Here is a 56,015-nt window from a genome sequence, read left to right as displayed (position 1 = left end):
TGGTCTGGCCCGCGAGCTAAAGCCGCATCAGCAGGAAATACTCTTATCTTTTGCACGCCTAGCATCAATTGATGCCATTTCAACCTTTTGTGGAGCAATTGATGGCACAACACAGGTTGGGGGGCAGTTTGTTGCATTCTCGCTCACTGATGAGTCAGGCACAGAACATGCTGGTTCAATGCAAGATAGGGCGGTTGCAGGAGCTGAGTGCAACACGGTCATTGAATTGAAGCTGGAGCATCATGCCGCATAGTCATGGCCTTCTGCATCACCTCACCCATAACTTCGATGGGGCACTTGAAGTCGAAGCGCTTACGCGGTCGCATGTTCAGTTGCAGTGCAATAGCGTCGAGTTCTTCTTGGCTGTGTACCGACAAGTCCGTGCCCTTGGGCAGATACTGGCGGATCAGGCCATTTATGTTTTCGTTGCTGCCGCGTTGCCAAGGGCTATGCGGGTCGCAGAAGTAAATTGCCACCCCGGTCTGCTGGGTGATTTCAGCATGCCGCGCCATTTCTCGGCCCTGGTCGTAGGTCATGCTCTTGCGCATCGCCAGCGGCATGCCATTGAGCGCTGCACTGAAGCCTTCCATCGCCGAGGTCGCCGTCGCGTCGTTCATCTTTACCAGCATCAGGTAGCCACTGGTACGTTCCACCAGCGTGCCTACAGACGAGGCGTTGGCCTTGCCCTTGATCAGATCGCCTTCCCAATGCCCTGGCATCAGCCGGTCTTCGATCTCCGGTGGGCGCACATGGATGCTGACCATCTCGGGGATCTGGCCGCGTCGATCCACGCCGCCAGAGCGCGGCCGTCGCGTCGTCTTACTTTGGCGCAGGCAGATGATCAGCTCTTTACGCAGCTCGCCGACCGGCAAGGCGTAGATGGCGTTATAGATCGTCTCGCGACAGACGTAGGCTTCTCTGAGGCTGGGAATGTTCATGCTGCGCAGCTTGCCGGCAATCTGCTCGGGAGACAAACGCTCGCGCAGCATATGGGCCACCAACTGGAAGCGCTCACTACTCGGCAAGAGCTTTCGTTTCGGTCGACAGCGTTGGCGGCGGGCCTGCATCTGCTGCTGGGCCATGCGGGCCGAGTAGCCGCCACAGACATCTCGATTGCGGCGCAGCTCCCGGCTGATGGTCGAAGGGGATCGGGTGATCAAGCAAGCAATCTTGCGCAGGCTGAACCCTTGGGCACGGCCGATTTGAATGGTGGCGCGTTCTTCAACGCTGAGTTCGGAATAAGACATAGGGGCAGCACCGTACCGGAAAGGTCAGGTGTTGCACTCAGTTTTTGCCGCCGCCCTCTTTTTTAAGAGGAGCTACAGCTGTGTCGGCTGGGACAATAATTTTGCAAGTTCTTCTAGGGAATAAGCCATATTTTTGCTACAGTGAACCAAATTAAGATCATCTATTTACTAGGCCTCGCATTTGCGGGGTTTTTAATACTGAATAAAAGGAAAGCTTGATGGAATTGCCCAATATTATTCAACAATTTATTGGAAACAGCGTTTTAGAGCCAAATAAAATTGGTCAGTCGCCATCGGATGTTTATTCTTTTAATCGAAATAATGAAACTTTTTTTCTTAAGCGATCTAGCACTTTATATACAGCGACCACATACAGTGTTTCTCGTGAAGCGAAAATGTTGAGTTGGCTCTCTGAGAAGTTAAAGGTGCCTGAACTCATCATGACTTTTCAGGATGAGCAGTTTGAATTCATGATCACTAAAGCGATCAATGCAAAACCAATTTCAGCGCTTTTTTTAACAGACCAAGAATTGCTTGCTATCTATAAGGAGGTACTCAATCTGTTAAATTCAATTGCTATTATTGATTGTCCATTTATTTCAAACATTGATCATCGGTTAAAAGAGTCAAAATTTTTTATTGATAACCAACTCCTTGATGATATAGATCAAGATGATTTTGACGCTGAATTATGGGGAGACCATAAAACTTACCTAAGTCTATGGAATGAGTTAAATGAGACTCGTGTTGAAGAAAGATTGGTTTTTTCTCATGGCGATATCACGGATAGTAATATTTTTATAGATAAATTCAATGAAATTTATTTTTTAGATCTTGGCCGTGCTGGGTTAGCAGATGAGTTTGTAGATATATCCTTTGTTGAACGTTGCCTAAGAGAGGATGCATCGGAGGAAACTGCTAAAATATTTTTAAAGCATTTAAAAAATGATAGACCTGACAAAAGGAATTATTTTTTAAAACTTGATGAATTGAATTGATTCCAAGCATTTTCTAAAAATACTTAATTGTCATTTTACGTCGATTCTTTGGACCGTAGATGCAGAACAAGATCGTGAAAGAATTTATGATTATCTTGATGAAAGAAATCCAATTGCTGCAATTGAATTCAAACATCGACCCACGGCGTAACGCGCTTGCTGCTTGGATGCCCGAGGCATAGACTGTACAAAAAAACAGTCATAACAAGCCATGAAAACCGCCACTGCGCCGTTACCACCGCTGCGTTCGGTCAAGGTTCTGGACCAGTTGCGTGAGCGCATACGCTACTTGCATTACAGTTTACGAACCGAACAGGCTTATGTCCACTGGGTTCGTGCCTTCATCCGTTTCCACGGTGTGCGTCACCCGGCAACCTTGGGCAGCAGCGAAGTCGAGGCATTTCTGTCCTGGCTGGCGAACGAGCGCAAGGTTTCGGTCTCCACGCATCGTCAGGCATTGGCGGCCTTGCTGTTCTTCTACGGCAAGGTGCTGTGCACGGATCTGCCCTGGCAGGGCATCAACGAAGACCAGAACCTGGGCATCGCCATCACCCGCCGTGCGCTGGAAGCCCCGCTGCGCGCCATCGTGGCCAACGCCGGTGAAGAACCGAGCGTGATCGTGGCCAACGTCAAGGCCGGCGAAGGCAGCTACGGCTACAACGCCGCCACCGGCGAGTTCGGCGACATGATCGCCATGGGCATCCTGGACCCGACCAAGGTGACCCGCTCGGCCCTGCAGCACGCCGCTTCCGTCGCCGGCCTTGCGATCACGACCGAAGTGGTCGTGGCCGAAGTGCCGAAGAAGGAAGAGCCGGCCATGCCGGGTGCTGGCGGTATGGGCGGCATGGGCGGCATGGATTTCTGATCCGGTTGGCCCGGTCGTCAGGGAACCGGACCGCGCCAGCGCGGTCCGATCCCGGCAACGACCCGACATCAAGGCCCCAAGGACGGGGCCGGAGCCCGGCAGCGATGCCGGGCTTTTTGTTGTGCCCGCGCCGCGGCAATGTCTGACGCGAAGATCAGAACGCACCGATACGAACGTGCGAACACAGGCGCAACACTGAGCAGCCGTCCCCGCACCGGAGCGCTGCGTGCCGCGCCTCGCCACATCCCGGCGGCAAGCCGCGGGATGCGCGCCACTGCCGTCCGCCCACACCGGTTCGCGGTACGCGCGCCACGCGCCCGAGCGCACGCTGCTGTACGCGTTGGTAGAGGCGCACTACCCGGACTTCATTGCACGGATCGAAGCGGAGGGCCGCTCGCTGCCCGGGTATGTCCGCGAGGCGTTCGATGCCTACCTGCGTTGCGGCGTACTCGAGCACGGCTTCCTGCGGGTGGTGTGCGAGCACTGCCGTGCAGAGAGGCTGGTGGCCTTCTCCTGCAAGAAGCGCGGGTTCTGCCCGAGTTGCGGCGCGCGACGCATGGCCGAGAGTGCGCGGCACCTGGTCGAGGAGGTGTTCGGCCCGCGGCCTGTGCGGCAATGGGTGCTGAGCTTTCCGTACCCCTTGCGTTTCCTGTTCGCCAGCAAGCCAGAAGCCATTGGCCCGGTGCTGGGCATCGTGCAGCGCGTGATCGCCGGCTGGTTGGCCGATCAAGCCGGCATCGACCGCGCCAGCGCCCAGTGCGGCGCGGTGACGCTGATCCAGCGTTTCGGCAGCGCGCTGAACCTGAACATCCACTTCCACATGCTGTGGCTCGACGGCGTGTACGTGGAAGCCACCGAGCTGCCGCGGCGCGAACTGCGCCTGCACCGCGCCCGTGCGCCCACCACCGCGCAGTTGACCCAGCTGGCAGCTACCATCGCGCACCGGGTGTGTCGGCACCTGACGCGCAAAGGCTGGCTCGAAGGGGAGGGCGAATCGGCCTTCCTGGCAGACAGCGCTGCAGGCGACGACAGCATGGATGGGCTGCGGATGAGTTCGATCACCTACCGCATCGCCACCGGCCGCGACGCTGGCTGCAAGGTCGTCACGCTGCAAACGCTGCCCGGTGACGCCGGTTCGCTGGAGGGCGAAGCCGGCAAGGTCGGCGGCTTCTCACTGCATGCCGGCGTGGCGGCCGAAGCACACGAAAGCCACAAGCTGGAAAAGCTGTGCCGCTACATCACGCGCCCGGCGATCAGCGAGAAGCGGCTGTCGATAGCGCTCCAGGGCAGGGTGCGTTACCAGCTCAAGACCCCGTGGCGCAATGGCACCACGCATGTGGAATGGGATCCGGTGGATTTCATCGCCAAGCTGGCGGCGCTGGTCCCGCCACCTCGCGCGCATCTCACCCGCTTCCACGGCGTATTCGCCCCGAATGCAAACCTGCGTGCGCAGCTGACGCCCTCGGGGCGCGGCAAGCGGCCTGCGGGCGATGCGGCGCCAGTGGACGTCAGCGCCCACGACGCGCCGCGCAGCCCCGAGGAGAAGCGCCGTGCGATGAGCTGGGCGCAACGGCTCAAGCGGGTCTTTTCCATCGACGTCACCGCCTGCGTCCACTGCGGTGGCACCGTGCGGATCGTCGCCAGCATCGAGGAACCCACCGCCATCCGCGCCATCCTCGCCCACTTCGAGAAGCACGGCGCGCGGGAAGAAGCGCACTACAGGCCCGCAGCGCGCGCGCCGCCAGTGCAAGCCGCGTGACGATCTGCCGGCTGCACAGCCGACGGCGAAACCGGAATCCGAGCCGATGCGGCCACGATCCGCAGGGCGGCGCTCGGCCCGCTGTCGGGAATCAGCGAAGCATGGCTGCTGACAACGCCGCTGCGTGGCCCCGCGATGCCGAAATCCCACTCACAGACGTCCGATCCGTGCCCAAAACGGGGCTTGCGCGACCGCCGCCTACCCAGCAGACTGCCCGAAAAGGGCGTTTGAACTTCCTATACGCAAGGAACGTCTCGCCTGCCAAATCGGGCCATGTGACGGCTGACCGCTTGGCGAGCGGATGCCGTTCCGGTAGCACCGCCAAGAGCGGTTCGGTCCATGTGCGACGGGAATGGCAGTCGGGTGGTTGGGGCGTGCCCGCGACGAACGCCACGTCCAACCTGCCGGCGCGAAGCTGCACCACCGCTTCACGGGCCGGGCCTTCGGCGATCTCGACTTCAACATCGGGGTAATCCTTGCGGTATTGGCCGATCAGCTTTGCGAGGAAGCTATGCGGAATCAGGGCATGGATACCGATACGAAGCCGGCCGCTTTCTCCGGCTGCCGCCATGCCGGCGGTTTTCACCGCATGGTCGAGTTGGTCAATACCTACGGCTATCCGCTCGACGAAATGGCGTCCGGCCTCGGTCAGCCGAACGCCGCGCGCATGACGCTCGAACAAGAGGATGCCGAGGTCTTCTTCCAGTGCCTTCACGCGGGCGCTGACGCTGGACTGTGCAACGCCGAGCGCGTTGGCGGCGTGACGGAAGTTGAGATATTCGGCGACAGCGAGAGTGTGAACTAAGGTCATCATTGGCACTCGCCCCGAAAGGAGATGATTGCTCAACAGATTTAATCCGTCATTTCTCCTAAGTCTACGCATGCCAAATCGCCATGACTAAATCACAATGAAGTTGCGAATGGTCTGCGTAGTATTGGCAGACATATTAAATAGAGGATCGCGCCGACAATCCAAACCCAACCGTTCCATGCCCCGGCGGTGGCAGAATAGAGTGCTGTGAAGCCAAGCGGTCCTGCGATAGAGCTTAGATTGGTGAGGCTCGTTAGCGTTCCTTGCAAAGCCCCTTGCTTGTTACTGCTGACATTGTTTGAGAGCATTGCCTGCAAGGCCGGCATGCCAACACCCCCGGCGGCAAGCAGCAACAGAATCGGGAACACCATCCATCCCTGCGTGGCAAAAGCCAGAAGAACGAAGCCAGTCGCATCCGCAGCCATGCCAAACAGCAGCGTGCGCCGCTCTCCAAGCCGGCTTGAAAGCGGGCCGGTAACAAACGCTTGGAAGATCGCATGTGTTGCCCCAAACGCCGCGAGCGACAAACCAACGGTCGCGGTGTTCCACTGAAAACGGTCCTCGCCATATATGACCCATAGGGCTGCAGGCACTTGGCCGATCAGTTGAATAATGAAGAAAACTGCGAAAAGCGCACCTAGCCCGCGCAATGCATCATCCAGCCGTAACAGAACGAATGGTTTGATGCGAACCGGCTTTCCGGTCCCGCCATGGCTGTGATGAGTCTCCTTGAGGAAAATGCAGGCAAGCAGGAACGCGAACCCGTTGAGAAGGGCGGCGGCGATAAACGGGGCATGAGCAGAGATACCACCGAGCATGCCACCAAGTGCTGGCCCGGCAATCATGCCCGCCCCATAACAGGCCCCCATGTAGCCGAACCAGCGTGCGCGAGAACCTTCCCCCGTCGAATCGGCAATGGTTGAGGCTGCTACAGCTCCGGTTGCGCCCGTGACGCCGGACACGAGTCGGCCGATATAGAGCACCCATAAGACCGGCGCTGATGCCATAATCGTGTAATCGACTGCGGCTCCTGCAAGAGAAGCCAGAAGTACCGGACGCCGACCGTAAGAATCCGAAAGCTGTCCAAGCATGGGCGCGAAGACGACCTGCATCAATGCATAGAGCGACAGCAAGGCACCATAGTGTCCAGCGACCTGCTCTGCTGGCACAAGCTCACGCAGAAGCGTCGGAAGGACGGGCATGATGAGGCCGAGACCCATGGCGTCAAGACCCACGATCAGCAGGGCAATGATGGCAGAGCTGCGCACCTGAAACTCCAGCGCCGCTCAATGGAGCGACTTTATCAACGATAAGGAGATGGAAATATAACTTATCGGTGATAAATTGTCAAGCACTGGCGAAGGAACGTGAATGACCAAACTGGACAAGGGCACCGTGATCGCGGCGGCGCTAGAGCTGTTGAACGAGGTTGGCATGGACAGCCTGACGACGCGGAAGCTCGCTGAACGCCTCAAGGTTCAGCAGCCTGCGCTTTACTGGCATTTCCAGAACAAGCGAGCGCTGCTTGATGCGCTCGCCGAGGCGATGCTGGCGGAACGCCATACCCGCTCGCTACCCGAAGAGAATGAGGACTGGCGGGTGTTCCTGAAAGAGAATGCCCTGAGCTTCAGAACGGCGTTGCTCTCTTATCGGGACGGCGCGCGTATCCATGCCGGCACTCGACCGACAGAACCGAATTTTGGCACCGCCGAGACGCAAATACGCTTTCTCTGCGCGGAGGGCTTTTGTCCGAAGCGCGCCGTTTGGGCGCTCCGGGCGGTCAGTCACTATGTGGTCGGTTCCGTTCTCGAGCAGCAGGCATCTGATGCCGATGAGAGAGTTCCGGACAGGCCAGATGTGTCCGAGCAAGCACCGTCGTCCTTCCTGCACGATCTGTTTCACGAGTTGGAAACAGACGGCATGGATGCTGCGTTCAACTTCGGACTCGACAGCCTCATCGCTGGTTTCGAGCGGCTGCGTTCATCTACAACAGATTAGAGGCTTATGCCCCTTTGCCGCCCCAACTGCCACGACACCGATCCGCTTTGCACGATGCCCATGACCTCACGGCCGAGCTGGCGGTCGATGACCGGCCGCCACGGGACAAGGGAAATGAGCGGTATCTTGCCAGACAGGATACCGCCATTCACGAGGTTTCGAAGATTATTGCGCCGCATCGGAGCGGGCTTGCTTCCAGTCGTCGGCTAGACGACTGGCGACTTCTCGGTGGCAGCATCACGGGATCGAAGGAGCGCCAGCCCCAACGACACCAGCACTGCCATTGCCGTGGCGTAACAAATCACGGGCCACGCTGTATCGCCGTTTAACAGCGTCACCGCCAATGTCCCGACGATACTGACTATCAGGCTTTGGATGCAGAAGTAGAACGCAACCGCTGATCCAGCGATGTCGTCGAACTGCGCAAGTGCGCCGTTGGCGGTAACGGACACCGTGAAGACAATGCCGACCGCGACAACCCACATCGGCAGGATGAAGCTGAAAAATGACGGCGATCCGAAAAGTTGGCCGATCCCCAACAGGATCGCGCCGGAAACGAGCAACGCCATCCCGCGCGCTACGCATCCCGCGATACCCCATTTGGCAACGAAGGACTTTGCGAAGCGGGTTGTCGTGACCATGACCAGCGCGACAGTCGCGAAGGCCAAGCTAAATCCGATCTCGGAATAGCCGGCTTGGCCTATGAGAACACGGGGGGCTGTCGAGAAGAAAACGAAGAATGTGCCCATGCCGGCACTAAATCCGACCGTGTAAACCCAAAAGGCCGGACTCGCGAAGATCGGCAAAACAGATCGTTGCGTTCTGGCCTGATCCAACGGTCGGGTTTCATGCCACCTGAAACTGGCGTTTAAGAGTGCGAGCGAAGCCAGTGCAGCCAGTGTGATGAAGATCGCCTGCCATCCCCAAAACTCGCCGATCAGCGCACCGGCTATAGGGCCGAGCGCAGGCACGAACGCCAGCATCGAACTGAAAAGGCCGTAGATGACGGCACCTTCGGGACGATTGGCATATACGTCGCGCACGGTCGCGAAGGTGGCCACCAGCATGGCCGATGCTCCAACAGCCTGAACCAGACGAAACGCAACAAAGGCTAATGCAGTTGAAGAACAAGCCGCTCCCAGAGACGCAGCAACGAAAGCCGTTGCGCCTACAAGCAGGATCGGCCGTCGCCCGACGCGATCGGAGAGTGGCCCAAAGATCACTTGGCCCACACCGAGCATCACCATGTAGAGGCTCAACGTGAGTTGGATTATGGATGGAGTCGTGTTCAGGACGCCCGGCATCGCCGGAACGACTGGAAGATAAATATCCATCGCCAGCGAGGCGAGGATGTCGAAGGGAGCCATAAGCAGCAAGGCTGCCGGCAGCGTATAGGCCCACGCGGGGCGTGTGGTGGTCATGACGAATCAACCTCTCGATTAAGGATACCGGGCAGCGTCTGCTCGTCAGCAATCAGATGGGATTGGTCTTACAGAGCGCCGCAACAACAATTCTGATGTTGCGGCTTACTTGTCTGCTGACTTGGAATTTCCCATGCTGATGGCTCCACGATTACGAAATTGAATAGCAGCTCTTATCGAATTAGTTGTTGCGTTGCAATGCGGTATCGTTGGCTCCTATAGCCCCAACCCCCGCTGCCGCCCTAACTGCCACGACACCGAACCGCCCTGCATGATACCCGCGACCTCGCGGCCGAGCTGGCGGTCGATGATCGGCCGCCACGGGACAAGGGTGAACTCGTGGCTCTTTTCCACGATGGCGAACTTGCCGCTCGTTAGCTGGACAGTCCCGGTGAACTTGCCGCTGACACTCTCACCATCCTTGGCGGCGCGGAACGGCAGCGCCTTGCCCTCGGCCATCTCCGCACCGGCGCGCGCAACTTCCCGCTCGCGCAGGGTGGCGAGAAGATTGCGCCGGTAGAAGATTCGGCCGTCCCTGTTGCGCGTGGCGTCGCGCTGTTCGATATGATGCTCGCGGCGCTGGTCCATGGCTTCGCGGACCTGTTGCCCGAAGCCGGTCGGCGCAAGGTCGGCCGTTTCGCCATGGACCAATCGCCGGTCCATCCCCGGATCGAGGATGAGCCGGTCGGCAGCGACCCCGCTCCGTCGCAAGGCGGAAACCCGCGCCTCGAAGAACCGCACAATCTCGTCGAGCGCGTCTTCGGGTCGAAGGTGACCGGTGCGGGTGGCGATGCCATCCCGCTGCGCTGAGTGCATAACCACCAGCCTGCAGTCCGCCTCAGCAATATCGGGATAGAGCGCAGGGTCAGGAAATCCTTGGATATCGTTCAGGTAGCCCACGCCGCGCTTGAGCGCATAGCGCTGGGTTTCCGGTTGGAAGCTGTCGATTGAAACACGGTGCATCTGATCGGACAGGGCGTCTAAGAGCGGCGCAATACGTCTGATCTCATCGGCCGGCGATACAGGCCTCGCGTCCGGATGGCTGGCGGCCGGTCCGACATCCACGACGTCTGATCCGACTCGCAGCATTTCGATCGCCGCGGTGACAGCGCCGGCGGGGTCTAGCCGCCGGCTCTCATCGAAGAAGGAGTCCTCGGTGAGATTCAGAATGCCGAACACCGTCACCCTGCTGCGTAACATCGTTGCTGCTCCATAACATCAAACATCGACCCACGGCGTAACGCGCTTGCTGCTTGGATGCCCGAGGCATAGACTGTACAAAAAAACAGTCATAACAAGCCATGAAAACCGCCACTGCGCCGTTACCACCGCTGCGTTCGGTCAAGGTTCTGGACCAGTTGCGTGAGCGCATACGCTACTTGCATTACAGTTTACGAACCGAACAGGCTTATGTCCACTGGGTTCGTGCCTTCATCCGTTTCCACGGTGTGCGTCACCCGGCAACCTTGGGCAGCAGCGAAGTCGAGGCATTTCTGTCCTGGCTGGCGAACGAGCGCAAGGTTTCGGTCTCCACGCATCGTCAGGCATTGGCGGCCTTGCTGTTCTTCTACGGCAAGGTGCTGTGCACGGATCTGCCCTGGCTTCAGGAGATCGGAAGACCTCGGCCGTCGCGGCGCTTGCCGGTGGTGCTGACCCCGGATGAAGTGGTTCGCATCCTCGGTTTTCTGGAAGGCGAGCATCGTTTGTTCGCCCAGCTTCTGTATGGAACGGGCATGCGGATCAGTGAGGGTTTGCAACTGCGGGTCAAGGATCTGGATTTCGATCACGGCACGATCATCGTGCGGGAGGGCAAGGGCTCCAAGGATCGGGCCTTGATGTTACCCGAGAGCTTGGCACCCAGCCTGCGCGAGCAGCTGTCGCGTGCACGGGCATGGTGGCTGAAGGACCAGGCCGAGGGCCGCAGCGGCGTTGCGCTTCCCGACGCCCTTGAGCGGAAGTATCCGCGCGCCGGGCATTCCTGGCCGTGGTTCTGGGTTTTTGCGCAGCACACGCATTCGACCGATCCACGGAGCGGTGTCGTGCGTCGCCATCACATGTATGACCAGACCTTTCAGCGCGCCTTCAAACGTGCCGTAGAACAAGCAGGCATCACGAAGCCCGCCACACCGCACACCCTCCGCCACTCGTTCGCGACGGCCTTGCTCCGCAGCGGTTACGACATTCGAACCGTGCAGGATCTGCTCGGCCATTCCGACGTCTCTACGACGATGATTTACACGCATGTGCTGAAAGTTGGCGGTGCCGGAGTGCGCTCACCGCTTGATGCGCTGCCGCCCCTCACTAGTGAGAGGTAGGGCAGCGCAAGTCAATCCTGGCGGATTCACTACCCCTGCGCGAAGGCCATCGGTGCCGCATCGAACGGCCGGTTGCGGAAAGTCCTCCCTGCGTCCGTTGATGGCCGGCAGCAGCCCGTCGTTGCCTGATGGATCCAACCCCTCCGCTGCTATAGTGCAGTCGGCTTCTGACGTTCAGTGCAGCCGTCTTCTGAAAACGACATTTGAACCGGGAACCTTCCCTTTTTGGCTAGGCGTGAAACAATGGTCATTTTCCCTATACCCAAAATGACCAGGAGGCCCGCATGAAAGTCGCACGCATCTACCTGCGCGTGATGTCATTTTCAGAAGACGACTGCACGGAATATCAGGAGTCGGCTGCACTGGTGGATTGCAGCGCGGTGTACAGGGCCGTCTTGCTCACCTTGAGCCGTGTAGCGGCCTCTCGGACATTAAGCCCGTTGGCGATGTGCTCCCGCGCTCGCTGCAACTTGTCGGCGGTGACAACCGGCTTTCGCCCGCCCTTCCTCCCACGAGCGGCGGCGGCAGTCAACCCGGCCTTGGTGCGCTCGCGGATCAAGTCGCGCTCGAACTGGCCCAGCGCGCCGAACACGTGGAAGATGAGCCGCCCGCCTGGCGTGGTGGTGTCGATGGCTTCCGTCAGAGAACGGAAGCCGACGCCTCGCGCTTCCAGCGCGCCTATCGTTTCGATTAGGTGCGGCATAGAGCGCCCGAGCCGATCCAGCCGCCAGACGGCCAGCACGTCGCCGTCGCGCAGGTAGGCCAGCGCATCAGCCAAGCCGGGGCGGTCGGCCTTGGCCCCGGAAGCCGTGTCCTCGAAAACGCGCTCGCAGCCTGCCTTGCGTAGCGCATCCGTCTGCAAGGCGGTGTCCTGTTCCGCCGTCGATACCCGCGCATAGCCGATCAGTGCCATTTGCCGCCTCTCTTGTCCGTCATTCCGTCCGCCTATCTTAATGTCCGACAACCCGTTGTGCAATAACTTTGCTGGACAGTGTCCGGCATGGCCGACTAATGATCGTTTGACGGACATTGACGGTAAGGCATTTTTGCATTACTATGTGAAGCATCAACCTTGATTGCGAGGGCAAACCACCATGACCACATTGACCGTTACCGCACGGGGACAAGTGACGTTTCGGAAGGACGTACTGCAACACCTCGGCATCAGGCCAGGCGACAAGATCGAGCTGGACTTGTTGCCAGACGGTCGGGGCGTGCTCAAGGCGGCACGGCCCGCAGGGACGATAGCCAGCTTTGTCGGCCTGCTCGCGGGCAAGACGCAGAAGGTTGCCACCATCGAAGAAATCAACGAGGCGGCGGCGCAAGGCTGGGCAGGTAAGCAATGAAGGTCGCAGTCGATACCAACGTCCTTGTGCGTGCGGTTGTGCGTGACGATCCCGCACAAGCGGACGTTGCCGCCGCAGTCTTGACCGACGCCGAGTTGATCGCGGTCGCGCTGCCGTGCCTATGCGAATTTGTTTGGGTGCTGCTGCGTGTCTACGGCTTCCAGCAAGCCGACGCGGCCAGCGCGATCCGGGCACTACTGGCCGCCGCGAATGTGGAAGTGAACCGGCCTGCCGTGGAGGCTGGCTTGCTGGTGCTCGACGCGGGCGGAGACTTTGCCGATGGCGTCATTGCCTACGAAGGCAACTGGCTTGGCGGGGAAACCTTCGTTTCCTTCGATAAGAAGGCGGTGGCACTTCTCACGGCGCAAGGGCAATCAACGCGCCTTTTGTGACGGACATGAGCATGAACGAATTCCGCCGACTGGCCGCGAAGATCGACCAACACATGCAGCAGCTTGCCGCCCAGGGTGTCAGCGAGGCCCATGCCATCATCAATCGCATGATGGGGTACGGGCCTGACCTGCACAGGATTTGGGTCGGCACATCCGATCAGCAGCTCATGGCGCTGTCCCGCGAGTTCCCAGGGTTCTACCGCTACGCCCGCATCATGGAAGAGGCATCCGAAGCCGAGCGCCGCAAGGCTTCGCGGCCCTATGACGGCATGGCCGAGTTCTCCGAACAGCACAAGCAAATGGGCGCGCAACTGCTGACCACGGCGGCCACGCTTGAGCGTGGCTACCAGGCGTTTCGTGCGAGCGGCAGTCTCCAAGACTTCCGGCCTCAGCTCGACGAGCTGGGCCGCCTGCATCGGCAATGGCTGTCCGACCTGGAAGCCTTCAAAGACTCGCTGCGCACGCAGGGCGCAGAACCCAAGGTGCTGGAATACGTGAACGAGGCTTTCGGCCGCCTGGCCGAGCGCATCAAGCAGCTTGCCGGTTGATCGCCGGAATTTTCGGCGGTTCCGGCTTTGTCGCGCCGTGCACAAGAGTTCTGAGCAATTCCGATCTCTCGCGGCGCTTCGTGCATAGAACTTCTGACCGTTCCCGGTCAGAAGTTCTATGCACACACGGCGGCCAGCCCAGTGAACTGGTGCAGTCGCCTTCTGAAAACGACACGTGAGCACGGAGGAACAAGACCTAAGCCGGCAGGATGCCATCGTGGAGAGCACGAAGGCGGCCGGCTTTTACGTCGCCGGCATCTACCGCGAGAAAGCCAGCGGCGCACGCGCCGATCGCGCCGAGCTGCTGCGCCTGATTGCCGACCTGCAACCTGGTGAAGTCGTGGTTGCGGAGAAGATCGACCGAATCAGCCGCTTGCCGCTGGCCGAGGCCGAACGCCTGGTGGCCTCGATCCGGGCCAAGGGCGCCAGGCTAGCCGTGCCTGGTGTGGTGGATTTGACGGAGCTGGCCGCCGAGGCGAAGGGCGTGGCCAAGGTTGTTCTGGAATCCGTCCAGGACATGCTTTTGAAGCTGGCGTTGCAGATCGCACGCGATGACTACGAGGATCGGCGCGAGCGTCAGCGGCAAGGCGTGGAGCTGGCCAAGCAGGCCGGCCGCTACACCGGCCGTAAGGCCGACACACTGGCGCATGATCGGATCATTGCGCTGCGCACTGCTGGGCATAGCATCGCGGAAACGGCGAAACTGGCCAGGTGCAGCGAAAGTCAGGTCAAAAGAGTGTGGGCATTGCACAAAGCCGTGGCTGTTGAGTTGCATCTAAAATTGACCCACTTAGGGTAAAGATTTGCGTCGAAATTTGACCCACGTATGACACTGTTTCCCGTCTGGATATGGCGGGAGAAATCAAGGAGTGATAAACGTGGCGATATTGAGCGCAATTCGACGCTGGCATTTTCGCGATGGTGCGTCGATTCGGGAAATAGCCCGACGAAGCGGCCTGTCCAGGAACACCGTTCGCAAGTATTTGCAAAGCAAGGTGGTTGAACCGCAGTACCCAGCGCGAGACAGCGTTGGCAAGTTAAGTTCTTTTGAGCCCAAGTTAAGGCAGTGGCTCTCCACCGAGCACAAAAAGACAAAGAAGCTGCGCAGAAACCTGCGCAGCATGTACCGGGATTTGGTCGCTTTGGGCTTTACCGGGTCTTATGACCGAGTGTGTGCCTTTGCCCGACAGTGGAAAGATTCCGAACAGTTCAAGGCGCAAACCTCGGGCAAGGGTTGTTTCATCCCCTTGCGCTTTGCTTGTGGCGAAGCCTTCCAATTCGATTGGAGTGAGGACTTTGCCCGCATAGCGGGCAAACAGGTCAAACTTCAGATTGCCCAGTTTAAGTTGGCCCACAGCCGGGCCTTTGTGCTTCGGGCTTACTACCAGCAAAAACATGAAATGCTGTTTGATGCCCACTGGCATGCCTTTCAAATCTTCGGTGGCATTCCCAAGCGCGGCATCTACGACAACATGAAGACCGCTGTGGATTCGGTGGGGCGTGGCAAAGAGCGCAGGGTCAATCAGCGGTTCACTGCCATGGTCAGCCACTACCTGTTAGATGCGCAGTTCTGTAATCCAGCATCGGGTTGGGAGAAAGGCCAGATTGAGAAGAACGTGCAGGATTCCCGCCAACGCCTGTGGCAAGGGGCACCAGACTTTCAAAGCCTTGCTGATTTGAATGTGTGGCTTGAGCATCGCTGCAAAGCGCTGTGGTCTGAGCTGCGCCACCCCGAATTGGACCAAACCGTGCAAGAGGCCTTTGCCGATGAACAAGGCGAGTTGATGGCGCTACCCAATGCCTTTGATGCATTCGTGGAGCAAACCAAGCGAGTCACTTCAACCTGCCTTGTTCACCACGAGGGCAATCGCTACAGCGTTCCTGCCAGTTACGCCAACAGGGCCATCAGCCTTCGGATTTATGCAGACAAGCTGGTGATGGCTGCCGAAGGCCAACACATTGCCGAGCATCCAAGATTGTTTGGCAGTGGCCACGCTCGGCGTGGCCACACACAATACGACTGGCACCATTACTTGTCTGTGCTTCAGAAGAAACCTGGGGCGTTGCGCAATGGTGCGCCATTTGCTGAATTGCCACCCGCGTTCAAGAAGCTTCAATCCATCTTGCTGCAACGCCCCGGCGGTGACCGTGACATGGTGGAAATTCTGGCCCTTGTATTGCACCACGATGAAGGTGCGGTACTCAGTGCTGTGGAATTGGCATTGGAGTGTGGCAAGCCATCGAAGGAGCATGTGCTTAATCTGTTGGGACGTTTGACCGAAGAACCTCCACCCAAACCGATTCCAATTCCCAAGGGGTTAAGGCTGACATTGGAACCACAGGCCAACGTGAACCGCTATGACAGTTTAAGGAGAGCCCATGATGCAGCATGAAGGCCATGTGAGAATCCTCAAATCCTTGAAACTCTTTGGCATGGCACACGCCATTGAGGAGTTGGGCAATCAGAATTCACCAGCATTTAATCAAGCCTTGCCCATGCTGGACAGCTTGATTAAAGCTGAAGTGGCAGAGCGTGAAGTACGTTCGGTGAACTATCAATTGCGGGTGGCCAAGTTCCCCGTGTATCGGGACTTGGTGGGCTTTGACTTCAGTCAAAGCCTGGTTAATGAGGCCACGGTCAAACAATTGCACCGGTGCGACTTCATGGAACAAGCCCAGAACGTGGTGCTGATTGGTGGGCCAGGCACAGGCAAGACTCACCTGGCCACAGCCATTGGTACACAAGCAGTGATGCACTTGAACCGACGGGTGCGTTTCTTCTCCACCGTGGATTTGGTCAATGCACTGGAGCAAGAGAAATCATCTGGGCGTCAGGGACAAATCGCAAACCGTCTGTTGTATGCCGATTTGGTGATTCTGGATGAGCTGGGATATTTGCCTTTTAGCCAAACCGGTGGGGCACTGCTGTTTCACCTGCTCTCAAAGCTGTACGAAAAAACCAGCGTGATACTGACCACCAACTTGAGCTTCTCGGAATGGAGCCGAGTGTTTGGCGATGAAAAGATGACAACAGCGTTGTTGGACCGACTAACCCACCACTGCCACATCCTGGAAACCGGCAATGAAAGTTACCGCTTCAAACACAGTTCAACTCAGAATAAGCAGGAGGAAAAACAGACCCGCAAACTGAAAATCGAGACATAATTCTGACAACAAGGGGTGGGTCAAAATTCAATGCAAATCCCGGGTCAAATTTGGGTGCAAATCAACAGATATCGACAACCTCTCGCGCAACCAAGACATCGCGGTCGGACTGCAAGTGATCTTGAAGCCACGGGCCCGTCCCACCCCGACATGGACCTCGATGCCCGAACGGACGTTAGATTTCGAGTTCTAGGCGTTCTGCGATGAAGGTTGGATCCCAGCCGGGATTGAAAGTGTCGACGTGGGTGAATCCGAGCCGCTCGTATAGGCCACGCAGGTTCGGGTGGCAGTCGAGCCGCAGCTTGGCGCACCCCTGCGTTCGCGCGGCATGGCGGCAAGCCTCGATCAGCGCGGAGCTGACACCCCGGCCCGCATGTGTCCGTCGCACCGCGAGCTTGTGCAGATATGCGGCCTCCCCCTTGAGGGCGTCGGGCCAGAACTCGGGATCCTCGGCCGACAAGGTGCAACAGCCGACGATGCCGTCGCTGCAACTCGCGACTAGGAGCTCGGATCTCAGGACGAAGGTCTCCGCGAATGTCCGGTCGATCCGCGCGACGTCCCAGGCGGGCGTTCCCTTGGCGGACATCCACGCCGCAGCGTCGTGCATCAGCCGCACAACCTCGTCGATATCACCCGAGCAGGCGACCCGAACGTTCGGAGGCTCCTCGCTGTCCATTCGCTCCCCTGGCGCGGTATGAACCGCCGCCTCATAGTGCAGTTTGATCCTGACGAGCCCAGCATGTCTGCGCCCACCTTCGCGGAACCTGACCAGGGTCCGCTAGCGGGCGGCCGGAAGGTGAATGCTAGGCATGATCTAACCCTCGGTCTCTGGCGTCGCGACTGCGAAATTTCGCGAGGGTTTCCGAGAAGGTGATTGCGCTTCGCAGATCTCCAGGCGCGTGGGTGCGGACGTAGTCAGCGCCATTGCCGATCGCGTGAAGTTCCGCCGCAAGGCTCGCTGGACCCAGATCCTTTACAGGAAGGCCAACGGTGGCGCCCAAGAAGGATTTCCGCGACACCGAGACCAATAGCGGAAGCCCCAACGCCGACTTCAGCTTTTGAAGGTTCGACAGCACGTGCAGCGATGTTTCCGGTGCGGGGCTCAAGAAAAATCCCATCCCCGGATCGAGGATGAGCCGGTCGGCAGCGACCCCGCTCCGTCGCAAGGCGGAAACCCGCGCCTCGAAGAACCGCACAATCTCGTCGAGCGCGTCTTCGGGTCGAAGGTGACCGGTGCGGGTGGCGATGCCATCCCGCTGCGCTGAGTGCATAACCACCAGCCTGCAGTCCGCCTCAGCAATATCGGGATAGAGCGCAGGGTCAGGAAATCCTTGGATATCGTTCAGGTAGCCCACGCCGCGCTTGAGCGCATAGCGCTGGGTTTCCGGTTGGAAGCTGTCGATTGAAACACGGTGCATCTGATCGGACAGGGCGTCTAAGAGCGGCGCAATACGTCTGATCTCATCGGCCGGCGATACAGGCCTCGCGTCCGGATGGCTGGCGGCCGGTCCGACATCCACGACGTCTGATCCGACTCGCAGCATTTCGATCGCCGCGGTGACAGCGCCGGCGGGGTCTAGCCGCCGGCTCTCATCGAAGAAGGAGTCCTCGGTGAGATTCAGAATGCCGAACACCGTCACCATGGCGTCGGCCTCCGCAGCGACTTCCACGATGGGGATCGGGCGAGCAAAAAGGCAGCAATTATCAGCCCCATACCTACAAAGCCCCACGCATCAAGCTTTTGCCCATGAAGCAACCAGGCAATGGCTGTAATTATGACGACGCCGAGTCCCGACCAGACTGCATAAGCAACACCGACAGGGATGGATTTCAGAACCAGAGAAAGAAAATAAAATGCGATGCCATAACCGATTATGACAACGGCGGAAGGGGCAAGCTTAGTAAAGCCCTCGCTAGATTTTAATGCGGATGTTGCGATTACTTCGCCAACTATTGCGATAACAAGAAAAAGCCAGCCTTTCATGATATATCTCCCAATTTGTGTAGGGCTTATTATGCACGCTTAAAAATAATAAAAGCAGACTTGACCTGATAGTTTGGCTGTGAGCAATTATGTGCTTAGTGCATCTAACACCTGAGTTAAGCCGCGCCGCGAAGCGGCGTCGGCTTGGACGAATTGTTAGGCCGCATATCGCGACCTGAAAGCGGCACGCAAGACCTCAACCTTTTCCGCCCCGAGTGAGGTGCATGCGAGCCTGTAGGACTCTATGTGCTTTGTAGGCCAGTCCACTGGTGGTACTTCATCGGCATAGTAAAAGTAATCCCAGATGATCGCCTCCCAGCTGTTACAACGGACTGGCCGCCCGGCGATGACGCCCTCAGCCGCCTCTGGGCACGAGCCCTGCGGAGCCTCCGCGATTTCATACGCTTCGTCTGCCCACCAAGCAGGTTCGCAGTCAAGTAACTCATCCCCGATCTCCGCTAAGAATCCATAGTCCAACTCCTCCATGACGCGCCCGCCGAGCATTTCAACTATTGCCTCGAGCTCGCCGCGCCTCTCGCCGGGAAACGTCAGATCAATATCATCGTGCTTGCGTGTTACACGCCCTAGCCGTGCATCGATCGCCCAGCCCCCACCGATCCAGAGCGGCAGATTTCGCTCATCTGCCGCAGCTAGAATTTTGTGTATCAATGTGACCTGCGTTGTGTCCATGCGGCCTAACTTTGTTTTAGGGCGACTGCCCTGCTGCGTAACATCGTTGCTGCTCCATAACATCAAACATCGACCCACGGCGTAACGCGCTTGCTGCTTGGATGCCCGAGGCATAGACTGTACAAAAAAACAGTCATAACAAGCCATGAAAACCGCCACTGCGCCGTTACCACCGCTGCGTTCGGTCAAGGTTCTGGACCAGTTGCGTGAGCGCATACGCTACTTGCATTACAGTTTACGAACCGAACAGGCTTATGTCCACTGGGTTCGTGCCTTCATCCGTTTCCACGGTGTGCGTCACCCGGCAACCTTGGGCAGCAGCGAAGTCGAGGCATTTCTGTCCTGGCTGGCGAACGAGCGCAAGGTTTCGGTCTCCACGCATCGTCAGGCATTGGCGGCCTTGCTGTTCTTCTACGGCAAGGTGCTGTGCACGGATCTGCCCTGGCTTCAGGAGATCGGAAGACCTCGGCCGTCGCGGCGCTTGCCGGTGGTGCTGACCCCGGATGAAGTGGTTCGCATCCTCGGTTTTCTGGAAGGCGAGCATCGTTTGTTCGCCCAGCTTCTGTATGGAACGGGCATGCGGATCAGTGAGGGTTTGCAACTGCGGGTCAAGGATCTGGATTTCGATCACGGCACGATCATCGTGCGGGAGGGCAAGGGCTCCAAGGATCGGGCCTTGATGTTACCCGAGAGCTTGGCACCCAGCCTGCGCGAGCAGCTGTCGCGTGCACGGGCATGGTGGCTGAAGGACCAGGCCGAGGGCCGCAGCGGCGTTGCGCTTCCCGACGCCCTTGAGCGGAAGTATCCGCGCGCCGGGCATTCCTGGCCGTGGTTCTGGGTTTTTGCGCAGCACACGCATTCGACCGATCCACGGAGCGGTGTCGTGCGTCGCCATCACATGTATGACCAGACCTTTCAGCGCGCCTTCAAACGTGCCGTAGAACAAGCAGGCATCACGAAGCCCGCCACACCGCACACCCTCCGCCACTCGTTCGCGACGGCCTTGCTCCGCAGCGGTTACGACATTCGAACCGTGCAGGATCTGCTCGGCCATTCCGACGTCTCTACGACGATGATTTACACGCATGTGCTGAAAGTTGGCGGTGCCGGAGTGCGCTCACCGCTTGATGCGCTGCCGCCCCTCACTAGTGAGAGGTAGGGCAGCGCAAGTCAATCCTGGCGGATTCACTACCCCTGCGCGAAGGCCATCGGTGCCGCATCGAACGGCCGGTTGCGGAAAGTCCTCCCTGCGTCCGCTGATGGCCGGCAGCAGCCCGTCGTTGCCTGATGGATCCAACCCCTCCGCTGCTATAGTGCAGTCGGCTTCTGACGTTCAGTGCAGCCGTCTTCTGAAAACGACAGACTCGACCACCACCAGTTGCTGCGTGTGCTGCAAGGAAATCCCGCTCGATGCCGCCTTCACCCCGGAAGGCGCGGAATACGTCGAGCACTTCTGCGGGTTGGAGTGTTATCAACGCTTCGAAGCGCGTGCCAAGACAGGGAACGAAACCGATGCCGATCCGAACGCCTGCGACTCGCTACCGTCAGATTGAGGCATACCCTAACTTGGCGTCAGACCATCCGGCGCTAAATCGTCAGAATAGAGTTGCCTTCCGAATTGATTGACATGCGCCGTCAAGGGTCATAGATTTCTTCCTGACACATTTCCCTCAGGAGGATACCTTGCACGGTCAGCGCATCGGTTACGTCCGCGTCAGCAGCTTCGACCAGAACCCAGAACGGCAGCTCGAACAGATCCAGGTGGATAAAGTGTTCACCGACAAGGCGTCGGGCAAGGACACACGGCGGCCCGAACTGGAACGGCTGCTCGCCTTCGTGCGCGAAGGCGACACGGTCGTGGTGCACAGCATGGATCGTCTGGCGCGCAACCTCGACGACCTGCGCCGCCTGGTGCAGGGCCTCACCCAGCGCGGCGTACGCATCGAGTTCCTTAAGGAGCATTTGACCTTCACCGGCGAGGACTCGCCGATGGCGAACCTGATGCTGTCGGTAATGGGCGCGTTCGCCGAGTTCGAACGCGCCTTGATCCGCGAGCGGCAGCGCGAGGGCATCGCGCTCGCCAAGCAGCGCGGGGCCTACCGTGGCAGGAAGAAATCCCTGTCGTCTGAGCGTATTGCCGAACTGCGCCAACGTGTCGAGGCTGGCGAGCAAAAGACCAAGCTGGCTCGTGAATTCGGAATCAGTCGCGAAACCCTGTATCAATACTTGAGAACGGATCAGTAAATATGCCACGTCGTTCAATCCTGTCCGCCGCCGAGCGCGAAAGCCTGCTGGCGTTGCCGGACACCAAGGATGAGTTGATCCGTCACTACACGTTCAGCGAAACCGACCTCTCCATCATCCGGCAGCGGCGCGGCCCGGCCAACCGGCTGGGCTTCGCCGTGCAGCTCTGTTACCTGCGCTTTCCTGGTGTCATCCTGGGCGTCGATGAGCCGCCGTTTCCGCCCTTGTTGAAACTGGTCGCCGACCAGCTCAAGGTCAGCGTCGAAAGCTGGGACGAATACGGGCAGCGGGAGCAGACCCGGCGCGAGCACCTGGTCGAACTGCAAACGGTGTTCGGCTTCCAGCCCTTTACCATGGGCCACTACCGGCAGGCCGTCCAGTTGCTGACCGAGATGGCCTTGCAGACCGACAAGGGCATCGTGCTGGCCAGCACCTTGATCGAGCACCTGCGGCAGCAGTCGGTCATTCTGCCTGCCCTCAACGCCGTCGAGCGGGCGAGCGCCGAAGCAATCACCCGCGCCAACCGGCGCATCTACGATGCCTTGGCCGAACCGCTGTCGGACGCGCATCGCCGCCGCCTCGACGATCTGCTCAAGCGTCGGGACAACGGCAAAACGACCTGGCTGGCCTGGCTGCGCCAATCGCCCGTCAAACCGAATTCGCGGCACATGCTGGAACACATCGAACGCCTCAAAGCGTGGCAGGCGCTCGACCTGCCTTCTGGCATCGAGCGGTCGGTGCACCAGAACCGCCTGCTCAAGATCGCCCGTGAGGGTGGCCAGATGACGCCCGCCGACCTGGCCAAGTTCGAGGCGCAGCGACGCTATGCCACCCTGGTGGCGCTTGCCATCGAGGGCATGGCCACCGTCACCGACGAAATCATCGACCTGCACGACCGCATCCTGGGCAAGCTGTTCAACGCCGCCAAGAACAAGCATCAGCAGCAATTCCAGGCGTCCGGCAAGGCGATCAACGCCAAGGTGCGGTTGTTCGGCCGCATCGGCCAGGCGCTGATCGAGGCCAAGCAGGCGGGCCGCGATCCGTTCGCCGCCATCGAGGCCGTCATGTCCTGGGATGCCTTCGCCGAGAGCGTCACCGAAGCGCAGAAGCTTGCGCAGCCCGAGGACTTCGATTTCCTGCACCGCATCGGCGAAAGCTACGCCACGCTGCGCCGCTACGCGCCGGAATTCCTTGCCGTGCTCAAGCTGCGGGCCGCTCCCGCCGCGAAGGACGTGCTCGACGCCATCGAGGTGCTGCGCGGCATGAACAGCGACAACGCCCGCAAGGTGCCCGCCGACGCGCCGACCGAGTTCATCAAGCCGCGCTGGCAGAAGCTGGTCATGACCGACACCGGCATCGACCGGCGCTACTACGAACTGTGCGCGCTGTCGGAGATGAAGAACGCGTTGCGTTCCGGCGACATCTGGGTGCAGGGGTCGCGCCAGTTCAAGGACTTCGAGGACTACCTGGTGCCGCCCGCGAAATTCGCCAGCCTCAAGCAGGCCAGCGAATTGCCGCTGGCCGTGGCCACCGACTGCAACCGGTACCTGAACGACCGGCTGACGCTGCTGGAAACACAGCTTGCCACCGTCAACCGTATGGCGACGGCCAACGAGCTGCCGGACGCCATCATCACCGAGTCAGGCTTGAAGATCACGCCGCTCGACGCGGCGGTACCCGACACCGCCCAAGCGCTGATCGACCAGACGGCAATGATCCTGCCGCACGTCAAGATCACCGAACTGCTGCTGGAGGTGGACGAATGGACGGGCTTCACTCGGCATTTCGCGCATCTGAAATCGGGCGACCCGGCCAAAGACAAGAACCTGTTGCTGACCACGATCCTCGCCGACGCGATCAACCTGGGCCTGACCAAGATGGCGGAGTCTTGCCCCGGCACGACCTACGCCAAGCTGGCTTGGCTGCAAGCCTGGCACATCCGCGACGAAACCTACGGGGCGGCGCTGGCCGATCTGGTCAACGCACAGTTCCGCCATCCCTTCGCCGAGCACTGGGGCGACGGCACCACCTCATCGTCGGACGGCCAGAACTTCCGCACCGGCAGCAAGGCCGAGAGCACCGGCCACATCAACCCGAAATACGGGAGCAGCCCAGGGCGGACGTTCTACACCCACATTTCTGACCAGTACGCGCCATTTCACACCAAGGTCGTGAACGTCGGCGTGCGCGATTCGACCTACGTGCTCGACGGCCTGCTGTACCACGAGTCCGACTTGCGGATCGAGGAGCATTACACCGACACGGCGGGCTTCACCGATCACGTCTTCGCCCTGATGCACCTCCTGGGCTTCCGCTTCGCGCCGCGCATCCGCGACCTGGGCGACACCAAGCTCTACATCCCGAAGGGCGACGCCGCCTATGACGCGCTGAAACCCATGATCGGCGGCACGCTCAACATCAAGCACGTCCGCGCCCATTGGGACGAAATCCTGCGGCTGGCCACCTCGATCAAGCAGGGCACGGTGACGGCCTCCCTGATGCTCCGAAAGCTCGGCAGCTACCCACGCCAGAACGGCCTGGCCGTGGCGCTCCGCGAGCTGGGCCGCATCGAGCGCACGCTGTTCATCCTGGACTGGCTGCAAAGCGTGGAACTGCGCCGCCGCGTGCATGCCGGCCTGAACAAGGGCGAGGCGCGCAATGCGCTGGCCAGGGCAGTGTTTTTCAACCGCCTGGGTGAAATCCGCGACCGCAGTTTCGAGCAGCAGCGCTACCGGGGGGTCTCCTCGTTTTCAGTGCAATAAGTGACGGTACGCAAAGCTAGCACTGGCGCGGGGGTGGTCTGGGTAGACCGTTGATTTCATTGACTTTCCTGTTCGCTTTGTAAACGGGTATGGTGGCCTCCCACTTTTGAGGTTCACGATGCAGGGTTGGCACACAACGTTTTTGGGGATGCGTGGGCTCCCCCGCGATATCAGCGACTTCGAGATGAAGGCATTTTTCACCTTCGATGGTGCCGAGCGCGACGCAATCAATGCACGCCGAGGTGATTCCCACAAGCTTGGTCTGGCGCTCCATATTGGTTTCCTGCGCATGAGTGGGCGTTTGCTCGGTGCCTTTCGGGTAATTCCAGTAGCCTTGTGGCGCCACCTTGGCAACGAGCTTGGCATTGCAGCACCAGAAGTCGCCTCGCTGAGAGCCATGTATGAACGCGGGCGCACGCTATTCGATCACCAACAAGTAGCCTGCACGGTCCTTGGATTCCAGTGGATGAGCGAGCACCAGCGCCGCTCACTGGTACGTGAACTGCGCGACGAAGTGGCGCGCTGCGCCGACCGCGATCAGCTACTCGTGCGGGCGCGTCAATGGCTGTACAAGAACAAGCTGGTGATCGTGCACGAGCGGGCAATTCGGACACTGATTGCGGCGGCACTTGCCCAGCTTGAAGTTGAAACAGGCACCGCCATCGCCGCCAGCGTTGATCCAGCAACACTTGATCGCTGGCGAGCCTCAGTTTCAGAGCTGCGCCCAGATGGACAAACCCAGCAGAGTTGGCTATGGGCTGCACCGGCGAAACACTCAACCCGCCAAATCAGCGAGGTACTGGAGCGCATCGACCTGCTTTACACGCTGGACGTTCATAAGCACCTGGCAGACATCCCCGATCTCATCTTGCGCCGCTACGCGCGCCGACTTGTCTCCAGGCCGCCCTCAGCCGGAGCCAAGATCAAAGAGCCAGCGCGCACCGTGGAGGTCGCATGCTTTCTTCGGTATTGCCTGTTCACCACCACAGACCAGTTGATCCTTATGGTGCAGCGCCGGATCGCCGATCTGTGGCGTCAGGCTGCCGCCGATGTCCCCGCTACCGTCAATTGGGCCGCAATGTACAAAACGCTGCTCGGCGAACTTGTTGCCTTGAGCGCGCAAGGTGCGGTGCCAGATGCTGAGTTGCGTGCCCGTCTTGAAGCCTTGATCACCGAAACCCAGAAACGCAAACCACCGAGCAGGGCCTCCCTGGTCCGCGAGGGATTGATTGATGGAATTCGCCCCGTGCGGTCGTTGCTCGTCGCCATTGCAAAGCTGCCCTGGCAGGCCACCGGCGAGCATCCTGCCATCGAGTACCTTGCCAAGCTGCAAGCTTTATATCTCAAAGGATCCAGAAAGCTGCCAGTTGAAGTGGTGGCACCAAGTCTGGGAATGATCTGGCAGGTTTCGATCTCCAGCCCAGACCGGGAACGGGCGTTTCAGGCGTTGGAGGTGGCCACCCTGTTTGCCCTGCGCCGCGCGGTGCGCAATGGCTCGGTCTGGATTGAGCACAGCCTGAGCTTTCGGGGTCGTGCGCGCTTGTTCTTCACGGACGAGCGTTGGCAGGCAGAGTCCAAGAAACACTATGCCCGTCTATCGTTACCCAGCAAGGCTGCCACTTTCTTGAAGCCTTTGCTGGCCAGAGTAACTGCCGGTGTCGATGCGGTGGCCGCTGCAGCCCGCAGTGGCGTACTGCGCGTGGATGATGAACTCCATTTGTCGCCATTGCCCGCAGAGGACGAAGACCCAGAAGTGACCAAGCTGCGCGCGGCTTTGGATCACCGCATCGGTGAGGTTCAATTGCCGGAAGTGATTCTGGCCGTTGACGCCCAGGTGCGCTTTAGCTGGATCATGCTCGGACGTGAGCCGCGCTCTACCGACGAGCTGCTGATGGTCTATGCCGGCATCATGGCCCACGGCACCAGTCTGACTGCGGTCGAATGCGCGCGCATGATTCCGCAATTGTCTGCCACCAGCATTCGCCAGGCCATGCGCTGGGCGCGGGACGAACGGCGTCTGAGCCAGGCCTGCCAGGCTGTGCTGGAATTCATGCAGCGACACCCGATTGCCGCCACCTGGGGGCGGTCCGATTTGGCATCTTCTGACATGATGACCATGGAGACCACCAAACGGGTGTGGCAAGCCCGGCTTGATCCTCGGCGCAACACACCTTCCATTGGAATCTACTCCCATGTAAAAGACCGGTGGGGCATCTTCCATGCGCAGCCCTTTGTGCTCAATGAGCGCCAGGCGGGCGTGGCCATTGAAGGTGTCATCCGCCAAGAAAAGCTGGAGACCAGCCAGCTTGCTGTGGATACCCATGGCTACACCGACTTTGCCATGTCACATGCCCGTTTGCTTGGTTTTGATCTTTGCCCGCGGTTGAAGGAACTCAAACAGCGCCACCTCTTTGTGCCACGCGGCACCAAAGTGCCCGCAGAAATCGCTGCGGTGTGCGAAGCCAATGTCGACGTCGCTTTGATCGAAAAGCATTGGGATAGTCTGGTGCACCTGGCAGCCTCGGTCATGAGCGGACATGCCAGTGCGGTGGCAGCTCTTGCGCGGTTCGGTTCTGCCGCCCAGGGCGATCCAATCTATGAGGCTGGCGTGCAATTGGGGCGGTTGCTGCGTACGGCGTTTTTGGCTGACTACTTTGTCAAGGACGCTTTCAGGAACGAGTTGCGCCGGGTGCTCAATCGGGGCGAGGCTGTTAACGCCCTCAAGCGCGCCATTTATACCGGCCGGATCAGCCCGGCGCAGGCCAAACGTGTCGATGAAATGCAGGCTGTGGCCGATGCGTTGAGCCTGATGGCCAACATCGTGATGGCGTGGAATACCTCACAGATGCAGGCGGTCCTGGATCGCTGGTCGAACCGCCGCCAGGTCATTCCACCGGAACTGATCGGGAAGATTGCGCCCACCAGGCTGGAGAGCATCAACTTGCGGGGTGTGTTTCGCTTCCCGGTTGACCGCTATGCTGACCAAATCCTGCCTTCGCGGCCAAATGCATCGATAACTGGCACCAATGGATGAAACCGACCACGGTTTGACGCCACGAATCGCAGATTTGAAAGTGAACAGGAAAGTCAATGAAATCAACGATCTACCAACACCACCTCCGCGCCAGTGCTAGCTTTTCGTACCGTCACTTATTGCACTGAAAACGAGGAGACCCCTACCGGGCTAGCGGCCTCAATCTGGTAACGGCTGCCGTCGTGTTGTGGAACACGGTCTATCTGGAACGGGCTGCGCACGCGCTGCGTGGCAACGGCCATGCCGTTGATGACGCGCTGTTGCAGTACCTGTCGCCGCTCGGTTGGGAGCACATCAACCTCACCGGCGATTACCTCTGGCGCAGCAGCGCCAAGATCGGCGCGGGCAAGTTCAGGCCGCTACGACCGCTGCAACCGGCTTAGCGTGCTTTATTTTCCGTTTTCTGAGGCGACCCCTTGAGCAACATTGCGAGACCGAGTTCAATCGAATTCGCGCCACCGCATTTCCGAGGGCGTATTTCGAGAAGGACAACGATGCGCGCAGCGGCAGCAAGGGAGACTACATCTTTCGCGACTCCGATGAAGCTGGCACCGAGATCGTCTCGATCATGTTCGAGATGAAGAACGAGAATGACGAAACTGCCACCAAGAAGAAGAACGAAGACTTCCTGAAGGAGCTCGACAAGGATCGCACCGAGAAGGGCTGTGAGTATGCGGTGCTAGTTTCTCTACTCGAACCGGACAGTGAGTTATATAACACTGGGATCATTGATATGTCCCACCGCCACCCGAAGATGTACATTGTTCGGCCGCAATTTTTCATTCCCATCATCACGCTGCTGCGAAATGCGGCGATGAATTCGCTCAAGTACAAATTGGAACTGGCGCTCGTGAAGGCGCAAAACATCGATATCACGAACTTCGAGACCCAGCTGGATACGTTCAAGACCGCATTCGCGAAAAACTACGACCTCGCCTCCAGGCGATTTCAGACAGCAATCGATGAAATTGACAAGTCGATCGACCACCTACAGAAGACGAAGGAGGCCCTGCTTGGCACCGACAGGAATCTTCGACTTGCGAACGACAAGGCGCAGGACGTGACGATCAAGAAGTTGACTCGGGGTAACCCAACAATGGCTGCGAAGTTCGCCGAACTCAAGGACGGCGGATCTTCTGATGCTGAATGAGTCTGGTCATTCACGTCGGAAGCACGGCCAAGTAGGGATTGTTTGGTGGCACGTCACCGAATACCGATTGCGGCTGAAGAAGCAGGTAGCCGTGTAGCTTGCGCGATTTTCGCGGCCCGGTGACTTCGCAAGTCCAAATATTCAGTCCGCTAGCTTGTTTGCGATGCAGTTGCAGCCGCTCGAAGCGTTTTTGCACCCACCGCCAATCTTGCTGGTTCTCCTGCTTGGCGAATGCGCCTACCTGTGGGTGCTCCTGCGCATAGCGCTGGAAGACGCCTGGGCTGACCAGGTAAGCGGTATCGCTCACCGTATGCACGAGCGCCTTCGCATCGTTGATGATAAGCCGGCGTGATGCGATGCCCTGTTGCAGCCATGTCATGAAGTGCTCGCCGGAGGGCCGCGCCGTTGAGGGCGATGTCGCAGCCGTGGGCATAGACGTCGGTGAAACCGTGACCATCGCTGGCATGGACGCCTCGGGGCGCGTGGCAGGCGTCATGCTCGAAACGACTTCCGCATCTTGCTGGGTGCCGCTCGAATCACCCATGCCAACCATCGTGAGCATGTCCTCCAGCGCGTCGGGCAAGGCCTGGTGGGCCGTGGGCGGCGGAGCCAAGGCAGCGGCGCTGCCGCCTTCCCAAGGTCGGGGCCCCTGGTCTTCCTGGGCGGGCTTCATCACGACCGCAGGCGGGGTAGCTGGCGCACTGGCGTCGTTTTCTGCGAGCGTCGCGTCGATCGCCACCGTACCGGCAAAAGGTGCTGGCCGCTCGCCGGATTCCCAGATCAGCGCCGGCGCCAGTCGCAACAAGGTGAATGAATGGGACCAGCCCGTCGTGCTGATCACGGTCGCGCGCCAGACTGCCTTCCCGTCCGGCGTGGGCTTCAACATGCCGTGATCCTGCAGCACGTTGAACACGGCGGTGTTGTTCGCAGGGATGCCGTCGATGCCCTGGGACAGCAGGTGTGCGCGCAGCTTGTCCGAGACCGTCTTGCTCACCAGCCACAAGCCGTCTTCGGTGAGCCAGCCATCGGAGGCCTCGGGTTGGTTCAGCTTCAGCTCCTCCTTGAGCAGGTAACGCAACCCGTCCAGCAGCTTGCGTTGCAGTGCGTGCTTGGGCGCGACCATGGCGCGGGCAGGATCGCCGCCCAGTTCCAGGGCGACCGAAGCGCGATCGGCCTGCACGACGAGTTCGCCAAGCACCCCAGCGTGTTCGTATTGGCCGGCAAGAACATAAAGCAGCGGTCCCCAGAGCGCGGGGTAGCCGCTGAGCCAGTCCAGGATTTGGCGATCGAGCAGTTGGTGGTGGAGCAATCCCGTCGCGGCGCTGTGCAGGCGGTACTCGCGATCATCGCGGTAGCGGAAGCGGTACGGCTGCTGCAACGGGCCGTGCCAAGGGTGCCAAGTGCTGCCGTCGGCCAGTTCGACATGCAGATCGACGGCGATCTTGCCGATGTCATGCAGCAGCGCAGCGTAGGCGACGGCGGCGGTCCAGGCCTCGGACTGCGCCGCTTGGTCTTCGGGGTTGGCGCCGATAGGTAGCAGATGGGACTGCCGTAGCTTCAGGCTGTAGGCGACGATCTCCAGGCCATGGTCGAGCATGCCGCCGGGGTACGCATGGTGATGGGCCTCCGATGCAGGGAACTGCTGGACCAACTCGGCGTAGCACTCCAGCGGAGCGCGATAGAGGATGGCGAACTGCTTGCGCGACAGCGATGTGCGCTGCCAGATGTGTTCCAGCAGCTTTTGCCGGCGCGGTATCGCCAGTAGGGATGCGGCCGACTCGGGCCGCAGCAGCCCTTTCGGAAGATCAGTGGCTGGCGTTGGCGACGGAGCGGCAGCGACCGAGGCCCGTTTTCGCTGGAACAGGGAGAGCATGAGGGTGTCCTGATGGCGGGCCGACCGGGAGGCCTTTTTGCTTTTTCGAGGTAGGGCCTTTCCCCTTGCACTCCATTCCCTTCCCCTTTCGGCCTTTTGGCCCTTAACAGCCTTTGGGTATAGGGCGCCAGGCGTTGATCGTCCACCACCAATGCGGGTTGCAGCGGGGCCGGATTGATGCGGGAAGGCGGGCTGTTCCCAGCCTACGATGGGCCGATTCTTGGACTCGGGAGGACGCCATGAGGCCCCACCGCATTGACGATGTAAGGAAGTTTCCTTACAATGCAGGCATTGCCTCCAGGAGAACCGCCATGCCTGCCATTCATGAAGTTGCCACGCTGACCTCCAAAGGCCAGATCACGCTACCCAAGTCAATCCGGCAGGCGCTTGGCGCCGATACCGGCAGCAAGCTCGCGTTCGAGCTGCGTGGCAGTGAAGTCGTCGTGACCCGTGCTGATGCCGAGCACGAAGACCCCGCCATTGCCGCGTTCCTGACCCTTCTGGCCCGCGATATTGAGGCTGGCCGGAACATTCGCGGGTTGCCGAAGGATCTGGCTCGCACGATGCTAGAGCATGCGGGCCACAAGGTGAGCCTGGCCGACGATTTCGATGAGGACGTGGAAATTTGATGCAACAGCATGGCTGGACGCTGCTGTTCCACGACAACTTGATCGAGCAGATGATGAAACTGCGCGCAGCTGTGCTGCGTGCGCAAGAGAGCGACCCGGAGCGCTTCGGGTCCAACGCCAACGTCAAGTTCTTCCGGGCCTTGGTCCAGTTGATGCAAGATGTGGTGCCGGGCGATCCAGCCCGCGACGAATATCGTCAGGGCAACACCATGGGGCCGGCTTATCGCCATTGGCGGCGGGCCAAACTTGGAAGACGGTACCGGCTGTTCTTCCGGTACGACTCGAAGGCGAAGGTCATCGTATATGCCTGGGTCAACGACGAGCAGACCTTGCGGTCATCGGGCAGCAAGTCAGATCCATACGCAGTGTTCGAGAAGATGCTCGGGCGGGGAAATCCGCCAGACGACTGGAACGCATTGGTACAGGTAAGCAGGCAGGATTGGAGCAAACTGGAGTAGGCATTCCTCACGTAGCAGGAGACGACCATGAACACGACGACCCGAATCAGCACCTCGGAGCGCCTCGGCCGCACCGTCGGTCGTGGATGGCGCACTTATGTGCGTGGCGAGCGACGGTTGTCGAACTGGCTCGCCTCCAAGGGGGTGCCGGTCGTTGGTGCCGCTATGGGATTGTGGGTGGTCAAGCTGGTCGCACTTGGTGTGCTGCTGTACACCGCGTCTTGGCTGGCGCTGCTGCTGGTGGCCGCGGTGGTGGCTGCATGGGTGGCGCGCAATGCGGGCCTGGACGACGACCCGACCGAGCCGGAATGGCGCAACGGGCCTGCTGGATTCGGTCTGTACACCTACGATGGTTTCCGAATCGATCCGCACATCGAGGACGACGAGTAGCGCTGCTCACTTTTTTGAGATGGCATTGATCGCAATGCCTCCGCCCTTGCCTCCGGCAGCCTTGGCGTCCCCCGTTGCCCCGGCGAGGCCTTGCAGGACATTCCCGGCGCGAACACCCGCCCAAGCCAAGGCCATGATCCAGAACGTGGGCAGCACGATGAACATCGTGCCCATGACGAACATCAGAAGCATGTCGCCGAAGGCATTGTTCAGCCCCACCAACGGGTCGAAGTTGGTGTGCGGCCGGTTCCAGCCGAACCCCCAGCCATAGAGCGCATCCAAGATCGTTGAATCGACCCAGCGTGCGAGCTGGAACCAGAAATCCACGAAGAACAGCGCGAACTGCACGACGCTCACGGTGACGACCGTCTTCAGGTCATAGGTGCCCACGACCAGCACCAGCGGGATGCAGATCACGAGCGCCATCTTGAGCAGCGCGAGCACCATGGGCAGCGCCTGGCGCACCACGTCCATCGCCGGGAACGCGGCGACCGCCCCCACGGCCATCCCGACGTCGCCAGCCGCGCGCGTCACGATGTTCGGCAAGGTCTTGTCGATCTGGCCGCCGTAGTCGGTATAGACCGAACCCTGGTTGAGCTTCTGCTGCCGTGGCGAGGCAATCGCGCGGATCACGGAATCGTCCACCTCGGCACGGCTCAGGAATCCGGCCCAGCCCGCCAGGCGATTCAACAGGCTCGGGTCCACCTGCCCCAGCAGCCGCGCACGCAGGCCGTTGCTGCCGTCGGCCCACCACTGCCTGCAGTTCGGGTAGCCGCCACCGCTGGCCACTTGCGCAAGCCCCGCATCGCGGGTGCTGTCGTAGGGCCAGTCGTCGCGCGGCGTGCTGGAGCGGTAGGTGTCGTAGTAGCCGCTCGTGTCCGTGAAGAAGTGCGAACCGATCCAGGTCACGTCGTGCATCTGCGTCTCATCGAGGTTCGGGCGCTGCATGAACAGCTTGGCGCGCGCCGGCCCGTAGCAGTCGCGCGAGAAATCCGCCACCTCCTGAGCCAGCACCGGATCGTCGATGCGCGTGGCGTCGATCTCCATGCGCATCTGCCGCAGATCGGTGCCGCACGGGATTGCGGCCACCGAGGCCCCCGTGACGGCGCGCGAGAGCGCGTGCATGAAACCCCACCAGACCGGCACCTTGGCACTCTGGTTGTTGATGGTGCTGAAGGACTGCGACCAGCCGGTATCCGTGGGCTGCGGCACGCTGACCTGGCACTGGGCCGAGCGCGAGCTGTCGTACTGGATGGTGTTGAGATCCACGTCGATGAACGGGATGCCCGCAAACATCACCACCACGATGGCGACGAACACCCGGTTCTCGATGCGCGCAGCCGAGAGCACACCCTTGTTGCCTTCGTCGGCTCCCTCCGAGCGGGCCTTCAACCATTCCTGCACGATGATCGCAACGAACGGCAGCGCGAAGACACCGCTGGAGACCAGCACCGCCCAGATGCCGTTATGGACGATCCAGGACACGAGGGTCAGGTAGTACTCCAGGTAGTCGGTCGTGAAAAGCGTCATGGCCCGAATCTCCCTTCAGCCCTGCATCAGCAGGCTGGCTTCCAGCACCACGATGGCGAAGACGCCGGCGATCTCGCTGCGCACCAGGCGGCGCCGTGCCTGCCCATCTGTCCCGTTTTGTTCCTCGCGTGCCAGCAGCCGGCGGCGCATCCAGACCCAGCCATAGGCCGTCGCCCCATACAGGCACAACCGCCACACCAGGAAGTAGCCCGCGGCAGCCACCAGCCACTGCTCCCATCCAGCAACGCTGCCGACGAGGTAGATACCGACGATGTTGGCGCCCACGGCCGCGGCGACGAGCATCACCGCCCACAGCAGTGCCTGCCCCACGCGCCGGCTGAACAGCCAGCGCGGGCGCCACGAGGTCGTGCTCATGGCCGGCTCCCTGGGTTGCCCTTCTGCAACTGGTCGAGGCGGTCGGGCACCGGGTCGCCTTCGTAGATGCCGCGCGAGCCGGCCGCGCGCGTGCCGTGGCGCTGGATGATGGCCATCGGCGAGTTGTTGGCCAGCTCGCGGCGCAGTTCCAGTTCGGTCTTAAGGTTGCGGATCTCCTGGTCGAGCGTGTCGCTTTCGTGGTTCACCGCCGCGACCGCCAGCTGGTTCGCCGCCACGTTGGGTTCCTTCTTGCCGGTCAGCAGCGTGCGCTGGAGCAGCAACGCTTTCTCCAACACCGACGACAGCGCGACCTCCGATGCCAGGCGCCGCGCCAGCAGCTCCTTGTCCGGCTCGTCACGCAGCGCCTCGATCACGCCCCGCGTAATGGGCAGCGAGGTGCTGCCGGCCGCACGCAAGTGCTCGAACGTCGTGTTGCGCGTCCCCGAGACCAGTTCCTGCAGGGCTTCCAGTTTCTCCTCGTACTCCTCCTGGATCAGCGGCGTCAGTCCGACGCCGGGCACCGTCTCGGTCTTGGTGCAGGCATCGCAGGTGCGCTGCACCTGTTCCCCAAGCACCCGTGTCGCCCATTCGGTGGCCTGCTGCGGCGACGTCCAGGTCTGGCAGGACAGGCTTGCGCAACTGGTGGGCGCGATGGAGGACGTGTCAGTCACGCCGCGGCCGTTGACGAGGTTGTAACCCGCGCGGGTCACGTCGCCGACCACCCGGACGGCGGGCTGGCCCGCGCCACCGGCATTGCTGCCGCCGACCCAGGGCACGCCATCGTTGCCACGGCGCGTTTCGGCCTGCTCGATCGCCGACACGGCATCCGTGCTCGACACCGCATCGCGCAACGCCATGCCTTCGGCCATCTGACTCCAGCCCAACTGGCCGCCCGCCGTGTCGGCCATCCTCTCGGCCATGGCGCGGCACGTCAGCTTCGAGCGGTCGAAATCCAGCCGCGCCTGCAGCACGCCGTTGGTCAGCAGGTTGTACAGACCGGGATCGGCGCGCTGGATGATCAGCGCAGGCAGGGATGCCACGGCGCTCGTGGCGCTCTGGATCACGTTGCTCATGATCTGCTGGAAGCCGTTCGTGATGCCGTTGAGCTGGTTGCGCAGCGTGGTCTGGATGCTCATGTCGCCGCAGATGAGATTGCTGTTCCAGCCCACGCCGACCCCGATCGAGCGCATGCCGGCGGCGCGGCCCATGGATACCGCGCTGCCGCCGCCGATCGAGTACATGACTTCATCGCCGATGACGGGGCCGCTGGTCTGGAAGCCAGCCTGCGCCCACGCGAGGCCGCAGCCCAGGGCGAGCGCGCCGGCCAGCACTGTGGGGCGCAGCAGGCGGCATGCCTTGGTGGAGAGGTTCATCAGTTCAGGACGCTTCATCGCCGTACCCTCATTGGAAATCGACGCTGCCGAGGAACACCTGGCCCCGGCGTTCGCAGCACGAATAAGGCCGCCACAGCGCCCAGGCGTAGTCGCCTTGCTGGGCCTGGGTCAGGAAGCCGCTGCGCGGGAAGACCGTGCAGGACGAGGACAGGACGGGCGTGAGTTCCTGCCACTTGCCGGTCGAGGCATCGCCTTCCATCAGCGCGCCGGCAGGCCAGTAGCCGGGCCGCGAGTTCGCGAGCAGCGGCTGGTAGACGTGGATCTGCCCGCGGCGCGTGACGACATCGCCGGCGCGCTGGGCCACCACGGCGCCAGCCTTGTGGTCGTCGGCCTGGTGCAGGAAGCCGCCGCGCGGATACACGTTGCCCCACAGGTTCAGCGTGGTGCGCGCGCCGACCTCGCGCCTGCCCGGAATCAGCGCCTCCGGGTAGGCCATCTCGGGCACGTTGTAGCGCCAGGCCAGCGTGTCCAGGGTGCTGAGCAGGTATGGCATGAACGCCGTACCCGCACCCTCGCAGAAGTAGCCCGACGATGAGACGAACTGGTTGAACACCTCGACGCCGGGGTGGCCGATGACGTCCGCGTTCTTGAACTTGGCGAGATTGTTCTCGTGGTCTTCGTTGGTGGTGCCGTCTCCGCCGGCCTGGGCCGAAGGGTTGGGCGTGCTCATCGGACGAACTTCGACCCAGGGGTTCTCGCCGGTGTTGCTGTAGCTGGAGACGACCGCATCCGGGATGTAGTGGCGAACTTTGATGGACGTGCGCACCGTGCAGCCCGTCCAGGTGCAGTAGAGCCAGTAGCAGATGCCGACGACGCGGTATTCGAGGCAGTCTGGCGATGCCACTGAGCCAACGATGGTTGCGGTGTTGAGGGCGTAGCTGCCCGTGGCGCTGAGCAGCAGCACTGAGGCCACGCCAGCACGCAGGAGGCGCATCCGCTCGAAGGGGCGGGTCATGGCTGCGGCCTCCGGTGTTGCGCAACGCGCGCGACGGCACGGGCCACGTCCGGCTCGCCATAGACCACGTAACGCTGATCCACCACGACTGCCGGAATGCTGGTGACGCCCAGGCTCCAGGCGTCGGCGACGCCCTGGTATGCGGAAGCGATGCGGCGCTGGAGGCCGGCACCGCCGTTGTTCAGGCGGCGCTTGACGATGGCCGTGGCCTGCTCGGGATCGGCGGGCAGCTGTGCGGAAAGCTCGGCTTCGATGCGCTGGCCTTCATCCAGCTCGATCAGCCGCTCTCCACCCATAGTCTTGACCGGGTGGCGGCTGTCGGTGACGACCACCACATCGGCGGCGAAGGTGGCTGGGCTGAAAACGGCCAAGGATGCCGGCAGTGCAACGGCCAGGCCAAGGGTTCGCCAGCCGGATGCGAAGCGGAATAAAGATGCTGGCATGTCGCGTGCCCTGGAAGTTGATCAGAGCCATAGTCGAACGCGAACCCGCTGCCGCCCCAACAAACAATGCGCATCGCGGGCACCCCGCATACCTTTTCGGTGCTGTCGCATGGAAAAAGCGGAGGCCGAAGCCTCCGCTGTGATTACAAAAGACCAGACTCGGCGAACGAGTACGGTGCGCCTTGACCAATCACGAAATGGTCGAGTACCCGCACGTCGATAAGCGCCAAGGCCGTCTTCAACTGCTCGGTCAGCAACCGATCCGCATTGGATGGCTCGGTGGTGCCCGAGGGGTGCTGATGCGCGAAGATGACCGCAGCGGCGTTCAGTTGCAACGCTCGCTGCAGCACGACACGTGGATAAACCGAGGTCGCATTGATCGTTCCATGGAACATCGGCTCCACGGCCAGCACGGCGTGCATGCTGTTCATGAACACGACGACGAATATTTCGTTGGGCTCGGCGACCAGCTTCAAACGAAGGTAGTCCCTGACCGCTGCGGGCCGCTCAAGACGTGGCCCTGCTTTGAAAACCCGCCGCTCCAGCAACACGATGGCTTGCTGAACGATCCAGTCCTCGTTCTGAATAGAAATATCGGAAAGCGACTCCAGGCAGGAGTCATTGATGACGACAGACATGGCGAACCTCCAGGCAGGGAAATCGGAGAGCGCACATGCCCCTGGAGGGCAGGCCCTCCAGGGAATGGAACAACGGAACAAGGTGCATCCATCACCGCTGCTGCGGTGATCGTTCGCGCCCAGGATGCGAGGCGAACGGGTGACGGTCAGCGCAGCGTGCTGCGCCGTAGCCTCAAAGACCGCAGGCTACCTGGGCATGTCGCCGACAACGTCGGCAGGCATTTCGGTGGTCGGTGGAGCGGCGGCATCCTCAGCCACCAGCATGTCCATGGCCGACAGCAGTGCATCGCCTTCGATCGGCCCCTGCAACACGACTGCCTGATCGGTTTGGCGATCCTGCAGACGAATCGAAGGCGTCGCGGTCACGCCGCCCTTGGTGGCTTCCTCGGCCTGAGCGCGAATCACCCTATCCGGTCGCTCGCTGGCCAAACACTGCTCGACGGCTGGGTTGAGGCCGGGATAGCGCAGACCCTCGGGCAAGCCCAAGCCGTCGCTACGTGTGTGCGCATAGATCCATTCAATGGCCTGCCAGAACGCAGCATGCCCGCCACTTTCGGCGGCGCACTCGGCCAGGCGTGCCTCGGCGGAGGCGGCCGGTTCGTGCGCGGCCAGCGGCTGGTGGTGCCATTGCAGAGCTACGTCCGCGTTGGCACCCACCCAGCGCTTGAGCTGCGGGAAGTACGCTCGGCAGAACGGACATTCGAGGTCGGCATAGAGCGTCAGCGTGAAACGGCCCTGCGCGTTGCCCATCTGCCAGGGAGGCCCGGCCACCTGCGCGGTGCTGACCTGCGCGGGAGCCTGCAACGCGGGTTCACTGGGTGCGCGGGACACGAGCCAGATCAACAGCAGTGTGATCAGTCCAATCGCCACGAACCAGGGCCAGCGCCGATGGCGGAGCGCCTGTACCGGCATAGGAATGGAAGGACGTTTCGGTTTCACGGCATTCTCCGGCTGCTATTGCGGCAGGCCCAAGGCTGGCGACTCGATGCCACGCGCCTGGTCGATCTTCTCGGCCACCTTGAAGGCCGCGTCGAGTTCACTGATGCCGTGTTGCTGCATGAGCTGGTAACGCTCGGCTTTTTCCTCGGGTTCGGTCTGCGCGAGCGCGAGATAGAGGCTCGGTGGCACGGCCCGAAACAGCACTTCAAGGCTCTTGGAGAGGATGACGCCCTCGGTGAACTTCCCTGCTTCCTTGCGCGCGGAAAGCATCAGCGCCTTCTGCGCAGGCGAGAGTTCGCGGAACCGCGCGATCTTCTCCACCTCATCGGGCGGCATCGACAGGCAGATCCACCACTCGATCATGTTGAGCATGGGCTCTGCAGCGCGCGGCAAGTCGTCGATGTTTTGTGTGGCGAGCCAGAACCAGGCCCCCAGCTTGCGCCACATCTTGGTGATCTTCACCACGTAGGGGGCGAGCAGCGGGTTCTTGGTGATGATGTGTCCTTCGTCGGTGACGTTGATGATCGGGCGGCCCAGGTACTGATCGCGCTCGGCAATGTTGTTCACCGTGCTGATCAGGCTGATGTAGGCAATGGAGAGCTGCGCGTTGTAGCCCTCGCGGGCATAGGTCGCCAGATCGACCAGGGTGATGTCGGCTTCGGGCCACGGCGAACCGTCGCGGTCGAACATTTCGCCGTCCGTGCCTTGACAGAACATGTCCATGGCATCTGCCATCTCCAGCAGCCGCACGCGCCGCATCTCTGGCAGCGTTGGGTCCTGGCCGCGCTCGCGCAGCGCGTTGCGCACGTCGCGCGTGAGCACCGTGCGCTTCTCGGCCACGCAATGCTCGGCGGCGTCGAGGATGCACTGGCGGATGAGCGAGCGATCGGCCCGCGTCATCCGGGCCTCTTCTTTATCCTCGCCGCCGGTGATCATCAGCCGTGCGGTGATTTCCAACTCGCCGAGTACGTCGCGCTGCTCGTCCGCTTCCATGGCCGATGCATCGGGTGGCATGTCCTCGTCCAGCACATCGGCATCCAGCGTCTGCACGTCGCTCGGCGTTTCGATCAGCCGACGCGCGTCGGCGAACGGCGCCAGGCTGATGCCCGAGCCGGGGGCCAGCTTGACCCGGTTCACAGTCAGGCCCAGGCGCTTGGCGAAATCGCTGAACAAGCCGAAGCTGTTGCCGGCTTCCACGATGAAGAGGCGCGGCCGGTAGATGGCCGTGACCTGGTTCAAGAGGTTGTTGAGCGTTGCGCTTTTGCCGGAGCCGGTGGGGCCGAACAGGAACAGGTGCGCGTTCATCTGCCGATCCAGGCGGTTGAGCGGGTCAAAGGTGATCGGCCCGCCGCCTCGATTGAAGAACGTATTGCCCGGATGGCCCGTGCCCTGGCTGCGGCCCCAGGCCGGTGAGAGGTTCGCCACGTGCTGGGCGAACATCAGTTGGGTGAACCAGTTCCGTCGATCCTGGCTCGGGTTGTAGCAGCACGGCAGCCAGCGCAGATAACTGTTCAAAGGCGCGACTTCATCGTCCTCGCGCACGGGCTGCAAACCGGCGTTAAGCATCACGTTCGCCAGATCAAGGCCGCGCCGGTCCAGTTCGGCTTCATCCCGGCCGCGCAAATAGAACGCCAGTGTTCCCCGGTACAGCTTGTGCGCGCTGCCGATCAGCGAGCGGGCCTCCTGCACATCCTTGAGCGTCTGCTCCGATGCCAGTGTTTCGCCGACTGCCTTCTTCGCCAGGTGGTTCAGGTGCGATTCGAGGATGTCCTGGGGTGTCGCCACCATGGTCAGACACATCGTCGTGTCCTCGGGCATCTGATCGAACAGCGTATTGATCGCATCGCCTTTGCGGGTTTCGCCAGTCAAATGCCCCGTGCCGGGCGGCATGCGCAGCCGGTCAGTGACCAGCACACGATGCGGCATGCCGTCGAAGTGCCAGGTGCCGTGATCCGCGTCCGAGCGTGGCTGGCTGAAGAAAAGCCGCTGGCTGAAATCCCGCCCGCTCGCCAGCTCGATCTCGCCGTCTTCTGTCTCGTCGGGGTAGCGTGCCAGCGCATAGAAGCGTTCGCGGTCCTCGATCCCAGGGCCGAGCAGCGTGGGACGCGGGTTGAACCACCGCAGCAGCCAGTCATGGACGTCGGCCGCGGCCATGCGCCGGGCCTGGATGCCGGCGTTCGCCAGCCCGCCACACAAGCGATCGCAGACGATGTTCAGCATCTGCTCGGGCGTCTGGCCGCGGCGGTTCGCCTGCCCGGTGGCCCGGCGATAGACGACCATGCGCACGCGCCGCGTCTGGCCGCGCCAGCGCAGCCGTGTGACCACCGTGTCCTCGAACAGCCCGCCGGGCTTCGCTACCGCGCGCAGGTGGTGTCCGAAGAAGCGAAGGTAGAACTCGGTGAAAGCCGTATTGCGGGCGCGCGGCTGCACGTAGTCGCGCAGGGTCTGCATGTACTGGTCGAAGCTGGGTTCGTCCTGGGCGTAGAGCTGGAGTACCCAGGGGTTCTCGTCCAGTTCATCGAACGAGTCCTGGAGCGCGTTCTCCAAGGCGTCGCGGGCATGCGCGAGCCAGCCGGGTTCCCGGCCCTCGGTGCCCAGCGGCACCAGCTCGTAGAACGCCGCGACCGATTGCCCGTCTTCCAGCAGCATCGACTTCGACTGGGGCAGGAACTCCACCCAGGGCAGGAATTCCGCGAACGACGGCGCAACGTCGTACAGCGCCTGCTCGTCGGCCACGGTCGCCGGCCTGTGGCCATGGACCGCCGTGCCGGGTTCGGGGATGCCGGCCTGACGCAGGGCCTCGACGTGGCGCTGCCAGCCGTCCGGCTGCTCGTCATCGTCTGCGTCGGATGCAGTCAGCTTCGGCCAGGGGAGTTTCCAGCGCATCAGTAGTCCTCCACGCGCTCGCCGGGCATGGCGTACTGCACGCGCTGGTACAAGGGAAAAACCGTCGTATAGCCCGGCACGGGCACCGGGTCCGTGCCTGCCAGGTGCGGGTACACGTACATCACCAGGTCGGGATTCGGCAGGCGCTGGAACTGGCGATAGACCTCGTTGCGCGCTGTGCGCGTGTAGCGCATCTGCTCGGCGGGCGCGGCCTGTACATCCATCTCGGTCAGCGGCCGGCGCAGGCTCTGGCGCGCGTCGAGCAATTGCCTGCGTGCCACCTGGCCGGCGCCACCGCCGCCGTCACCGGCGTTCTGCTGCCAGATGTCCATCATCGTGCTGTCGCCGTGGGGCAGCAGCTTTTCCTTGCTGGTGGCGCAGCCGCCGAGCACCGCGACGGCAAGGGCCAGCGCCAGGCCCTTATTCAAGTTCGAGAGCATGGCTTTCTCCTGCACGGTGATCGACCTTGCGACCTTCGGGATCGAAATCGATGGCGAGCGGCTTTTCGAGGTGGACGGCGACCTTTGCGCCGGGTTGGACATAGACGGCGGCGAAGGCCTGGCCGTACAACTTGTTCACCCAATCGGCCATGTCCCGAACGCCGCCGGCCAGGATGCGGCCCACGGCTTCGTTGCCCGAGATGCCGACGCTTCCGATGGAGCCATCGGCGCCCACGTAGGACATCTGACCGCTGTCGCTGTCGATGAGCGAGGCGACGCCGGCACCCGCCGCGGTGATCAGCGCCTGTGAGCCGAGGTACTGCTGGGCGTTGCTGCGCCGCTCTCCGCTGACGCAGGGAATGCCATAGGGGTCGCTGATCCAGCCCAGGCCGTCGCGCTGCTGGTTGTTCTGCTGGTTGCCCTCGCGGTCTTCGGGAATCGTCCGAATGGTCCCGTCATGGAACACAAAGGTGATGCTGCGCACCTGGCCGCGCACGCAAGAGAGCGTCCAGTCACCCGAGGCCGTGCCGGAAAACACGGCGCCCGCCACGTCGGGAATGTCAATTCCGTTTGCCGTGAGGTTGTCGGGACCGACCAGGACTTTGAACGGATACGGATCGTTGACCGTACCGTCGATCGGCACGCGGCCGATCAGCGCCGTCATTGCCACCGATCCCATCAGCGTCGAGTTGGTCGGCACCGTATAGACCGGCTTGGCGCTCTTGACGCCTGCGGCGCGGGCGCCCGCGTTCGCCACGGTTTGTGCCGTGGTTTCCAGCGTGCTCTGCGCGGGGCCGAAGCTCGTCGGAAAGCTCATGCCGCCACCCGTGCCACGACTGCCGTTACGCCCATCAGTGGGCTTCGCGTCGTCCGGCTCGACCCAGCGCACGCCGCCTTCCATGCCTGCCTCGTCGCCGTTACGCAGCCCCAGGCCCACGGGTAGATCGGCGTGGCCGCCGCCGCGCCCGCCGATGCCTTCCAGGCGCCGCTGCAGGTCGGCGAGCAGTCCCTCGGTCTGCTGGCGCTCGCTGGCTGCCTGCTGCTGGTCGCGGCGCAGGTTGGAGCGCTCGGTCTCCAGCGCCGAATTGATGCGCTGGTCGATGGCGTTCTCGCGCTGGCGCAGGCGCTGGTTCTCTTCGCGCTGAGACTTGTTGTCCAAGAGCGTGGTCTGAAGCTCGGTGCGCAATTGCTTCACCTGCGCCACCAGGGTCGCCACGGTATCGCGGGGGGTATCGCCCTCGATGCCCAGCGCCTTCATCTCCTCGGGCGTGAGCTGGGCGCCGGCATCGGCTGCGGGCTGTGTCGACGTGCTCCCACCGGAGAACAGCCGGATGGCGACGAACAGCACCAACAGGGCCACGGGGATCATCAGCCACTTCAGGAGTCCGTTACTGCGCATGGCGAGTCTCCTTGCCATCCGCGGCCTCGTTGTCCCGTGTCTCGATTTGCGGCTGCGGCAGATGCGCAGCCGGGTCGAAGCGGTGGATAGCGGGCAGCAGCGACTGCGCGAGGCCACGCCCGCGCGTCACCAGGTACAGAACGGTGGTGTCCTCGGGCGTTCCGCGTGGACCCAGCGCCTCGTGCTGGAAGCTGGCCGTGAGGAAATCGCCTTGCAGCACACGCGGGTCGAGGGTGATCCAGCCGCTGCTGCCGTTGGTGAGACGCACGGCGGTGACCCACTGGTCTTCCAGCCGCCACGACGCGAGCGCGACCGCGCGCACCGGCAGCGTCGGCATCAGCGTGGTCAGGTCCATGTCGCGGCGCAGATTGACCCGCATGACACCCGGCAGCGCCTCGACCGTACGCAGCGGCGCATAGAGGTTCTGCGCGGCGAAGCGCGTCAGCGCGACCGAGACCGGGGTTTCGCGCCGCGCCGTCCGCGCGCCTGCCTGATTCTGGGTGTGCGCCGGGGGCGCGTCGGCACCCTCCGGCTGATCGCCATAGCGCGCCGGGGTGCTGTTGCCCTCGACGATGCGCACCGGCTCCAGCTCGGCTTCGCCGTCCTTGGCCGGCTCGGCGGCGATGTCCAGCAGGATCAATGCGCCCGTGTCGGCGTCCTGCAGTTGCAGCCGTGTTGGTTCGATCGGCGCACTGGCGCGCAGGTACACCGCACCGCCCGCGCTCTGCACGCGCAGACGTTCGCCCACGCCGGCAGGCACGCCCACGCGGACGTTCCTGTCGATGAACACGATGCGCTCCTGGCCGACACGCAACGGCACGGCCAGCGGCAGACGTTCCCAGCGCAGGATCTCCACCGCATGGGCGACAGGTGCTGCGACTACGACCAGCAGCCCCAGCAGTGCGAGTACAGGATGCTTCATGGGGTTTCTCCTTGGGGCGCTTGCGGAGCCAAACCACCGGGCGCCGGGCGCGTCGGCTCCGGGGCGCCGATGCGCTGCGGCGCCCCTTCGTAGCAGTCGAGTACCAGGCCGAACGGGTTGCGGGCGGGATCGATGTCCACGCGCGTGACCTTGATGGGGTAGCGCACCAGGGCGCGCTTGACCTGTTCCGCGCCGTAGTACTCGTCGGCGCTGATGTCCAGTGTCACCACCCAGTCGCGGTCGGAGACCACGCGCACGCGCGTCGTAGGGTCGTCGCCGTAGCCACGGCCCGGGATTTCGTAGATGCCGCGCACGCGCTGGCGCAACTCACCCGTGCTGCGGCGGTAGTCGTAGTCGGCTCGCAGGAAAGCCTGGCAGGACGGCGTGAGATACGGCGAGAGTGTGTGAAGGTTGCGTGCGTAGTCCTCTTCGCCATTCGTGGGCCAACGGTGGAGGGTCTGAAACACGTAGAACGTGAACGCATAGACCGATTCGGGCGGCACTTCCCACCACTTGCGGGTACTGCCGGAGCGCAGATCAGGCGGGACGTGGATGGTCAGGTCGCGCGGAGCGCTCCACCAGCCGCCGCCCATCACCAGGGCGACGATGACCAGCGCGCCAGCACCCAGGCGAAGCGTCTTGATGTGCGCCTGCAGATGGGTGATCTCGTTCTTGAAGCGGCTCATCGTGCCCCCCTTGCAGCAGACCTTCGGGTGGTCCAGAAGCCGGAGCGTGAGATCAGCACATGGCCGCCCACCCAGCCCGCCACCAGCGGATAGCGCGTGGCGATGCGCCACTGGAGTTGCCGATACAGCCAGGTGTCGGGACGCCCACGCTTGAGGCGACGCAGGATGCCGCCCCCGATGAACACGCCGAAGGCCACGCCCAGCACGACGAACGTGGGCGCGAGCGCGATCGTGCGGAACACCCAGGACAGCGGCGCACCGACCAGCAGGCCGGCGGCACCGGACAGGCCGCAGCAGATCCACAGCTCGTCGGCGGTGAGGCCGCGCACGACAACGGGATGGCGGTTGAGCCGGTGCGGAAGGAACGTGACCGTCCCGTCAGCACGGACGTGCTGCTGCTCGGACATACCGGCCTCGCCTTACAGGATGCCGGTGGCTTCGGTGAGCAGCCAAATGCCGATCACGAGCAGCACCGCGCCGATGGCGACCGTGAGGCCGAATTGGCCCCAGGTTTTGCGACCAGTGTGGATTTCCGCGTAGGTGCCGTAGGCGTGGTAGCACACGCCAATGAACATCGACGCCACAACCAGCAGGGCCACGAGCATGATGATGTCGTAGCCGTAGTTCCTGATCGTCTCCATGATGCCGCTGCCGGCGCCCCGGGTCGGGTTCTCCAACTGCGGCAGGCCTTGCGCGAACGACAGCGCCGGCAGCGCGGCGGCGCCCAGAGCCACGGTGGTGCGCTGGACAAAACGGGAAGTGAGGATGCGGTTTTGCATGGTCAGGCCTTTCAGGTCAGGAGAGGAGGAAGAAACTCAGGACGAGGTACATCGCGACGAAGCGGATGCAGACGCCGAGGAACTGGCGCTGGTTGAGGCGGCTCTCGGACCACCCTACGTAAGCCGTTCGGATGGCCCAGACGCCCCAGACGAGCAGGACCGCGAACACGACGCCGACCAGGACGGTCGCCATCGCGGAAGGCGCGATGCCGCTGTTGGCTTGAAATGCCGAGACTTGGGCGCCGTTCATGGCTTGGCCTCCGCGGTCGTCGGCGATGGCTCGACGGCCCGCTCGGTGCGGTAGTCGCCGGCCAGCTCGGCGGGGTCGCGCGGCTGAGCACGCGAAGGAGAGAGGTGCGCCTGGATGCCGGCGCGCACGCGCGCTAGGTCAGCCAGCAGCCGCGGGTAATCGAAGTGGTAGCGCTCGCCCGGCTGGACGGGAGCATGCGCGGCGCTGTCGGCGACGGTGCGCTCCAGCGCGTCGAGCTGGCGCAGCGCCGCGACCAATTCCTGACGCTGCGCGGGGGGCTCGGCCAACGCCATCGGGGACTGGCCCAGCAGGAGGGCCGTCACGAGAAAAGTGGGCACGCCGCGATGCGCGGCACGCAGCCAGGTTGAAGCCACCATCGCGCCATTCCTGTGTGATCAGCAATGGCTCGATCGTGGAGATCAGGGCTGCTTTAGGCCGCAAACAATAGGAACCCGCGGATGACCGGATTGATGGATGCCGAGGCTGTTGGTGTCAGCCTGGGCTATCCTGCGGTCAGAAGTAGATCGAGGAGGAATTTATGGGGCTAAAGACCGAGCTGAAAGCTCTGGTGGATGAGTTAGATCGCGTGCACAAGGGGGCCACTCCATGGTCCGAAGAGGCCGGCATTCCTGATTTCATCACCGCTGAGAACGGTATGCAGCGGTACTTCACCAAGAAGGCAAGAGAGGCGCTTGGGCAGTTCTCCAGCACCCTCCATCAGAATCGGACTCTGAACTCAGTGAAGATCGAACCCGAGGCCTTTCAGAAAATTGCCCGCCAAGCCGTTGCCGATATGCACGCCTCGGGTGAGCTTTCGGGGTTTGATGAATGCGATCAGGGCGGGCTGCTTCCCAAACTGAAATTGCTTATCGAGGAACGACTCGCAAGCATCACCAACGAACACACGCACTATTTCCCTGCCTGGACCCTGGGCATGGAGAGGAAGTCTCCGTTCTCCCTCGGCCCGGTGACATTCTTGAATAGGTCGGACTGGATAGATTCTGTAGATTTCCCTCAGCAGGGAAAGGATCACTATCTGAACCAACCAGAGGCGAACCACCGCTGGAAGGAAATTCTCAAGGATGCCTTGCAGAAGGCCAATGATGGCTCCTCCATCGAAGGGCTGGCCAACGCCGTCTACAGTGCGATAGTCGGATGTCCAGCCTTGGTCAAGGTAACAGTCCGTGGCTATGAGCGTGAATTCTCACGCAAGCTGGCGAGATTGGTTGGCAAGACAGCGCTTGACGCTATCTCTCTGGGCTTTGGAGCCCCCGAGTGCTTCCTGCAACAGGCGCTTCAAGACGAGCGCCTACCGCCTGCGGGTAGCGATCGCCTGGTCGAAACCAAAGGGTTTCTGTGGTTGCCTGGAAGCTCGCTCGGGAAGCGGATTCCTTCGCAACCTCCTGAACGAGTAAGGCAAGCGTTGGATGACATGACATCTATTCTTCCGGCATTCGCGGCGATCCTTGATGGGCTGCTTGATCCATCGAGTCACCCGCATCCCAAGCTTGCCAATCGATGGGCTACTGCGCTGGATTGGTTCGGCGAAGGAAACCGTGAGTTAAGCGATGCTATAGCGTTGGCGAAGCTCGGAACCTGCCTGGATGTACTGAGCTGCGGCGGCAGGAACGGCGGTATCTGTAAAATGGTCGTGCATCTGACCGGAACGAGTGACGACACGCAGGTAATACGAGGCAACCGTCCTCGCACGCTGAAGCAATTGGTCAAGGACATCTATGACCATGGTCGATCGCAGATACTGCATGGCACGCACTACGACAGACTGGAATCATTCGCGGCAGAGCGGCAGTATGCAGCCTACCTCGCACGGATCGTATTGATTGAGTGCGCAGTGCGACTACAGCGTTATGGTGGTCCAGATGATGACGGGGCGTTCAGCACAATATAGCTAGAGGTACTTTTTGAAGCTCCCCGCAGTCAGGGATATACCCAGTCCAAGCAAGGCGGTGCTCGGCAGCAGGATCAGCAGCGGATGCACCGATACCGGCAGCGCCAGGTACGTCACCCAAGGCAGCACGGCCAGCGGCATCAGGCTCGCCTTTGCGCGGTGGTAGATGAAGCCGGATTCCCGGCCCGCGCCGAAGCGCCGCACGTCACGGCGCACCAGGCCATCGATCAGACCTACGAATGCCGCCGTGAAGATCAGTGGCAGGGTGAGCACCAGGACCAACAGACGCACGAGAAAGGTCAGCGTCGTGAACGCTGCCGCAATCAGGTAGCTCTCGGTCCAAACATAGACTTGGCTGATGAAATAGCGGAAGTTGCGCGTCTGGCCCTGGCTCGACGCACGGGCGCGCTCGGCGGTCTGGCTCATGCGCTCCAGCAGCCCCGAACGCACGAACACCCATTCGTAGCCGGTATCTACCAACTCGTGCGCTGTGCGCCCCGGCTCCTGCACGATCACGCTGCGCGTGAAATGGCTAGACAGGTGCCCCAGCTCGTACTGCAGCATCTGCTGGGAGTGCCGCCAGCTTTGATCCTTCCAGAACAAGTGCATGCCCACGCACTCCATGACGATGGAGAACAGCAGCGAGCCGATCAGTACCCCAAGCAGCCGAAAAGGCAGCGTGATCGTGCCGATGACCAGACCCTGGCGGCGGCCTTGCTCCCTTCGTGTGGTGCCGGCGGCATCGCTCATGGTGCGGCCTCGTCTCTGGCCATATCGCCCGTGCCGGAGGCAGGAGCGTCGGCGGTGGCCACCTCATCGAGCAGGTCATCGGGCAAGGCCGTGTCCTGCAAGACCGGGGAACTGGTGAACTCCCACCACTGCGTGGCCTCACTGTAGCTCTGGCGCATGTAGCCCGCGAGTTGTTGCAGATCCTGCGGCATGACCTCATCGGGGTCCGGTGCCGGCAGCGGCATGCGAACCTTCCAAAGCTGGCCGCCCTGCAACAACGCGAAACACTGACCCTTGGGTAAGGCGACGACGTGCGACGGCTCGATCATCGGCACGCTGGACATGCTGATGCGGTCCTGCGTGTTGCTGGTGAAATCCGTCGCCCCGCGGATGTCGGAGCTGTCGGTCGCGCCGGAGACGATGGTGGTCGTATAGACCTCGACCTTCGGCAATTGCCGGGTCAGCAGTTCAGCGGTGGCCGTCTCGCGCACGCGCAGCATGAACAGGTTGTTGAAGTTGCCGATCACCTGACCGGCCTTCGCGCGGTTGCCGATGCGAGCCTCGATGTCCGAAAGGGTCTGGGTGTACGCGGTGACTTGCAGACCGGCGCCGCCGCCTTTGTTGATCAGCGGCACGAACTCGTCACCCATGAGTTCATTGAATTCATCCGCGTGGACGTTGATCGGCACGCGCGTGCCAGCCGATGCGCCCGGCAGGCCGTCATCGATCCCGTGCTTGTAGATATGGCCTGCCACCGAAACGAGATCGCTGAACATCGAGTTGCCGACCGCTGCGGCGACCTCGGCATCGGATAGCGCGTCCAGGCCCACATAGACGACGGCGCGCTTTCGGATGACCTGCATCCAATCGAAGATCGGGCGGGGGTCGGCCAGGTCGGAATAGTTCGGCGCCAGAAGCTGGGAAATCTTCCCGCTGGTGAGTTTCTCCAGCAGCGGCAGCAGCGATGCGACGATCTTGTCGAAATACGTCTTGTCGTAGCGAACCGCCGAGCGCAGGCCGTCGAGCACCGGGTCATAGTTACGGGCCTGGGAGAGGTACTGCTCCAGCGCCACCACGCGCTTCTCGCGCCCAATCATGTTGCGCGGGATGTTCTTCTCGTTGAGCTTGGCCTCGATCTGGACGATCACCTCCCAGGCCTTGGGCTCGGTCTTGGCGAAGTAGTGCTGGGCGTACTCGATGAACAGCGCGTCGATGTTGATGACGTGGCGCTGGATCAGCATGTAGTCCGGGCGCTGGCCCAGTTCCACCAGGGCGCGGGCGATGATATTGACGAAGCGCCACGCAAACTCGCGAAATGCCGCGCTGTTGCCTTCCCCGGAGAGCTGCCCTGCAACACGGGTGGCCACCTCGCTGATGCGCCCAAAGCGGCCCACAGCGTTGTAGCGCGCGGAAATGTCGGGCCAGCCCAAATGGAAGACATAGAACTCACCCTCACGACCCGCGCGTTTGGCCTCGACGTACACCCGCTTCAAAAGATCGGCATCGCCCTTGGGGTCTATGACGATGACGACCTCGTGCTCGCCGTCGGCGTTCTTGCGCCGAATGTCCTGGGTCACAAACAACTCGGCCAACCGCGTCTTGCCCACGCGCGTGGTGCCCAGCACCAGCGAATGCCCGACGCGCTCACCCAGCGGCAGGCTGACGTCCACCTCATCGGGTTCGATGCCGTGCAGGCGCGGCAGGCCGCCCACAGGCGGCAGCGGGCGCACCGGGTTGAAAGACACATCCCAGCCCGTGAGCGCGGGCAGCCGAGACAGCGGGAACGGCGCGAACTCCAGCCGTTCCTCCAGCCTGCGCGCCAGCCGGTAGGCCGGCGTCAACTCGACGTAGCGGCGAAATTCCGGTCGGTACGTCTGCATGAGCCGATGGGTGTGTTTCTGCTCCCACAGAAACCCGCGCCCCACGAACAGACGCTGCTGGCTGACCGGTACGTCCTTGCTGGTCATCACGTAGCGCGGCAAGCGGCGAATGTTGCGCCGGTAGCGCAGGATGACGCGGGCATCGCGGTAGCGGATGGCACCGTAGGCGCAGAACGCCAGCGCACTGCCGACGCCCATGGCCGGACTCAGCGCGAGCGACCACGGGGCCACCAGGGACAGAAACGCGGCGCCTGCACACGCCGCGACGGTATAGAACTCCACCGCTGGGCGCAGCAAAACCTCGACCGGCTGTTTCCCCGACATGGCTTCATTGCTCGATGCCGGTGGCTGTGATCAGCACCGGGTAATGTCGCAGAGCCAGGCGCTCGGCCAGGTCGTCACCGGCCACAGGCGCGAGGGCTACGCCCGGCACCAGGGCGCGCAGCCGTGCCAGGCCCTGCACGGTCTCGACGTTAACCACCAGGCCCACCGCGCCGCGCTGGCGCAGCGAGGCCGCCTGACGACGAAGCCAGGCGCGGGACGCCTCGTCGTCGCCGATGACCACAAAGGGCCGCAGGCCCGGCGCCTCTATCACCCGCCGCGCGACGGTGCCAGGTGTGAGCTTGGCACTGCGCACCGGCAACATCGCGGCCTCGTCCATGGGCGTGGCGGGCACCGGGAGCATTGGGATGGGCGGTCGGGCCGGCGCATCGGCGCGCGGCTGAAGGTTCAGAGCCTCGTAGTACGGCAGCGCCGACGCGCCGCCACGGTCTTCGACCACGATCAGCGGCTCGCCGGCACGCGAGGCCAGCGGCAGAGCCGCCAGCAGCACGAGCAGACCCTTCAGCGTGAAGTTGCTCAGAGGGAGGTTCGTCATGGGGATGTCTCCTGGCGCGCAGCGAGGGCCGCGGTGGTTGGGTGCGTGCCCTGCACACGGGCAAGGTGGCGCGACACGCTCCGCCTGTAACGGGCGGCAGGTTCTCCGCCCGCAGGACGGTGGTAGCGACCGATTGCCAGCAACCAGTCCTCGCCAGTGGTGTGCTGCTCTTTCAGGATTTCAGCGGCGATGGAAAGATTGCGGTACGGGTCGAGCAGGTCGCACGCGCTGGCGTAGCGCTGTTGGTGGTAGCCGAGGTTGATCTGGCCAAGGCCCGCGTCGATGCGCGTGTGCGGCGTGGCGCGCATCGCCTGCTGCAAACCGGCGCAGGCGTCGGCGCGTGTTGCGTAACGACGCGACTGGCCAGCGACGTTGAGCGACCACGGCCACGGGACGATGCGTCCATTGCGTCGGATGCCGCTCTCTTGCAAGGCTACGGCGTAGAGCACCGTCGAGGGGATGCCTGCGCGCTGTGCGGCAAGCTGGTAAGCCGGTGGCGGAAGCTCCTGGGCATGGGCGGCGCAGGCGCACAGGCCCGCCGCGATCACCAGTGCGCGCAAGCACTGCGAAACGGAGGTGGCCACTATGGCTGGCGCTGCCATTGACCGTTCACCTCGCGCACGACCGCAGGAAGGTCTCCGGGCAAGCTCAGCGACAGCCACCGCCCGCCATCATGGTTGAGCGTGATGCCACCGCTGCGCACGCGCGCCGGATCGACGTTCGCCCGCTTGGCCCAGTCGCGGATACGTGTGTCGTCCTGGCGGCTGCCGACCATGTACAGGTCGAACTCGGTACCAGAGGATTGCAGGCGCTGCACGAGCTGCCCGCAGGCCGCGCAGCCGTCCTTGATGAACACTGCCGTGCGGCCTGAACCGCGCAAGGGATTGGCGCTTGTGCCGGTGTCGGGCTTGTCGTCAGGCAGGTTCACCCGCTGCATGCCGGGATTCAGGCGCTGCCAGGCCTCGTCGTAGGCACGCTGGTAGGCGAGCAGCTTCTCGACACGGCGTGCCTCGATCTGTACCTGCAGCTCTGCGTAGCGGAGCCGTTCCTCGTCGGTGCGCGCCTCGATGCCCAGGGCGGACAGCGGGTCCAGGTTGGGTGAGTAGATACCCAGCGGCCCATCCATCAGTTCGCGATAGCGCGCCCACTCCTGCGGTTGCAAGCCCCAGTCGCTTGCCACCCGGTCGTCCAAGGCGCGAGTGACCAGCGGACGCTCCTGGCTCTGGGCATTGCCGGCGGGGGCCGTGGTCGGTTGCTGCGCCCAAGCGGACAACTGGGCAGACACCAGCAGAAGCGCGGAAAGGATAATGGCAGGCTTCATGTCATGTCCTCAGCTCAAGGGATCGCCACGCGACGGGTCTGGTCGCCGGCCTGAAACACGGCGGAGTTGCCCTCGACCGCCTGAAAGCGCCATGGGCCGAGCGAATCGCCGGGCAGCAGTACCTCAAGCTGGTCGGGCGTGAAGTCCCCGCTGCTCGGCGCGACGGACAGGCTGCGCTGGCCGGCGCGAAGTTCGGCGCCGACGATGCGGAACGGCAGTGGCAGCGGTTCCGGCTTGGCGTTAGGCCTGCGCGGTGTGCGCGGCTGAGCGGGTGCTGCGGTGCGCGCAACGGTCTGGCGCGTCTTGATTTGCTCGACCTCCGTGCGCAGCGCCTGAAGGTCGTCAGCAGCGGCATAGCCGCTCAGCGTTGTCTCGACCTGGGCAGCGCGTGCTTCCAGGAGTTCGCGGGTGTCTTTAAGGTCTGCCGCCGTTGCGACGGTTGGACGCTGCTGGATGGCCTCAATGGCCTCGGCCAGACCTACCGCCTGCGCTTCGAGACGTTGCAGGCGGGAATTAAGCAGCTCCTGGTCGACCTGCTCGTTCACCGCCTGGTAGCCGAGAGCGACGAAAACGCTGAGGCCGATCAGCCAGAGCCACATCAGGCTCTGCAACATCATGGCGGTGATCGGGCGACGGGGAGACTGCGCGGCATTCATGGCTGGCCTCCCGAAACCGAAGGCATCAGCGGAAACGTCTGCACCGCCTCGGCAGCAGGCGGTTCGTGTTCGTGCTCGGCGGTCGCACTGCCTCCAGCCTGCTCAAAGCAAATCTGCCGTGCCCGGTCATTCGCGTGCAGTTCCCAGGCCGGGCCAGCCAGGGTAAGCAGCGCATCGCGCAAGGTCATGGGGCCAAGATGCAGGTGCGCCGCCGGCAGCGGCAGCGCATACAACTCGGTCACGGCGTGGGCCATCTCGCAAAGCTGGTAACCACTGCGTTTGAGCACATGCCGCAGGCCATCGCCCACCGTGGCACGGGCATCCTCCGGCATGGACACATCGATGGTCTGCAACAGCAAGTCACGCTGCGCTGCCGAGGGTGCCAGCTCAACCAGCGTGTAGCGGCCATAGCGCACGACGGGAATGAACTCGGGTGCCTCGGGTTGGGGAACGGAGGCGATTTCCTCTATGGCGTCTGGTGCCAGTGGCGCGGTCGTGGTGGCGCAGCCGCTGGCCAGGGCAGCGGCCAGGAGACCAGCGCCGACCAGACGCCGGGATACATGGATGGCGGGCATGGCATCGGCTCTTCTGTTGCGATGCCGATACATTGGCGGCGCGATGCCGTGCGGTCAGCCAGGAATGCGAACTGGGTGGTGCCCGGTTTGCTGCCTTGGGCAAGCGCTCGGCCTTCACGGGAACACTTTGGAATGAGAGAAAAACGCAGCCCCGCCCACGAAGAACGCGGACGGGGCTGCAAGGTGGGAAGAACAGAAAGCCGGCGGCGCTAGGCCGGCTTGTGGCGTGGAAATCAGGCGGTGACCAATTGCCGGGCCAGCGCCACTTCGACGGAATCACCGTCCTGGTTCAGGACATCCAGCCCCGATTCGGGCACATCGCCCGAGGTGGACTGCGAGACCATGATCTTCTTGGCCATCAGTTCCAGGCAGGTCATCTGCGAGGAACCGGCATAGCCGAGGTAGATCACGCGCACGGGTTGCTTCTGCCCGATGCGCCAGGAGCGGCGTGCTGCCTGTTGGAGCGAGTACACGTTGTAGCCACTTTGCATGAACACAATCGTCGGGAACTCCAGCAGGTCCAGCCCCGTCTTGACCAGCTCGGGATTGGTGACGAGCACGTCGATGCCACGGTCCAGTTGCTCGGCGATCCAGTCTTCTCTGCGGCTGGCATCCACGCTTGCGCGCAGCACCGCCACCTTGAAGCCTTCCTGCTCCAGCAGCCCCTTCAGGCGCGACGTGGTATCGCGCGTGCCGGTATAGACCGTGTAGGCCAGAACCTTGCGGCCCTGTGTCTTCTCCTGCCTGCAGATCTCGATCAGCTCACGCTCCTTGGGGCTGATCTCGAACTCATTGAACTGAGCCGGGACAAACGCCAAGGTGTTGCGCGTGCGTGGATGCACCACGGTCTCCGACCGGAAGCAGCAATCCGGCCAGGCCAGCAGCACGTTGAGCACCACCCCCAGCAAGGTCGTATCGCGTCGCGCCAGAGCCTGTTTCAGCTCTGCGGTCAGCCGACCCGCCAAATCGCGGTAGGCCGCAGCTTGCGCCACGTCCATCTGGACTTCACGAAACTCCTCGTCATACGGTGGCAGGACGTTGCCACCGATGTCCTTGAGCTTGAGAAATATGGTGAACGGCAGGATGCAACGCAAGACCCCTTTCGGGCCGAAGCCGGGAGCCTTGACCGTGCGCACCGATACCTTGGTGCCCTTGGCCGTCTTGTGCGCCGTGCCGGCGCTCTCGGAGTAGATGTCCTTGAGGACGCCGTGATCGCGCATGAACGCCATCGCAGCCGAGGTCATGCTGCCGCTCGTGGTCGGGCGGTAGCCGTCTTCGATCATCCGCCCTGGCAGTGCCCGGAACAGCAGGTAGAACAGATCATCGCCGTAGCCGCCCATCAGCGTGCCGGTCAGCAGCAAGGTCTTGCGAGCCTTCGCCGCCAGCACGCCCATGGCCTGGCCCTGGGCACTGCCACCGTTCTTGTACTCGTGCGCCTCGTCGGCGATGAGCAGGTCGAACGTGCCTTGCGGCAGGTAGCGTTTGATGAACTCGGACGGTTGGTAGCCGCCCTCGCCAAAGCCAAACTCCATGTTGGCCATCGCACGTTCCATGCGCGTGGCCTGACGGTCGGAAAACACCAGCTCGCCATTGCCGTCCATCAGGTTGATGAACTCGTGGATGTTGTCACCCAGCATCGAGGCCAGGAAGCCGTCACCAAACTTCTGCATCAACTTCTGCGCGGTGACTTCCCCGATGGTCGGGATGCGCTTCAAGGCTTTGAGGACGACAGAGGACTGGTCACTGCCGGACAGACTACGCGGGCGGATCAGCGTCCACAGGGGCGCGGCGCAGTGGCTGCACTTCCTGCGGGACTCCTCGGCTTCGAGCGAGATCGGGTTGACCGGTTCGCCGTCGAGGTCCGTAATGACCGTGCCGCAGTTCGGGCATGCTGCCACGTCGCCGTGGCGGGTGCGCCGCTGGGTGAAGACCGGCTTCCAGTGGAACCCCATCCGCATCCGCACGCGCCCCAGGACGAAAAACTCCTGGCCCGTGGGCTGCACACCCAACTGCTCGCGCAGCTTGATGAGCTTGACCAGCGTATCCGGGCCATTGAGCACCCAGACCTTGGCGCCGGCCACCGTCTCCTGGATCTCGCGCCGCCACTTGTAGACCAGGTGGGGAGGCGAAAGTACCAGCGTGCGGCGGTAGCCTTCGGCGTTGAGCACCGCGGCCGTGGCGATGCCGACGGTCGTTTTGCCGCAGCCCATTTCGCCATTGACGATCGCAGCGCGTTCGCCTTGATCGACCAGCAGCTCGGCGGCAGCATGGACAACGTCGGCCTGGGCCTGGAACAGCTTGCGCTTGAGGCTGGCAACGACGAGTTGCCGCTGTGCTTGCGCTTGGCCGGTAT

55 protein-coding genes and 5 pseudogenes (2 of these 60 cut by a window edge) are annotated in these 56,015 nt (G+C 62.1%); 24 read left to right on the top strand and 36 right to left on the bottom strand.

Features of this window, described 5'->3' with window-relative positions; genetic code table 11:
* On the top strand, nucleotides 1–253 hold the 3' portion of the coding sequence (locus tag LU682_RS24270; RefSeq protein WP_152993012.1) for a hypothetical protein. Its footprint begins 128 nt before the window's first position; 253 of the gene's 381 nt are visible here — the last part of the coding sequence; its start codon lies beyond the left edge, outside the window; its stop codon occupies nucleotides 251–253.
* Here LU682_RS24270 and LU682_RS24265 read toward each other — a convergent pair.
* Entirely contained in the window at nucleotides 219–1,247 is a 1,029-nt protein-coding gene (locus LU682_RS24265; RefSeq protein ID WP_058159172.1) for an IS30-like element ISPa59 family transposase, read from the bottom strand. The two genes, LU682_RS24270 and LU682_RS24265, sit on opposite strands and share 35 nt — an antisense overlap.
* 218 nt (nucleotides 1,248–1,465) lie before the next feature.
* On the opposite strand from LU682_RS24265, the gene LU682_RS24260 reads away from it, so the two are divergent.
* The 4 genes and pseudogenes from LU682_RS24260 to LU682_RS24245 all read left to right on the top strand — a co-directional run bounded on the left by LU682_RS24260 (nucleotide 1,466) and on the right by LU682_RS24245 (nucleotide 4,869).
* Nucleotides 1,466–2,245 (top strand): APH(3')-VI family aminoglycoside O-phosphotransferase, encoded by a 780-nt coding sequence (locus tag LU682_RS24260; RefSeq protein WP_058199817.1) that lies wholly within the window; start codon nucleotides 1,466–1,468, stop codon nucleotides 2,243–2,245.
* Between the two features lie 211 nt (nucleotides 2,246–2,456).
* Nucleotides 2,457–2,756: pseudogene (intI1, locus tag LU682_RS24255) on the top strand (class 1 integron integrase IntI1); the annotation flags it as partial.
* Nucleotides 2,757–3,110 (top strand): annotated as a pseudogene (locus LU682_RS24250) (TCP-1/cpn60 chaperonin family protein); the annotation flags it as partial.
* A 226-nt stretch (nucleotides 3,111–3,336) separates the two neighbouring features.
* Nucleotides 3,337–4,869: an IS91-like element ISCR3 family transposase gene (locus tag LU682_RS24245; protein WP_001747814.1), complete on the top strand. Its 1,533-nt coding sequence runs from the start codon at nucleotides 3,337–3,339 to the stop codon at nucleotides 4,867–4,869.
* Between the two features lie 91 nt (nucleotides 4,870–4,960).
* On the opposite strand, the gene LU682_RS24240 is transcribed toward LU682_RS24245, so the two are convergent.
* Nucleotides 4,961–5,683, bottom strand: a complete 723-nt coding sequence (locus LU682_RS24240) for a LysR family transcriptional regulator (protein ID WP_223151157.1) — start codon at nucleotides 5,681–5,683, stop codon at nucleotides 4,961–4,963.
* An 89-nt stretch (nucleotides 5,684–5,772) separates the two neighbouring features.
* Complete coding sequence (gene tet(G) / locus LU682_RS24235; protein WP_001257840.1) at nucleotides 5,773–6,948, bottom strand: tetracycline efflux MFS transporter Tet(G); 1,176 nt, start codon at nucleotides 6,946–6,948, stop codon at nucleotides 5,773–5,775.
* Between the two features lie 103 nt (nucleotides 6,949–7,051).
* Here tet(G) and tetR(G) point away from each other — a divergent pair, with 103 nt between their 5' ends.
* A complete protein-coding gene (tetR(G), locus tag LU682_RS24230) occupies nucleotides 7,052–7,678 on the top strand; it encodes a tetracycline resistance transcriptional repressor TetR(G) (protein WP_000163574.1) in 627 nt (208 codons plus the stop codon).
* Here the strand turns inward: tetR(G) and LU682_RS24225 are convergent.
* The 3 genes and pseudogenes from LU682_RS24225 to folP form a co-directional block, all read right to left on the bottom strand.
* A pseudogene (locus LU682_RS24225) lies at nucleotides 7,675–7,791 on the bottom strand (DUF3363 domain-containing protein); the annotation flags it as partial. The gene tetR(G) and the pseudogene LU682_RS24225 sit on opposite strands and share 4 nt — an antisense overlap.
* A gap of 93 nt (nucleotides 7,792–7,884) precedes the next feature.
* On the bottom strand, nucleotides 7,885–9,099 hold the full coding sequence (locus LU682_RS24220; RefSeq protein WP_000214125.1) for a chloramphenicol/florfenicol efflux MFS transporter FloR2: 1,215 nt from the start codon (nucleotides 9,097–9,099) through the stop codon (nucleotides 7,885–7,887).
* Nucleotides 9,100–9,315: 216 nt separating this feature from the next.
* A complete protein-coding gene (gene folP / locus LU682_RS24215; protein WP_023835631.1) occupies nucleotides 9,316–10,299 on the bottom strand; it encodes a dihydropteroate synthase in 984 nt (327 codons plus the stop codon).
* 101 nt (nucleotides 10,300–10,400) lie between these two features.
* On the opposite strand from folP, the gene intI1 (LU682_RS24210) reads away from it, so the two are divergent.
* On the top strand, nucleotides 10,401–11,414 hold the full coding sequence (gene intI1, locus LU682_RS24210) for a class 1 integron integrase IntI1 (protein WP_000845048.1): 1,014 nt from the start codon (nucleotides 10,401–10,403) through the stop codon (nucleotides 11,412–11,414).
* Between the two features lie 346 nt (nucleotides 11,415–11,760).
* Here the strand turns inward: intI1 (LU682_RS24210) and LU682_RS24205 are convergent, their stop codons facing one another.
* Entirely contained in the window at nucleotides 11,761–12,327 is a 567-nt protein-coding gene (locus LU682_RS24205; RefSeq protein ID WP_003159185.1) for a recombinase family protein, read from the bottom strand.
* Between the two features lie 181 nt (nucleotides 12,328–12,508).
* Between LU682_RS24205 and LU682_RS24200 the strand changes: the two genes are divergently transcribed.
* From LU682_RS24200 to istB, 6 genes are all read left to right on the top strand, one after another.
* Nucleotides 12,509–12,760 (top strand): AbrB/MazE/SpoVT family DNA-binding domain-containing protein, encoded by a 252-nt coding sequence (locus tag LU682_RS24200; RefSeq protein WP_003108276.1) that lies wholly within the window; start codon nucleotides 12,509–12,511, stop codon nucleotides 12,758–12,760.
* Nucleotides 12,757–13,152 (top strand): type II toxin-antitoxin system VapC family toxin, encoded by a 396-nt coding sequence (locus LU682_RS24195; RefSeq protein ID WP_003159186.1) that lies wholly within the window; start codon nucleotides 12,757–12,759, stop codon nucleotides 13,150–13,152. The genes LU682_RS24200 and LU682_RS24195 overlap by 4 nt, the downstream gene beginning before the upstream one ends.
* A gap of 11 nt (nucleotides 13,153–13,163) precedes the next feature.
* A complete protein-coding gene (locus LU682_RS24190) occupies nucleotides 13,164–13,700 on the top strand; it encodes a hypothetical protein (protein ID WP_003159187.1) in 537 nt (178 codons plus the stop codon).
* A 175-nt stretch (nucleotides 13,701–13,875) separates the two neighbouring features.
* Nucleotides 13,876–14,499 (top strand): recombinase family protein, encoded by a 624-nt coding sequence (locus LU682_RS24185; RefSeq protein ID WP_003159176.1) that lies wholly within the window; start codon nucleotides 13,876–13,878, stop codon nucleotides 14,497–14,499.
* Nucleotides 14,500–14,569: 70 nt separating this feature from the next.
* Nucleotides 14,570–16,093 carry an IS21-like element IS1326 family transposase gene (istA, locus tag LU682_RS24180; protein ID WP_003159175.1) on the top strand — a complete coding sequence of 508 codons (1,524 nt, stop codon included), beginning with the start codon at nucleotides 14,570–14,572 and terminating at the stop codon, nucleotides 16,091–16,093.
* On the top strand, nucleotides 16,080–16,865 hold the full coding sequence (gene istB, locus LU682_RS24175; RefSeq protein WP_000983249.1) for an IS21-like element IS1326 family helper ATPase IstB: 786 nt from the start codon (nucleotides 16,080–16,082) through the stop codon (nucleotides 16,863–16,865). Before istA ends, istB begins: the two co-directional genes overlap by 14 nt.
* 175 nt (nucleotides 16,866–17,040) lie before the next feature.
* On the opposite strand, the gene LU682_RS24170 is transcribed toward istB, so the two are convergent.
* The 4 genes from LU682_RS24170 to aadB all read right to left on the bottom strand — a co-directional run bounded on the left by LU682_RS24170 (nucleotide 17,041) and on the right by aadB (nucleotide 19,539).
* Nucleotides 17,041–17,541: a GNAT family N-acetyltransferase gene (locus LU682_RS24170; protein ID WP_000376623.1), complete on the bottom strand. Its 501-nt coding sequence runs from the start codon at nucleotides 17,539–17,541 to the stop codon at nucleotides 17,041–17,043.
* Nucleotides 17,542–17,668: 127 nt separating this feature from the next.
* On the bottom strand, nucleotides 17,669–18,508 hold the full coding sequence (gene sul1, locus LU682_RS24165) for a sulfonamide-resistant dihydropteroate synthase Sul1 (RefSeq protein ID WP_000259031.1): 840 nt from the start codon (nucleotides 18,506–18,508) through the stop codon (nucleotides 17,669–17,671).
* Nucleotides 18,502–18,849 carry a quaternary ammonium compound efflux SMR transporter QacE delta 1 gene (locus tag LU682_RS24160; protein WP_000679427.1) on the bottom strand — a complete coding sequence of 116 codons (348 nt, stop codon included), beginning with the start codon at nucleotides 18,847–18,849 and terminating at the stop codon, nucleotides 18,502–18,504. Before LU682_RS24160 ends, sul1 begins: the two co-directional genes overlap by 7 nt.
* Nucleotides 18,850–19,005: 156 nt before the next feature.
* Entirely contained in the window at nucleotides 19,006–19,539 is a 534-nt protein-coding gene (gene aadB / locus LU682_RS24155) for an aminoglycoside nucleotidyltransferase ANT(2'')-Ia (protein ID WP_000381802.1), read from the bottom strand.
* Between the two features lie 145 nt (nucleotides 19,540–19,684).
* Here aadB and intI1 (LU682_RS24150) point away from each other — a divergent pair, with 145 nt between their 5' ends.
* The 7 genes and pseudogenes from intI1 (LU682_RS24150) (at nucleotide 19,685) to LU682_RS24120 (ending at nucleotide 28,729) form a co-directional block, all read left to right on the top strand.
* Nucleotides 19,685–20,698 carry a class 1 integron integrase IntI1 gene (intI1, locus tag LU682_RS24150; protein ID WP_000845048.1) on the top strand — a complete coding sequence of 338 codons (1,014 nt, stop codon included), beginning with the start codon at nucleotides 19,685–19,687 and terminating at the stop codon, nucleotides 20,696–20,698.
* Nucleotides 20,699–20,924: 226 nt separating this feature from the next.
* Nucleotides 20,925–21,092: a DUF3330 domain-containing protein gene (locus LU682_RS24145; RefSeq protein ID WP_003159549.1), complete on the top strand. Its 168-nt coding sequence runs from the start codon at nucleotides 20,925–20,927 to the stop codon at nucleotides 21,090–21,092.
* Between the two features lie 130 nt (nucleotides 21,093–21,222).
* The gene (locus tag LU682_RS24140; protein WP_003124096.1) at nucleotides 21,223–21,783 is read left to right on the top strand and encodes a recombinase family protein; all 561 of its coding nucleotides are present in this window, start codon (nucleotides 21,223–21,225) and stop codon (nucleotides 21,781–21,783) included.
* 2 nt (nucleotides 21,784–21,785) lie between these two features.
* Nucleotides 21,786–24,518 (top strand): annotated as a pseudogene (locus tag LU682_RS24135) (Tn3 family transposase); the annotation flags it as partial.
* A gap of 145 nt (nucleotides 24,519–24,663) precedes the next feature.
* Entirely contained in the window at nucleotides 24,664–27,579 is a 2,916-nt protein-coding gene (locus LU682_RS24130; protein WP_003158660.1) for a Tn3-like element IS1071 family transposase, read from the top strand.
* A 143-nt stretch (nucleotides 27,580–27,722) separates the two neighbouring features.
* Nucleotides 27,723–27,962, top strand: a pseudogene (locus tag LU682_RS24125) (Tn3 family transposase); the annotation flags it as partial.
* Complete coding sequence (locus LU682_RS24120; RefSeq protein WP_023465076.1) at nucleotides 27,863–28,729, top strand: DUF2130 domain-containing protein; 867 nt, start codon at nucleotides 27,863–27,865, stop codon at nucleotides 28,727–28,729. The pseudogene LU682_RS24125 and the gene LU682_RS24120, both read left to right, overlap by 100 nt.
* A gap of 10 nt (nucleotides 28,730–28,739) precedes the next feature.
* On the opposite strand, the gene mobH is transcribed toward LU682_RS24120, so the two are convergent.
* Entirely contained in the window at nucleotides 28,740–30,602 is a 1,863-nt protein-coding gene (gene mobH, locus LU682_RS24115; protein ID WP_003158656.1) for a MobH family relaxase, read from the bottom strand.
* Between the two features lie 311 nt (nucleotides 30,603–30,913).
* Between mobH and LU682_RS24110 the strand changes: the two genes are divergently transcribed.
* The 3 genes from LU682_RS24110 to LU682_RS24100 are packed head-to-tail and all read left to right on the top strand — an operon-like array spanning nucleotide 30,914 to nucleotide 32,079.
* Entirely contained in the window at nucleotides 30,914–31,231 is a 318-nt protein-coding gene (locus tag LU682_RS24110; RefSeq protein ID WP_003158655.1) for a type II toxin-antitoxin system PrlF family antitoxin, read from the top strand.
* Nucleotides 31,231–31,689, top strand: a complete 459-nt coding sequence (locus LU682_RS24105; RefSeq protein WP_003158654.1) for a type II toxin-antitoxin system YhaV family toxin — start codon at nucleotides 31,231–31,233, stop codon at nucleotides 31,687–31,689. The genes LU682_RS24110 and LU682_RS24105 overlap by 1 nt, the downstream gene beginning before the upstream one ends.
* Nucleotides 31,690–31,716: 27 nt before the next feature.
* Entirely contained in the window at nucleotides 31,717–32,079 is a 363-nt protein-coding gene (locus LU682_RS24100) for a DUF3742 family protein (protein WP_003158653.1), read from the top strand.
* Nucleotides 32,080–32,085: 6 nt separating this feature from the next.
* Here the strand turns inward: LU682_RS24100 and LU682_RS24095 are convergent, their stop codons facing one another.
* From LU682_RS24095 to LU682_RS24020, 16 genes are all read right to left on the bottom strand, one after another.
* On the bottom strand, nucleotides 32,086–33,609 hold the full coding sequence (locus tag LU682_RS24095; RefSeq protein ID WP_003158652.1) for a conjugal transfer protein TraG N-terminal domain-containing protein: 1,524 nt from the start codon (nucleotides 33,607–33,609) through the stop codon (nucleotides 32,086–32,088).
* A gap of 15 nt (nucleotides 33,610–33,624) precedes the next feature.
* Nucleotides 33,625–33,984, bottom strand: coding sequence for a hypothetical protein (locus tag LU682_RS24090; RefSeq protein ID WP_003158651.1), 360 nt, complete (start codon nucleotides 33,982–33,984; stop codon nucleotides 33,625–33,627).
* On the bottom strand, nucleotides 33,981–35,375 hold the full coding sequence (locus LU682_RS24085; protein ID WP_003158650.1) for an integrating conjugative element protein: 1,395 nt from the start codon (nucleotides 35,373–35,375) through the stop codon (nucleotides 33,981–33,983). Before LU682_RS24085 ends, LU682_RS24090 begins: the two co-directional genes overlap by 4 nt.
* 10 nt (nucleotides 35,376–35,385) lie before the next feature.
* Nucleotides 35,386–36,333, bottom strand: coding sequence for a TIGR03756 family integrating conjugative element protein (locus LU682_RS24080; RefSeq protein WP_003158649.1), 948 nt, complete (start codon nucleotides 36,331–36,333; stop codon nucleotides 35,386–35,388).
* On the bottom strand, nucleotides 36,330–36,776 hold the full coding sequence (locus LU682_RS24075; RefSeq protein ID WP_003158648.1) for a TIGR03757 family integrating conjugative element protein: 447 nt from the start codon (nucleotides 36,774–36,776) through the stop codon (nucleotides 36,330–36,332). Before LU682_RS24075 ends, LU682_RS24080 begins: the two co-directional genes overlap by 4 nt.
* A gap of 143 nt (nucleotides 36,777–36,919) precedes the next feature.
* Nucleotides 36,920–37,414, bottom strand: coding sequence for a RadC family protein (gene radC / locus LU682_RS24070; protein ID WP_003158647.1), 495 nt, complete (start codon nucleotides 37,412–37,414; stop codon nucleotides 36,920–36,922).
* Between the two features lie 186 nt (nucleotides 37,415–37,600).
* Nucleotides 37,601–38,353, bottom strand: a complete 753-nt coding sequence (locus tag LU682_RS24065) for a DsbA family protein (RefSeq protein WP_031299380.1) — start codon at nucleotides 38,351–38,353, stop codon at nucleotides 37,601–37,603.
* A gap of 15 nt (nucleotides 38,354–38,368) precedes the next feature.
* Complete coding sequence (locus LU682_RS24060; RefSeq protein ID WP_003158645.1) at nucleotides 38,369–41,239, bottom strand: conjugative transfer ATPase; 2,871 nt, start codon at nucleotides 41,237–41,239, stop codon at nucleotides 38,369–38,371.
* A complete protein-coding gene (locus LU682_RS24055; RefSeq protein WP_003158644.1) occupies nucleotides 41,239–41,679 on the bottom strand; it encodes a TIGR03751 family conjugal transfer lipoprotein in 441 nt (146 codons plus the stop codon). The genes LU682_RS24060 and LU682_RS24055 overlap by 1 nt, the downstream gene beginning before the upstream one ends.
* Nucleotides 41,660–43,078 (bottom strand): TIGR03752 family integrating conjugative element protein, encoded by a 1,419-nt coding sequence (locus tag LU682_RS24050; RefSeq protein ID WP_003158643.1) that lies wholly within the window; start codon nucleotides 43,076–43,078, stop codon nucleotides 41,660–41,662. Before LU682_RS24050 ends, LU682_RS24055 begins: the two co-directional genes overlap by 20 nt.
* Nucleotides 43,068–44,000: a TIGR03749 family integrating conjugative element protein gene (locus tag LU682_RS24045; RefSeq protein WP_003158641.1), complete on the bottom strand. Its 933-nt coding sequence runs from the start codon at nucleotides 43,998–44,000 to the stop codon at nucleotides 43,068–43,070. The genes LU682_RS24050 and LU682_RS24045 overlap by 11 nt, the downstream gene beginning before the upstream one ends.
* Entirely contained in the window at nucleotides 43,997–44,686 is a 690-nt protein-coding gene (locus LU682_RS24040) for a PFL_4703 family integrating conjugative element protein (RefSeq protein ID WP_003158640.1), read from the bottom strand. The genes LU682_RS24045 and LU682_RS24040 overlap by 4 nt, the downstream gene beginning before the upstream one ends.
* Nucleotides 44,683–45,093 (bottom strand): TIGR03750 family conjugal transfer protein, encoded by a 411-nt coding sequence (locus LU682_RS24035; RefSeq protein WP_003158639.1) that lies wholly within the window; start codon nucleotides 45,091–45,093, stop codon nucleotides 44,683–44,685. The genes LU682_RS24040 and LU682_RS24035 overlap by 4 nt, the downstream gene beginning before the upstream one ends.
* Nucleotides 45,094–45,105: 12 nt before the next feature.
* Complete coding sequence (locus LU682_RS24030; RefSeq protein WP_003158638.1) at nucleotides 45,106–45,465, bottom strand: TIGR03745 family integrating conjugative element membrane protein; 360 nt, start codon at nucleotides 45,463–45,465, stop codon at nucleotides 45,106–45,108.
* 16 nt (nucleotides 45,466–45,481) lie between these two features.
* On the bottom strand, nucleotides 45,482–45,715 hold the full coding sequence (locus tag LU682_RS24025) for a TIGR03758 family integrating conjugative element protein (protein WP_003050225.1): 234 nt from the start codon (nucleotides 45,713–45,715) through the stop codon (nucleotides 45,482–45,484).
* Nucleotides 45,712–46,092 carry an integrative conjugative element protein, RAQPRD family gene (locus LU682_RS24020; protein ID WP_003158637.1) on the bottom strand — a complete coding sequence of 127 codons (381 nt, stop codon included), beginning with the start codon at nucleotides 46,090–46,092 and terminating at the stop codon, nucleotides 45,712–45,714. The genes LU682_RS24025 and LU682_RS24020 overlap by 4 nt, the downstream gene beginning before the upstream one ends.
* A gap of 161 nt (nucleotides 46,093–46,253) precedes the next feature.
* Here LU682_RS24020 and LU682_RS24015 point away from each other — a divergent pair, with 161 nt between their 5' ends.
* The gene (locus LU682_RS24015) at nucleotides 46,254–47,624 is read left to right on the top strand and encodes a hypothetical protein (protein ID WP_003158636.1); all 1,371 of its coding nucleotides are present in this window, start codon (nucleotides 46,254–46,256) and stop codon (nucleotides 47,622–47,624) included.
* Here LU682_RS24015 and LU682_RS24010 read toward each other — a convergent pair whose 3' ends face one another.
* From LU682_RS24010 to LU682_RS23975, 8 genes are all read right to left on the bottom strand, one after another.
* On the bottom strand, nucleotides 47,625–48,374 hold the full coding sequence (locus LU682_RS24010) for a TIGR03747 family integrating conjugative element membrane protein (RefSeq protein WP_003158635.1): 750 nt from the start codon (nucleotides 48,372–48,374) through the stop codon (nucleotides 47,625–47,627). It lies immediately after the preceding gene.
* Nucleotides 48,371–50,557, bottom strand: a complete 2,187-nt coding sequence (gene traD, locus LU682_RS24005; protein WP_003158634.1) for a type IV conjugative transfer system coupling protein TraD — start codon at nucleotides 50,555–50,557, stop codon at nucleotides 48,371–48,373. Before traD ends, LU682_RS24010 begins: the two co-directional genes overlap by 4 nt.
* Nucleotides 50,558–50,561: 4 nt before the next feature.
* Entirely contained in the window at nucleotides 50,562–51,110 is a 549-nt protein-coding gene (locus LU682_RS24000) for an integrating conjugative element protein (RefSeq protein WP_003158633.1), read from the bottom strand.
* Nucleotides 51,107–51,712, bottom strand: coding sequence for a transglycosylase SLT domain-containing protein (locus LU682_RS23995; RefSeq protein ID WP_003158632.1), 606 nt, complete (start codon nucleotides 51,710–51,712; stop codon nucleotides 51,107–51,109). Before LU682_RS23995 ends, LU682_RS24000 begins: the two co-directional genes overlap by 4 nt.
* A complete protein-coding gene (locus LU682_RS23990) occupies nucleotides 51,694–52,431 on the bottom strand; it encodes a TIGR03759 family integrating conjugative element protein (RefSeq protein WP_003158631.1) in 738 nt (245 codons plus the stop codon). Before LU682_RS23990 ends, LU682_RS23995 begins: the two co-directional genes overlap by 19 nt.
* Before the next feature lie 14 nt (nucleotides 52,432–52,445).
* Nucleotides 52,446–53,087: a hypothetical protein gene (locus LU682_RS23985; protein ID WP_003158630.1), complete on the bottom strand. Its 642-nt coding sequence runs from the start codon at nucleotides 53,085–53,087 to the stop codon at nucleotides 52,446–52,448.
* Nucleotides 53,084–53,662, bottom strand: coding sequence for a PFGI-1 class ICE element type IV pilus protein PilL2 (gene pilL2 / locus LU682_RS23980; protein ID WP_003158629.1), 579 nt, complete (start codon nucleotides 53,660–53,662; stop codon nucleotides 53,084–53,086). Before pilL2 ends, LU682_RS23985 begins: the two co-directional genes overlap by 4 nt.
* A gap of 233 nt (nucleotides 53,663–53,895) precedes the next feature.
* On the bottom strand, nucleotides 53,896–56,015 hold the 3' portion of the coding sequence (locus LU682_RS23975; RefSeq protein WP_003158628.1) for a helicase-related protein. Its footprint extends 160 nt past the window's final position; 2,120 of the gene's 2,280 nt are visible here — the last part of the coding sequence; its start codon lies off the right edge, out of view; it ends in the stop codon at nucleotides 53,896–53,898.

The organism is Pseudomonas alloputida, from assembly GCF_021283545.2.
Classification (GTDB): domain Bacteria; phylum Pseudomonadota; class Gammaproteobacteria; order Pseudomonadales; family Pseudomonadaceae; genus Aquipseudomonas; species Aquipseudomonas alloputida.
The sequence above is the reverse complement of the archived record's forward strand: the minus strand, read 5'-3'. Positions and strand labels throughout refer to the sequence as shown.

Coding starts and splice junctions, on each gene's coding strand:
- LU682_RS24240 (WP_223151157.1), bottom strand. CDS start 5,683: ATGATGACCTTAGTTCACACTCTCGCTGTCGCCGAATATCTCAACTTC.
- LU682_RS24015 (WP_003158636.1), top strand. CDS start 46,254: ATGGGGCTAAAGACCGAGCTGAAAGCTCTGGTGGATGAGTTAGATCGC.
- LU682_RS24160 (WP_000679427.1), bottom strand. CDS start 18,849: ATGAAAGGCTGGCTTTTTCTTGTTATCGCAATAGTTGGCGAAGTAATC.
- LU682_RS24260 (WP_058199817.1), top strand. CDS start 1,466: ATGGAATTGCCCAATATTATTCAACAATTTATTGGAAACAGCGTTTTA.
- LU682_RS24195 (WP_003159186.1), top strand. CDS start 12,757: ATGAAGGTCGCAGTCGATACCAACGTCCTTGTGCGTGCGGTTGTGCGT.
- LU682_RS24045 (WP_003158641.1), bottom strand. CDS start 44,000: ATGAAGCATCCTGTACTCGCACTGCTGGGGCTGCTGGTCGTAGTCGCA.
- LU682_RS24075 (WP_003158648.1), bottom strand. CDS start 36,776: ATGCCAGCATCTTTATTCCGCTTCGCATCCGGCTGGCGAACCCTTGGC.
- intI1 (WP_000845048.1), top strand. CDS start 19,685: ATGAAAACCGCCACTGCGCCGTTACCACCGCTGCGTTCGGTCAAGGTT.
- LU682_RS24060 (WP_003158645.1), bottom strand. CDS start 41,239: ATGCGCTGGAAACTCCCCTGGCCGAAGCTGACTGCATCCGACGCAGAC.
- LU682_RS24200 (WP_003108276.1), top strand. CDS start 12,509: ATGACCACATTGACCGTTACCGCACGGGGACAAGTGACGTTTCGGAAG.
- LU682_RS24130 (WP_003158660.1), top strand. CDS start 24,664: ATGCAGGGTTGGCACACAACGTTTTTGGGGATGCGTGGGCTCCCCCGC.
- folP (WP_023835631.1), bottom strand. CDS start 10,299: ATGTTACGCAGCAGGGTGACGGTGTTCGGCATTCTGAATCTCACCGAG.
- LU682_RS24080 (WP_003158649.1), bottom strand. CDS start 36,333: ATGACCCGCCCCTTCGAGCGGATGCGCCTCCTGCGTGCTGGCGTGGCC.
- LU682_RS24190 (WP_003159187.1), top strand. CDS start 13,164: ATGAACGAATTCCGCCGACTGGCCGCGAAGATCGACCAACACATGCAG.
- LU682_RS24205 (WP_003159185.1), bottom strand. CDS start 12,327: ATGGCACTGATCGGCTATGCGCGGGTATCGACGGCGGAACAGGACACC.
- LU682_RS24265 (WP_058159172.1), bottom strand. CDS start 1,247: ATGTCTTATTCCGAACTCAGCGTTGAAGAACGCGCCACCATTCAAATC.
- LU682_RS24030 (WP_003158638.1), bottom strand. CDS start 45,465: ATGCAAAACCGCATCCTCACTTCCCGTTTTGTCCAGCGCACCACCGTG.
- LU682_RS24085 (WP_003158650.1), bottom strand. CDS start 35,375: ATGAAGCGTCCTGAACTGATGAACCTCTCCACCAAGGCATGCCGCCTG.
- sul1 (WP_000259031.1), bottom strand. CDS start 18,508: ATGGTGACGGTGTTCGGCATTCTGAATCTCACCGAGGACTCCTTCTTC.
- LU682_RS24170 (WP_000376623.1), bottom strand. CDS start 17,541: ATGGACAGCGAGGAGCCTCCGAACGTTCGGGTCGCCTGCTCGGGTGAT.
- LU682_RS24050 (WP_003158643.1), bottom strand. CDS start 43,078: ATGCGCAGTAACGGACTCCTGAAGTGGCTGATGATCCCCGTGGCCCTG.
- LU682_RS24095 (WP_003158652.1), bottom strand. CDS start 33,609: ATGACGCTTTTCACGACCGACTACCTGGAGTACTACCTGACCCTCGTG.
- radC (WP_003158647.1), bottom strand. CDS start 37,414: ATGTCTGTCGTCATCAATGACTCCTGCCTGGAGTCGCTTTCCGATATT.
- LU682_RS24110 (WP_003158655.1), top strand. CDS start 30,914: ATGCCTGCCATTCATGAAGTTGCCACGCTGACCTCCAAAGGCCAGATC.
- LU682_RS24000 (WP_003158633.1), bottom strand. CDS start 51,110: ATGACGAACCTCCCTCTGAGCAACTTCACGCTGAAGGGTCTGCTCGTG.
- LU682_RS24100 (WP_003158653.1), top strand. CDS start 31,717: ATGAACACGACGACCCGAATCAGCACCTCGGAGCGCCTCGGCCGCACC.
- LU682_RS24090 (WP_003158651.1), bottom strand. CDS start 33,984: ATGAGCACGACCTCGTGGCGCCCGCGCTGGCTGTTCAGCCGGCGCGTG.
- LU682_RS24220 (WP_000214125.1), bottom strand. CDS start 9,099: ATGACCACCACACGCCCCGCGTGGGCCTATACGCTGCCGGCAGCCTTG.
- LU682_RS24020 (WP_003158637.1), bottom strand. CDS start 46,092: ATGGTGGCTTCAACCTGGCTGCGTGCCGCGCATCGCGGCGTGCCCACT.
- istB (WP_000983249.1), top strand. CDS start 16,080: ATGATGCAGCATGAAGGCCATGTGAGAATCCTCAAATCCTTGAAACTC.
- LU682_RS24040 (WP_003158640.1), bottom strand. CDS start 44,686: ATGAGCCGCTTCAAGAACGAGATCACCCATCTGCAGGCGCACATCAAG.
- LU682_RS24010 (WP_003158635.1), bottom strand. CDS start 48,374: ATGAGCGATGCCGCCGGCACCACACGAAGGGAGCAAGGCCGCCGCCAG.
- pilL2 (WP_003158629.1), bottom strand. CDS start 53,662: ATGCCCGCCATCCATGTATCCCGGCGTCTGGTCGGCGCTGGTCTCCTG.
- LU682_RS24025 (WP_003050225.1), bottom strand. CDS start 45,715: ATGAACGGCGCCCAAGTCTCGGCATTTCAAGCCAACAGCGGCATCGCG.
- aadB (WP_000381802.1), bottom strand. CDS start 19,539: ATGGACACAACGCAGGTCACATTGATACACAAAATTCTAGCTGCGGCA.
- LU682_RS24105 (WP_003158654.1), top strand. CDS start 31,231: ATGCAACAGCATGGCTGGACGCTGCTGTTCCACGACAACTTGATCGAG.
- LU682_RS23995 (WP_003158632.1), bottom strand. CDS start 51,712: ATGGCAGCGCCAGCCATAGTGGCCACCTCCGTTTCGCAGTGCTTGCGC.
- LU682_RS23990 (WP_003158631.1), bottom strand. CDS start 52,431: ATGAAGCCTGCCATTATCCTTTCCGCGCTTCTGCTGGTGTCTGCCCAG.
- LU682_RS23985 (WP_003158630.1), bottom strand. CDS start 53,087: ATGAATGCCGCGCAGTCTCCCCGTCGCCCGATCACCGCCATGATGTTG.
- intI1 (WP_000845048.1), top strand. CDS start 10,401: ATGAAAACCGCCACTGCGCCGTTACCACCGCTGCGTTCGGTCAAGGTT.
- LU682_RS24055 (WP_003158644.1), bottom strand. CDS start 41,679: ATGCTCTCGAACTTGAATAAGGGCCTGGCGCTGGCCCTTGCCGTCGCG.
- traD (WP_003158634.1), bottom strand. CDS start 50,557: ATGTCGGGGAAACAGCCGGTCGAGGTTTTGCTGCGCCCAGCGGTGGAG.
- LU682_RS24035 (WP_003158639.1), bottom strand. CDS start 45,093: ATGTCCGAGCAGCAGCACGTCCGTGCTGACGGGACGGTCACGTTCCTT.
- mobH (WP_003158656.1), bottom strand. CDS start 30,602: ATGCTCTCCCTGTTCCAGCGAAAACGGGCCTCGGTCGCTGCCGCTCCG.